At 75.1% G+C, this 54,177-nt stretch carries 49 protein-coding genes; 27 read left to right on the plus strand and 22 right to left on the minus strand.

The genetic code is table 11. From position 1 onward, the window contains the following. Window positions 1-42: 42 nt before the first annotated feature. From ACFQ80_RS12270 to aceA, 3 genes are all read right to left on the minus strand, one after another. Window positions 43-969 (minus strand): DinB family protein, encoded by a 927-nt coding sequence (locus ACFQ80_RS12270; RefSeq protein WP_430563841.1) that lies wholly within the window; start codon window positions 967-969, stop codon window positions 43-45. A gap of 110 nt (window positions 970-1,079) precedes the next feature. Beyond that, window positions 1,080-2,819, minus strand: coding sequence for a malate synthase A (aceB, locus tag ACFQ80_RS12275; protein ID WP_430563842.1), 1,740 nt, complete (start codon window positions 2,817-2,819; stop codon window positions 1,080-1,082). Window positions 2,820-2,878: 59 nt separating this feature from the next. Next, window positions 2,879-4,192, minus strand: a complete 1,314-nt coding sequence (gene aceA, locus ACFQ80_RS12280; protein ID WP_430563843.1) for an isocitrate lyase — start codon at window positions 4,190-4,192, stop codon at window positions 2,879-2,881. 150 nt (window positions 4,193-4,342) lie between these two features. On the opposite strand from aceA, the gene ACFQ80_RS12285 reads away from it, so the two are divergent. Further along, window positions 4,343-5,842, plus strand: coding sequence for a helix-turn-helix domain-containing protein (locus ACFQ80_RS12285; protein WP_430563844.1), 1,500 nt, complete (start codon window positions 4,343-4,345; stop codon window positions 5,840-5,842). A 79-nt stretch (window positions 5,843-5,921) separates the two neighbouring features. On the opposite strand, the gene ACFQ80_RS12290 is transcribed toward ACFQ80_RS12285, so the two are convergent. Next, a complete protein-coding gene (locus ACFQ80_RS12290) occupies window positions 5,922-6,614 on the minus strand; it encodes a helix-turn-helix domain-containing protein (RefSeq protein WP_430563845.1) in 693 nt (230 codons plus the stop codon). A 119-nt stretch (window positions 6,615-6,733) separates the two neighbouring features. Between ACFQ80_RS12290 and ACFQ80_RS12295 the strand changes: the two genes are divergently transcribed. Next, window positions 6,734-8,161 carry an MFS transporter gene (locus ACFQ80_RS12295; protein WP_430563846.1) on the plus strand — a complete coding sequence of 476 codons (1,428 nt, stop codon included), beginning with the start codon at window positions 6,734-6,736 and terminating at the stop codon, window positions 8,159-8,161. A gap of 12 nt (window positions 8,162-8,173) precedes the next feature. Here the strand turns inward: ACFQ80_RS12295 and ACFQ80_RS12300 are convergent, their stop codons facing one another. From ACFQ80_RS12300 to ACFQ80_RS12315, 4 genes are read right to left on the minus strand one after another with little or no spacing between them, the layout of a single operon-like run. Further along, window positions 8,174-8,827, minus strand: coding sequence for a 3-oxoacid CoA-transferase subunit B (locus ACFQ80_RS12300; RefSeq protein WP_430563847.1), 654 nt, complete (start codon window positions 8,825-8,827; stop codon window positions 8,174-8,176). Between the two features lie 3 nt (window positions 8,828-8,830). Next, window positions 8,831-9,634, minus strand: a complete 804-nt coding sequence (locus ACFQ80_RS12305; protein WP_430563848.1) for a CoA transferase subunit A — start codon at window positions 9,632-9,634, stop codon at window positions 8,831-8,833. Continuing rightward, a complete protein-coding gene (locus ACFQ80_RS12310) occupies window positions 9,631-10,410 on the minus strand; it encodes a 3-hydroxybutyrate dehydrogenase (protein WP_430563849.1) in 780 nt (259 codons plus the stop codon). Before ACFQ80_RS12310 ends, ACFQ80_RS12305 begins: the two co-directional genes overlap by 4 nt. Continuing rightward, the gene (locus tag ACFQ80_RS12315; protein WP_430549613.1) at window positions 10,407-11,792 is read right to left on the minus strand and encodes an MFS transporter; all 1,386 of its coding nucleotides are present in this window, start codon (window positions 11,790-11,792) and stop codon (window positions 10,407-10,409) included. Before ACFQ80_RS12315 ends, ACFQ80_RS12310 begins: the two co-directional genes overlap by 4 nt. 150 nt (window positions 11,793-11,942) lie before the next feature. Here ACFQ80_RS12315 and ACFQ80_RS12320 point away from each other — a divergent pair, with 150 nt between their 5' ends. Beyond that, window positions 11,943-12,860, plus strand: coding sequence for a LysR family transcriptional regulator (locus ACFQ80_RS12320; RefSeq protein WP_430563850.1), 918 nt, complete (start codon window positions 11,943-11,945; stop codon window positions 12,858-12,860). 85 nt (window positions 12,861-12,945) lie between these two features. Further along, a complete protein-coding gene (locus tag ACFQ80_RS12325) occupies window positions 12,946-13,725 on the plus strand; it encodes a DedA family protein (RefSeq protein ID WP_430563851.1) in 780 nt (259 codons plus the stop codon). Here ACFQ80_RS12325 and nhaA read toward each other — a convergent pair. Beyond that, window positions 13,691-15,046: a Na+/H+ antiporter NhaA gene (gene nhaA / locus ACFQ80_RS12330; protein WP_430563852.1), complete on the minus strand. Its 1,356-nt coding sequence runs from the start codon at window positions 15,044-15,046 to the stop codon at window positions 13,691-13,693. The two genes, ACFQ80_RS12325 and nhaA, sit on opposite strands and share 35 nt — an antisense overlap. Window positions 15,047-15,115: 69 nt before the next feature. Continuing rightward, window positions 15,116-15,688 carry a DUF1697 domain-containing protein gene (locus ACFQ80_RS12335; protein WP_430563853.1) on the minus strand — a complete coding sequence of 191 codons (573 nt, stop codon included), beginning with the start codon at window positions 15,686-15,688 and terminating at the stop codon, window positions 15,116-15,118. A 258-nt stretch (window positions 15,689-15,946) separates the two neighbouring features. Between ACFQ80_RS12335 and ACFQ80_RS12340 the strand changes: the two genes are divergently transcribed. Next, a complete protein-coding gene (locus tag ACFQ80_RS12340) occupies window positions 15,947-17,323 on the plus strand; it encodes a PhoH family protein (protein ID WP_430549618.1) in 1,377 nt (458 codons plus the stop codon). Between the two features lie 21 nt (window positions 17,324-17,344). Here ACFQ80_RS12340 and ACFQ80_RS12345 read toward each other — a convergent pair whose 3' ends face one another. Further along, window positions 17,345-18,682, minus strand: coding sequence for an FUSC family protein (locus ACFQ80_RS12345; RefSeq protein WP_430563854.1), 1,338 nt, complete (start codon window positions 18,680-18,682; stop codon window positions 17,345-17,347). 69 nt (window positions 18,683-18,751) lie between these two features. Here ACFQ80_RS12345 and ACFQ80_RS12350 point away from each other — a divergent pair, with 69 nt between their 5' ends. After that, window positions 18,752-19,240, plus strand: coding sequence for a MarR family winged helix-turn-helix transcriptional regulator (locus ACFQ80_RS12350; RefSeq protein ID WP_430563855.1), 489 nt, complete (start codon window positions 18,752-18,754; stop codon window positions 19,238-19,240). A 216-nt stretch (window positions 19,241-19,456) separates the two neighbouring features. Here the strand turns inward: ACFQ80_RS12350 and ACFQ80_RS12355 are convergent, their stop codons facing one another. Further along, on the minus strand, window positions 19,457-20,893 hold the full coding sequence (locus ACFQ80_RS12355; RefSeq protein WP_430549621.1) for a class II fumarate hydratase: 1,437 nt from the start codon (window positions 20,891-20,893) through the stop codon (window positions 19,457-19,459). A 117-nt stretch (window positions 20,894-21,010) separates the two neighbouring features. On the opposite strand from ACFQ80_RS12355, the gene ACFQ80_RS12360 reads away from it, so the two are divergent. Further along, window positions 21,011-21,580 (plus strand): DUF1697 domain-containing protein, encoded by a 570-nt coding sequence (locus tag ACFQ80_RS12360; protein WP_430563856.1) that lies wholly within the window; start codon window positions 21,011-21,013, stop codon window positions 21,578-21,580. Between the two features lie 38 nt (window positions 21,581-21,618). On the opposite strand, the gene ACFQ80_RS12365 is transcribed toward ACFQ80_RS12360, so the two are convergent. From ACFQ80_RS12365 to ACFQ80_RS12375, 3 genes are read right to left on the minus strand one after another with little or no spacing between them, the layout of a single operon-like run. Beyond that, complete coding sequence (locus ACFQ80_RS12365; protein WP_430549623.1) at window positions 21,619-22,260, minus strand: carbonic anhydrase; 642 nt, start codon at window positions 22,258-22,260, stop codon at window positions 21,619-21,621. Beyond that, window positions 22,257-23,249, minus strand: coding sequence for a PfkB family carbohydrate kinase (locus tag ACFQ80_RS12370; protein ID WP_430563857.1), 993 nt, complete (start codon window positions 23,247-23,249; stop codon window positions 22,257-22,259). Before ACFQ80_RS12370 ends, ACFQ80_RS12365 begins: the two co-directional genes overlap by 4 nt. Continuing rightward, a complete protein-coding gene (locus tag ACFQ80_RS12375; RefSeq protein ID WP_430549625.1) occupies window positions 23,246-23,518 on the minus strand; it encodes an exodeoxyribonuclease VII small subunit in 273 nt (90 codons plus the stop codon). Before ACFQ80_RS12375 ends, ACFQ80_RS12370 begins: the two co-directional genes overlap by 4 nt. Window positions 23,519-23,620: 102 nt before the next feature. Here ACFQ80_RS12375 and ACFQ80_RS12380 point away from each other — a divergent pair, with 102 nt between their 5' ends. Continuing rightward, window positions 23,621-25,240: an ABC-F family ATP-binding cassette domain-containing protein gene (locus tag ACFQ80_RS12380; protein ID WP_430563858.1), complete on the plus strand. Its 1,620-nt coding sequence runs from the start codon at window positions 23,621-23,623 to the stop codon at window positions 25,238-25,240. Window positions 25,241-25,265: 25 nt separating this feature from the next. Here ACFQ80_RS12380 and ACFQ80_RS12385 read toward each other — a convergent pair whose 3' ends face one another. Then, entirely contained in the window at window positions 25,266-26,417 is a 1,152-nt protein-coding gene (locus tag ACFQ80_RS12385) for an epoxide hydrolase family protein (RefSeq protein ID WP_430563859.1), read from the minus strand. A gap of 61 nt (window positions 26,418-26,478) precedes the next feature. Here ACFQ80_RS12385 and ACFQ80_RS12390 point away from each other — a divergent pair, with 61 nt between their 5' ends. Continuing rightward, window positions 26,479-27,441, plus strand: a complete 963-nt coding sequence (locus ACFQ80_RS12390; RefSeq protein ID WP_430549628.1) for a helix-turn-helix transcriptional regulator — start codon at window positions 26,479-26,481, stop codon at window positions 27,439-27,441. Here the strand turns inward: ACFQ80_RS12390 and xseA are convergent. Continuing rightward, the gene (xseA, locus tag ACFQ80_RS12395) at window positions 27,407-28,711 is read right to left on the minus strand and encodes an exodeoxyribonuclease VII large subunit (protein ID WP_430563860.1); all 1,305 of its coding nucleotides are present in this window, start codon (window positions 28,709-28,711) and stop codon (window positions 27,407-27,409) included. The two genes, ACFQ80_RS12390 and xseA, sit on opposite strands and share 35 nt — an antisense overlap. 83 nt (window positions 28,712-28,794) lie before the next feature. On the opposite strand from xseA, the gene ACFQ80_RS12400 reads away from it, so the two are divergent. After that, a complete protein-coding gene (locus ACFQ80_RS12400) occupies window positions 28,795-29,838 on the plus strand; it encodes a 4-hydroxy-3-methylbut-2-enyl diphosphate reductase (protein WP_430549630.1) in 1,044 nt (347 codons plus the stop codon). 18 nt (window positions 29,839-29,856) lie between these two features. On the opposite strand, the gene rmuC is transcribed toward ACFQ80_RS12400, so the two are convergent. Continuing rightward, the gene (rmuC, locus tag ACFQ80_RS12405; protein WP_430563861.1) at window positions 29,857-31,434 is read right to left on the minus strand and encodes a DNA recombination protein RmuC; all 1,578 of its coding nucleotides are present in this window, start codon (window positions 31,432-31,434) and stop codon (window positions 29,857-29,859) included. A gap of 72 nt (window positions 31,435-31,506) precedes the next feature. Here rmuC and ACFQ80_RS12410 point away from each other — a divergent pair, with 72 nt between their 5' ends. From ACFQ80_RS12410 to ychF, 5 genes are all read left to right on the plus strand, one after another. After that, complete coding sequence (locus tag ACFQ80_RS12410) at window positions 31,507-32,331, plus strand: ABC transporter ATP-binding protein (RefSeq protein ID WP_430549632.1); 825 nt, start codon at window positions 31,507-31,509, stop codon at window positions 32,329-32,331. Next, window positions 32,301-33,902, plus strand: coding sequence for a hypothetical protein (locus ACFQ80_RS12415; protein WP_430563862.1), 1,602 nt, complete (start codon window positions 32,301-32,303; stop codon window positions 33,900-33,902). Before ACFQ80_RS12410 ends, ACFQ80_RS12415 begins: the two co-directional genes overlap by 31 nt. A gap of 79 nt (window positions 33,903-33,981) precedes the next feature. Beyond that, entirely contained in the window at window positions 33,982-35,022 is a 1,041-nt protein-coding gene (locus ACFQ80_RS12420; RefSeq protein ID WP_430563863.1) for a GNAT family N-acetyltransferase, read from the plus strand. A 29-nt stretch (window positions 35,023-35,051) separates the two neighbouring features. Then, window positions 35,052-35,852 carry a DinB family protein gene (locus ACFQ80_RS12425; protein ID WP_430563864.1) on the plus strand — a complete coding sequence of 267 codons (801 nt, stop codon included), beginning with the start codon at window positions 35,052-35,054 and terminating at the stop codon, window positions 35,850-35,852. Window positions 35,853-35,877: 25 nt separating this feature from the next. Beyond that, the gene (ychF, locus tag ACFQ80_RS12430) at window positions 35,878-36,963 is read left to right on the plus strand and encodes a redox-regulated ATPase YchF (RefSeq protein WP_430549636.1); all 1,086 of its coding nucleotides are present in this window, start codon (window positions 35,878-35,880) and stop codon (window positions 36,961-36,963) included. A gap of 51 nt (window positions 36,964-37,014) precedes the next feature. Here ychF and ACFQ80_RS12435 read toward each other — a convergent pair whose 3' ends face one another. Both ACFQ80_RS12435 and ACFQ80_RS12440 read right to left on the minus strand, forming a co-directional pair. Beyond that, entirely contained in the window at window positions 37,015-37,356 is a 342-nt protein-coding gene (locus ACFQ80_RS12435; protein WP_430563865.1) for a YciI family protein, read from the minus strand. Window positions 37,357-37,399: 43 nt separating this feature from the next. Further along, entirely contained in the window at window positions 37,400-38,032 is a 633-nt protein-coding gene (locus tag ACFQ80_RS12440) for an ArsR/SmtB family transcription factor (RefSeq protein WP_430549638.1), read from the minus strand. 72 nt (window positions 38,033-38,104) lie between these two features. Between ACFQ80_RS12440 and ACFQ80_RS12445 the strand changes: the two genes are divergently transcribed. Beyond that, on the plus strand, window positions 38,105-38,674 hold the full coding sequence (locus tag ACFQ80_RS12445; protein WP_430563866.1) for a dienelactone hydrolase family protein: 570 nt from the start codon (window positions 38,105-38,107) through the stop codon (window positions 38,672-38,674). 16 nt (window positions 38,675-38,690) lie between these two features. On the opposite strand, the gene ACFQ80_RS12450 is transcribed toward ACFQ80_RS12445, so the two are convergent. Next, complete coding sequence (locus tag ACFQ80_RS12450) at window positions 38,691-40,316, minus strand: alcohol dehydrogenase catalytic domain-containing protein (protein WP_430563867.1); 1,626 nt, start codon at window positions 40,314-40,316, stop codon at window positions 38,691-38,693. Window positions 40,317-40,442: 126 nt separating this feature from the next. Here ACFQ80_RS12450 and ACFQ80_RS12455 point away from each other — a divergent pair, with 126 nt between their 5' ends. The 3 genes from ACFQ80_RS12455 (at window position 40,443) to ACFQ80_RS12465 (ending at window position 42,200) form a co-directional block, all read left to right on the plus strand. Further along, on the plus strand, window positions 40,443-40,862 hold the full coding sequence (locus tag ACFQ80_RS12455; RefSeq protein WP_430563868.1) for an oxidoreductase: 420 nt from the start codon (window positions 40,443-40,445) through the stop codon (window positions 40,860-40,862). 34 nt (window positions 40,863-40,896) lie between these two features. Continuing rightward, complete coding sequence (locus ACFQ80_RS12460) at window positions 40,897-41,352, plus strand: SRPBCC family protein (RefSeq protein WP_430563869.1); 456 nt, start codon at window positions 40,897-40,899, stop codon at window positions 41,350-41,352. 80 nt (window positions 41,353-41,432) lie between these two features. After that, entirely contained in the window at window positions 41,433-42,200 is a 768-nt protein-coding gene (locus ACFQ80_RS12465) for a phosphatase PAP2 family protein (RefSeq protein ID WP_430563870.1), read from the plus strand. Between the two features lie 28 nt (window positions 42,201-42,228). Here ACFQ80_RS12465 and ACFQ80_RS12470 read toward each other — a convergent pair whose 3' ends face one another. Continuing rightward, a complete protein-coding gene (locus ACFQ80_RS12470) occupies window positions 42,229-42,927 on the minus strand; it encodes a LysE family translocator (RefSeq protein WP_430563871.1) in 699 nt (232 codons plus the stop codon). A 109-nt stretch (window positions 42,928-43,036) separates the two neighbouring features. Here ACFQ80_RS12470 and ACFQ80_RS12475 point away from each other — a divergent pair, with 109 nt between their 5' ends. The 8 genes from ACFQ80_RS12475 (at window position 43,037) to ACFQ80_RS12510 (ending at window position 54,062) form a co-directional block, all read left to right on the plus strand. Continuing rightward, entirely contained in the window at window positions 43,037-43,468 is a 432-nt protein-coding gene (locus ACFQ80_RS12475; RefSeq protein WP_430549645.1) for a GNAT family N-acetyltransferase, read from the plus strand. A 144-nt stretch (window positions 43,469-43,612) separates the two neighbouring features. Beyond that, window positions 43,613-44,422 carry a GNAT family N-acetyltransferase gene (locus tag ACFQ80_RS12480; RefSeq protein WP_430549646.1) on the plus strand — a complete coding sequence of 270 codons (810 nt, stop codon included), beginning with the start codon at window positions 43,613-43,615 and terminating at the stop codon, window positions 44,420-44,422. Between the two features lie 10 nt (window positions 44,423-44,432). Further along, window positions 44,433-44,648, plus strand: a complete 216-nt coding sequence (locus ACFQ80_RS12485) for a hypothetical protein (RefSeq protein WP_430549647.1) — start codon at window positions 44,433-44,435, stop codon at window positions 44,646-44,648. 37 nt (window positions 44,649-44,685) lie between these two features. Continuing rightward, window positions 44,686-47,658 (plus strand): FtsX-like permease family protein, encoded by a 2,973-nt coding sequence (locus ACFQ80_RS12490; protein ID WP_430563872.1) that lies wholly within the window; start codon window positions 44,686-44,688, stop codon window positions 47,656-47,658. Then, a complete protein-coding gene (locus tag ACFQ80_RS12495) occupies window positions 47,658-50,396 on the plus strand; it encodes an FtsX-like permease family protein (RefSeq protein WP_430563873.1) in 2,739 nt (912 codons plus the stop codon). The genes ACFQ80_RS12490 and ACFQ80_RS12495 overlap by 1 nt, the downstream gene beginning before the upstream one ends. Before the next feature lie 87 nt (window positions 50,397-50,483). Beyond that, a complete protein-coding gene (locus ACFQ80_RS12500) occupies window positions 50,484-51,452 on the plus strand; it encodes an ABC transporter ATP-binding protein (RefSeq protein WP_430563874.1) in 969 nt (322 codons plus the stop codon). Next, the gene (locus tag ACFQ80_RS12505; protein WP_430549651.1) at window positions 51,449-52,168 is read left to right on the plus strand and encodes an ABC transporter ATP-binding protein; all 720 of its coding nucleotides are present in this window, start codon (window positions 51,449-51,451) and stop codon (window positions 52,166-52,168) included. The genes ACFQ80_RS12500 and ACFQ80_RS12505 overlap by 4 nt, the downstream gene beginning before the upstream one ends. Window positions 52,169-52,379: 211 nt before the next feature. After that, the gene (locus ACFQ80_RS12510) at window positions 52,380-54,062 is read left to right on the plus strand and encodes an ABC transporter substrate-binding protein (protein WP_430563875.1); all 1,683 of its coding nucleotides are present in this window, start codon (window positions 52,380-52,382) and stop codon (window positions 54,060-54,062) included. Window positions 54,063-54,177: the final 115 nt, after the last annotated feature.

Consider the following 54,177-nt stretch of genomic DNA (forward strand, 5'->3'; position numbering starts at 1 on the left):
CGTTCTGAGCGCTCAGAAGGTGCGCCACCGCATGCTCGGCGGTCAGGGGGTGAGCACCTCGGCCAGCTCCGTGCGGCCGAGGAAGTCCGCCCAGCCGGCCGGCGTCGTCCCGAAGCGGCCGTCGACGGCCGCGGGGTCGGCGCCGTGGTCGAGCAGCCGCCGGGCGTCGCCCGGGGTGCCGGTGGTGGCCGCGAAGTGCAGTGCCGTGGCGCCGTCGTCGGCCGCGACCGTGACCGGGAAGCCGCGCTCCACGAGCGACCGGACCACGTCCCAGCGGCCCAGCCCGGCCAGCTCGACGACCAGAGTCGGGTGCCGGTCGGGCAGGTCGCCCAGCCCGCCGTCGAGCCGGAGCATCCGCTCGAGGTCGGCCGCGCTGCCGCCGAGCGCCGTCGCGACGAGGGGGTCGCGGCGCTGACTCTGCGCGCGGTAGAGGTCGCGCAGCAGGCAGATCTCGGCGCCGTGCGCCATCGCCTCGCGGTTGAGGTGCACGACGAGGGCGGCGAGCGAGTCCTCCGCGTACGGCCCGCCGCGGGGCCCGAGCGGCGCGGCGAGCGCGTCGTCGTCGAGCCGCGAGAGGTGATCGCGCCACAGCCCGTACCCCTCGCGCAGGAGGTCGAGGCCGCCGCCGGCGGTCAGCGGGAGGGGCTCCGGCCAGTGCCGTGCGTCGAACATGTCGGCGTCCGCGGGGGCGGGCGTGGGGCCGAAGAGCGCGCGGCCCCGCTTGCCCCAGACGTCGCGCCCCAGGTGCGCGCAGCGCCACGCGATCGTCGTCACCGGCGGCACGGGCGGGTCCACCGGCGTCAGCTCGATCCGGACGGTGCCCGCGTCGTCACGCCGCAGGCTCCATGCGCCGTCGACCGGCTCCCAGAGATACTCGTCATCCGTCAGGCCATGCAGCCGCGGCCACAGGTGCACGTCCCAGTAGAACTCGACCTGGCCCAGCAGGAGCTCGCGCAGCGTCGTCGTCATCCCTCGATCCTGCCCGAGGCGACGCCGAACAGGCGGTTGCCACCGTTGTCGGCCCCCCTGGGTCGCGATCACGGTGGCAACCGCCTGTTCGGCGACAGACGGGAGGGCGCTCAGCCGGCCAGGTAGCGGGCGTACGCGCCGGTGGTGAGGAACGGCGGGAACTCCTCGCCCAGGGCCACCTCGCGGAACAGTGCCGCGGCGTCCTCGAAGCGGTCGCCGGCGAACCGGGGCAGGCCGCGCAGGACGTCGCGCAGCACGGCCTCGCAGCGCACGCGGGTGATGGGCAGGCCGTCGTCCGTGGTCGTGCCCGACGCGACCCACTGCCACACCTGCGACCGGGAGATCTCGGCCGTGGCCGCGTCCTCCATGAGGTGGTCGATCGCCGCCGCGCCGGTGCCGCGCAGCCACGACTCGATGTACCGCAGCCCCACGGACACGTTGGTGCGCAGCCCGCCCGCCGTCACGGTGGCGCCCCCGCGCCGGGCGGAGGCGACGTCGAGCAGCTCCGCCTGCCCCACCTCGACGTCGTCGCGCAGGCGGTCGGTCTGGTTCTCGCGGTCGCCGAGCACCTCGTCGAAGGCCCCGCGCGCCACCTCGACCAGGTCCGGGTGGGCCACCCAGGTGCCGTCGAAGCCGTCGTGGGCCTCGCGCGTCTTGTCGGCCCACACCTGCTCGACGGCGCGCTCGGTCACCTCGGGGGAGCGGCGGTCGGGGATGAAGGCGCTCATGCCGCCGATGGCGTGCGCCCCGCGCTTGTGGCACGTGGCGACCAGCAGCTCCGTGTACGCCCGCATGAACGGCGCGGTCATCGTCACCTGCCCCCGGTCGGGCAGCACGTACGACGATCCCCGCTTCCGGAAGCACTTGATCACGCTGAACAGGTAGTCCCAGCGCCCCGCGTTGAGCCCGGCGCAGTGGTCGCGCAGCTCGTAGAGGATCTCCTCCATCTCGAACGCGGCCGGCAGCGTCTCGATGAGGACGGTCGCGCGGATGGTGCCGCGCGGGAGGCCGAGCGCCTCCTGCGCCGCCTCGAAGACCTCGTTCCACAGCCGCGCCTCGCGGTAGCCCTCGAGCTTCGGCAGGTAGAAGTACGGCCCCCGGCCCCGGGCGACCAGCTCGTGCGCGTTGTGGAACAGGTACAGGCCGAAGTCCACCAGCGAGCCCGACGCCGGCTGGGTCGAGCCGTCCGGCCCGGTGTACGCCAGGTGCGACTCGAACAGGTGCCAACCGCGCGGGCGGAACACGATCGTCGGCAGCTCGGTGAGGTCGGAGGAGCGCAGCGCGTACTCCTTGCCCGCCGGGTTGGTGAACGTCAGCGTGCCGCGGATCGCGTCGCGCAGGGCGAGCTGCCCCTCCACCACGTTGCGCCACGTCGGGGACTGCGCGTCCTCGGCGTCGGCCAGCCAGCACCGGGCGCCCGAGTTCAGCGCGTTGATCGTCATCTTCGGGTCCGTCGGGCCCGTGATCTCGACCCGTCGGTCGCTCAGCCCCGGTGCCCCGGCCGCGCCCGCGACCCGCCAGGACGGGTCGTCGCGCACGGGCCGGGTGGCGGGGTTGAAGTCCGGGTCCTCGCCGTCCGCGACGCGTCGCATCCGCCGCTGCCGCTCCAGCAGCAGCCCGGTGCGGTCGTCGGCGAACCGGTCGTGCAGCATCGCCAGGAACGCCAGCGCCTCCGGGGTGAGGATCTCCTCGTCGCGCGCCTCCAGCGGGGCGGTGACGGTGAGGTGCCCCTCCGCGAGCGACGTCCCGCCCCAGACGAACGGGTCGGTCGCGGTGTCGGCGAGGGGGGTGCCGACGGCGGGCGCGACGGCGGGCACCGGGGCGGTGGTCGGGGACGTGAGCGTGGTCATGGCATGCCTCCGGTCTGTCGGGGCTGAGCGGGTGGGGGAGGTTCAGAGCCCTGCGGCTCTCAGAACTGCGCGGCCTCGGTGGAGCCGGCGAGCGCGAGGGTGGCGGCGTCGGGGTTGAGCGCCGTCGACACGCGGTCGAAGTAGCCGGTCCCGACCTCGCGCTGGTGCCTGGTCGCGGTGTAGCCGCGCTCCTCGGCGGCGAACTCGGCCTCCTGGAGCCGCACGTAGGCGGCCATCTGCTCGCGGGCGTAGCCGTGGGCGAGGTCGAACATCGAGTAGTTGAGGGCGTGGAAGCCGGCCAGCGTGATGAACTGGAACCGGAAGCCCATCGCGCCGAGCTCGCGCTGGAACTTCGCGATCGTGTCGTCGTCCAGGTGCTTCTTCCAGTTGAACGACGGCGAGCAGTTGTAGGCCAGCATCTGGTCGGGGAAGTCGGCCTTGACGGTCTCGGCGAACTTGCGCGCGAGCTCGAGGTCGGGGGTGCCCGTCTCCATCCAGATGAGGTCGGCGTACGGGGCGTAGGCCTTGGCCCGGGCGATGCACGGCTCGACGCCGTTGCGCACCTCGTAGAAGCCCTCGCCCGTGCGGCCGCCGGTGAGGAAGGGGCGGTCGCGCTCGTCGACGTCGGAGGTGATCAGGGTGGCGGCCTCGGCGTCGGTGCGGGCGATCACCACGGACGGCACGTCGGACACGTCCGCCGCGAGGCGCGCGGCGTTGAGGGTGCGCACGTGCTGCTGGGTCGGGATGAGCACCTTGCCGCCCAGGTGGCCGCACTTCTTCTCGCTGGCGAGCTGGTCCTCCCAGTGCACGCCCGCGGCGCCCGACGCGATCATCGACCGCATCAGCTCGTACGCGTTGAGCGGCCCGCCGAACCCGGCCTCGGCGTCCGCCACGATCGGGGCGAGCCAGTCGCGCGTCGGGGCGCCGTTCTCGGAGACGTCGATCTGGTCGGCGCGCAGCAGGGCGTTGTTGATGCGGCGCACGACGGCCGGCACGGAGTTCGCCGGGTAGAGCGACTGGTCGGGGTAGGTCTGGCCCGCCAGGTTCGCGTCGCCGGCCACCTGCCAACCGGAGAGGTAGATCGCCTGCAGGCCCGCCTTGACCTGCTGCACGGCCTGGTTGCCGGTCAGCGCGCCGAGCGCGTTGATGAAGTCCTCCTCGTGCAGCTGGCGCCACAGCCGCTCGGCGCCGCGCCGGGCCAGCGTGAACTCCTCGCCGACCGACCCGCGCAGCGCGACGACGTCCTCCGCGGTGTAGTCGCGGCTGACGCCGTCCCAGCGCGGGTCGGTGGCCCACTGCTCGGCGAGCTGCGTGGCCGTCTGGGCCTGGTCGCCGGCGCGGGTGGTGCTGCGGGAGTCGAGGATGGCGGTCATGTCGAGCCTCTTTCGTGTGTCTCGGTCGTCGGTGGCGGTGCCGATGACCACGACCCTCGCGTGCCGTGCCACCCCGCGGCCAGGAATTCTGAGGAGAAATTCCGGGGTTCTTCTCCTGGACGGAAGGTGTGGCACGTGTCACCCTCGAGCATGGCCATCTCGACCGACCCCCGGCCCGGTACCCGGGACGACGCGACGCTGCCGATCGACCAGGAGGCCGACGCCCTGACGATCGGCCGCCGCATCCGGCACCTGCGCACCCGCCGCGGCATGACCCTGGAACAGCTCGGAGAAGCCATCGGACGTGCGCCGTCGCAGGTCTCGATGCTCGAGAACGGCAAGCGCGAGCCCACGATCGCGCGCCTGCAGGCGGTGGCCCGCGCCCTCGGCGCGAGCGTGGAGGACCTGCTCTCCGCCCAGGCGCCGTCGCACCGGGACGCGCTCGAGATCGAGCTGGAGCGCGTGCAAAGGGGGTCGCTCTTCTCCGCGCTCGGCGTGCACCCTGTGAAGGTCGGCAAGTCCCTCCCGACCGACGCGCTCGAGGCGATCGTGGGCCTGCAACGCGAGCTGGAGCGGCTGCACTCCGAGCGCGCGCTGACCCCGGAGGAGGCGCGCCGGGCGAACACGGAGCTGCGCGCCGACATGCGCGCGCAGGACAACTACTTCCCCGACCTGGAGATCGTCGCGCGCGGCCTGCTCGACGACGTCGGGCACGGTCGCGGCCCGCTGCCGCAGCGGGCGGTGGGGGAGCTCGCCGCCCACCTCGGCTTCTCGATCCACTACGAGCCGGACCTGCCGCAGTCCACGCGCGCCGTCATCGACCAGCTCCACCGGCGCGTCTACCTGCCGAGCAACGGGATCCGCGGACGGTCGGAGGCGCGCTCCGCGGTGCTGCAGGCGCTCGCGTCGCACGTGCTGGAGCACGCCGAGCCGCGCGACTACCGCGAGTTCCTGCGCCAGCGCGTCGAGGCCAACTACCTGTGCGCGGCGCTGCTGGTGCCCGAGCGTGACGCGGTCAAGCAGCTGCGCGAGGCGAAGGAGCGGCGGTCGATCTCGCTGGAGGACCTGCGCGACGCGTTCGCCGTCTCCTACGAGACGGTGGCGCACCGCTTCACGAACCTGGCGACCCGGCACCTGGGCATCCCGGTGCACTTCATGAAGGTCCACGAGTCGGGGTCGATCCACAAGGCGTACGAGAACGACGGCGTGCGGTTCCCTGCCGATCCGCTGGGCACCGTGGAGGGGCAGCACGTGTGCCGGCACTGGACGGCGCGGGTGGTGTTCGGTATCGCCGACCGGCTCAGCCCGTACTACCAGTACACGGACACCCCGACCGGCACGTACTGGTGCACCTCCCGGGTGCAGGACACGCCCGACGGGCGGTTCTCCGTGAGCGTCGGCGTGCCGTACGCGCAGGTCAAGTGGTTCCTGGGGCGGGAGACGACGGCACGCAGCACGTCGCGCTGCCCGGACGAGAGCTGCTGCCGGCGCCCGGCAGAGCCGCTCGCCCGCCGCTGGGGCGGGCACGCGTTCCCGAGTGCCCGTCCGCACGCGTCGATGCTGGCGGCGATGCCGTCCGGCGCGTTCCCCGGCGTGGACACGACCGAGGTCTACGAGTTCCTGGAGCGGCACGCGCCCGGGGACGAATGACGCCGACCATGCGGTTGCGCACGTTCTGAGCAGGCATTCCGTGCGCAACCGCCTGCTCGGCGCACGGCCGTGGTGGCGCTCAGTCGTGCCAGGCGCCGACCCACTCGTCCCAGCTCGGGCCGTCGCCGATCCCGGCGCCATCGAGGCCGGCGTCCTCGCCCGCCCGGGAGCGCAGCCCGGCCAGGACGAGCCGGAGGTAGCGCAGGTGCAGGGCGTCCGCCTCGGCGCGGGGGAAGGGGAGCGTGGGGCGCAGGTGCAGCAGGAGCTGCATGACGTCCGCGGTGGTGAACCCGGTCGGCAGCAGGCCTGCGGTGCGGTCGTACGCGACCAGGCGCTCGAGGCCGACGCGCAGGTCGCGGGTCGCCGCGGCGAGGTCGGCGGGGAGGGGCCCGCCGGCTCCCGGCGGCCGGAGGATGGGGCCGGACGCGCCGGTGATCTGCCGCGCGAGGAACGTGCCGACGGCGCCGTCGGCCTCGGGCACCGCGTCGGTCCCGCACTGGTCCGCCACCTCGGTCGCGAGCCGCGCCGCCTCGCGCACCGCCTGCACGTGGAGCGCCTCGACCAGGGCCTCCTTGGTGGGGTAGCGGCGGTAGACCGAGCCGACGCCGACGCCCGCGTGCCGGGCGACGTCGGCCATGGAGGCGCCGTGCCCCTGGGCCGCGAAGACCTCGCGCGCCGCAGCGAGCACGGCGGTGTCGTTGGCGCGCGCCTCCCGCAGCCGGCCGGGGAGCGGTCGGTCGTCGGCGCGGTCGTCGGCGGGGGCGGAGGGCATGGCCTCACGGTAGCCGCCTTCCCGGTGCTAGAGTGAATCGGAACGAGTATTCCGTTCCGTTTCGATCGGCCACGCGCGACGAGGCGCAGCCACCCCCACCACAGAGAGCGAGCACGACCGTGCCTCCGTCCAGCCCGGCGCCCGACGCCGCCCCCGGCCAGCCCGCCGACGCCACCGTCGTGCGGCACCCCGGCCGCGTGACCTTCGCGCTGAGCGCCGCCGTGCTCGCCTTCTCCCTGATGCAGACGCTCGTCGTCCCGGCGCTGCCGACGCTCGGCCGCGAGCTCGGTGCGACCGCGCAGGGCACCGGCTGGATCCTCACGGCGTTCCTGCTCGCCGGGGCGGTCCTCGCGCCCGTGGTCGGCAACCTCGGCGACCGGTTCGGGCACCGTCGCGTGCTGCTCGGCACCATCGTCGTGTTCGCCGCGGCGACCCTCGTGGCGGCCGCCGCCCCGACGCTCGGCGTCCTGCTCGCCGCCCGCGTGGTGCAGGGCGTGAGCACCGCGACCTTCCCGCTGGCCCTGGCGCTCGCGCGGTCCGTGCTGACCGGGCCGCGGCTCGCGGCAGCGTTCGGGTGGATCCCCGGGATGATCGGCCTCGGCGCGGGCGCCGCGCTCGTCGTGGGCGGCGTGGTCGTCGACGCCCTCGGCTGGCGCTGGCTGTTCGTCCTCGGCGCCGTGCTGATCCTCGGCTCGGGCGCGCTGGTGGCCGCGTGGGTGCCGCGCGGCGGCGCGCCCGCCGTGCGGCGCCGGACCGACTGGCCCGGCATCGCGCTGCTCGCGGGCGGCCTCGTCGGCGTGCTGCTCGCCGTCTCGCAGGGCGGCGCGTGGGGCTGGACCTCCGCGCGGACCCTCGTCGTCGGCCTGGTCGGCGTGGCGCTGCTCGCCGTGCTGGTGCTCGTCGAGCGTCGCACGGCGGCCCCCGTCGTGGACGTGCGCACCTTCCGCCACGGCCCGATCGTGCTCGTCAGCCTGCTCACCGTGGCCGTGGGCTTCGTGCCCTACGTCTGCTACGTCGCGCTCCCGCTCCTCATGCAGGCGCCCGCGGGTACCGGGTACGGCCACGGGATGAGCGTCACCGTGTCCGGCCTGGCCATGCTCCCCAGCGCCGTGCTCGTCTTCCTCGGCGGCCGCGCCACGCCGGCCCTGGTGCGGCGGATCGGCCCGGGCGGCACCGGGGCGCTCGCCGCGGGGGTCATGGCCGTCGGCGCGGTCGGCCTGGCGCTCTGGCCCGCGACGCCGTGGGCCGTCGTCGTGGCGTTCTCCGTGCTCGGCCTCGGCAACGGCATCGGGTACGCGATCTGCGCGCAGCTCGTCGTGACCTGGTCGCCGCCCACGGAGACGGGCGCGGCGACCGGCCTCAACAGCGTCGTGCGCACCGTGGGCTCCGCGGCGGCCGCCCCGGTGGTCACGGCCCTCCTGGCGGCCGGCGCGACCGACCCGGCCGGCGCCTACTCGGCCGCGTTCTGGGTCGCGACCGTGGTCAGCGTGGTCGGCGTCCTGGTCGCCCTCGTGCTCGTGGCCCGCTCGCGACGGGCCGCCGCCTGAGAGCTGGGCGGCTCACGCGGCCCGCACGGCGTCGAGGGACACCGTGAGGGGGGCGCCGGTGGCCGCCACGACGTCCTCGACGGTGACCCCGGGCGCGAGCTCGCGGAGCACGAAGCCGGTCGGGCCGACGTCGAGCACCGCCATGTCGGTGATGACACGGTGCACCACGCCGCGGCCGGTGAGGGGGAGGGTGCACTCCGGCAGCAGCTTGGGAGAGCCGTCGCGGGCGGTGTGCTCCATGAGCACGATCACGCGCCGCGCGCCGTGCACCAGGTCCATCGCGCCGCCGGGTCCCTTGACCATCTTGCCGGGGATCATCCAGTTGGCCAGGTCGCCGGCGGCCGACACCTGCATGCCGCCGAGGATCGCCGCGTCGATCTTGCCGCCGCGGATCATGCCGAAGCTGGTCGCGGAGTCGAACACGGAGGCGCCGGGCAGCAGGGTGACGGTCTCCTTGCCGGCGTTGATCAGGTCGGGATCGACGTCGGCCTCGGCGGGGTAGGGGCCGACGCCGAGCAGGCCGTTCTCGGACTGGAGCACGAGGTGGCGGCCGGCGGGCACGTGGTTCGGCACGAGCGTCGGCAGGCCGATGCCCAGGTTCACGTACCAGCCGTCGGCCAGCTCCGCCGCGGCGCGCGCGGCCATCTCGTCGCGGGTGAGCGGCACGGCTCAGCCCTCCTCTCGGCCCGGCGTCGCGGTGGACGTCGGGGTGGTGGTGCGCTTCTCGATCCGCTTCTCGCCGCCGGGCACGTGCACCACGCGGTGCACGTACACGCCGGGCAGGTGCACGTCGTCGGGGTCGATCTCGCCGGGCTCCACCAGCTCCTCGACCTGCGCCACGCACACGCGCCCCGCCATCGCGGCGAGGGGGGAGAAGTTGCGGGCCGAACGGTGGAACACGAGGTTGCCGTGCCGGTCGCCCCGCGCCGCGTGCACGAGGGCGTAGTCGGTGGTGATCGCCTCCTCGAGCACGAACTCGGCGTCGGCGCCGTCGCCGGAGGCGAAGGTGCGGACCTCCTTGCGCGGCGAGGCCACCGCGACGCCGCCCGCGCCGTCGTACCGGCGCGGCAGGCCGCCGTCGGCCACCTGCGTGCCCACGCCGGTGCGGGTCCAGAACCCGGCGATCCCGGCGCCGCCCGCGCGCAGCTGCTCTGCGAGCGTGCCCTGCGGCGTGAGCACCAGCTCGAGCTCGCCGGCGAGGAACTGCCGCTCGAACTCCTTGTTCTCGCCCACGTACGAGCTGGTCATCCTCCGGATGCGCCCGGCACCCAGCAGCAGGCCGAGGCCCCAGTCGTCGACGCCGCAGTTGTTGCTCACCACGGACAAGCCGGTGGTGCCCCGGGCGAGCAGCGCCTCGATCAGGGCGACCGGGTTGCCGCAGAGACCGAAGCCGCCGACGGCGAGCGAGGCGCCGTCCGGCACATCGGCGACGGCCTGGGCCGCCGACGCGACCACCTTGTCGAGCCCGGTCATCGCGCGCTCCATCCGCCGTCGATCGTCCACGAGGCGCCGGTGACCATCGACGCGTCCGGCCCGGTGAGCCACCCCACCAGCGACGCGACCTCCTCCGGCTCCACGAGGCGCTTCACCGCCGGCTCGGCCAGGATCACCCGGGCCAGCACCTCCTCCTCGGGGATCCCGTGCGCGGCGGCCTGGCCGGAGATCTGCGCCTCCACGAGCGGGGTGCGCACGTAGCCGGGGTTCACGCAGACGCTGGTGACGCCGTGCGGCCCGCCCTCGAGCGCGACCGTCTTGGACAGCCCCTCGAGGCCGTGCTTGGCGGAGACGTACGCGGCCTTGAACGGCGAGGCGACGAGCCCGTGCACCGACGAGACGTTGACGACCCGCCCCCACCCGCGGGCGTACATGCGGGGCAGGGCCGCACGTACCAGCAGGAACGGTGCCTCGAGCATGAGGCGGTGGACGAGCCGGAAGTCGTCGGGCGGGAAGTCCTGCACCGGGCTCACGCGCTGGATCCCGGCGTTGTTCACCAGGACGTCGACGTCGAGACGCAGGTCGTCGAGGGCGCGGGTGTCCGCGAGGTCGACGACCCACGCCTCGCCGCCGAGCTCGTCGGCGAGGCGCTTCGCGCCGTCGGGCTCCACGTCCGCGACGACCACCTCGGCGCCGCGCGCGGCGAGCTCCCGCGCGCAGGCCGCGCCGATGCCGGAGGCGCCGCCGGTGACCAGGGCCCGACGCCCGGCGAGCGTGCGCTCGCCGGGCGACGGGCGGGTGGAGCCGCCCGTCATGCCGCCGCCCCGGCGGTCTCGCGGTCGCGGGCGTCGAGGTCGCGCAGGGAGATGCCGCGGGTCTCGCGCATGCTCAGCACGGCCACGGTGGTGATCGCGCCGGCCACGAGCAGGTAGACGGCGGTGGGCCACCACGAGCCGGTGGTCTTGAGCCAGGTGGTGGCGAGGATCGGGGCCAGCGAGCCGGCGACGATCGACGTCACCTGGTAGGAGATCGACACCCCCGAGTACCGCATCCGGGTCGGGAACATCTCGGCCATGATGGCGGGCTGCCCGGCGTACATGAGCGCGTGGAACAGCAGGCCGACCATGATGACGACGAGCGCCACGACGGTGCTCCTCGTGCCGAACGCGGGGAACGCCCACAGGCCCCAGGTGCCGCCCAGGATCGCGCCGGCGAGGTACACGGGCTTGCGGCCGAGGCGGTCGGCCAGGCGCCCGACCCACAGGATCACGACGAAGTGGAAGGCGTGGGCGATCGCGACGACGCCAAGGATCGACGCCGTGTCCATCCCGAGCCCGGTGCCGAGGTAGACGATCGAGAAGCTCACCACCAGGTAGTACATGATGTTCTCCGCGAACCGCAGGCCCATGCCGGTGAGCACGCCGCGCGGGTACCGCCGGACGACGTCGCGGACGCCGTAGCCCGACGTCGTGCCCTCCTCGAGCTCGGCCTTCGCCTCCTCGAAGATGGGGGCGTCGGTGATGGTGGTGCGGATCCAGTAGCCGACCAGCACGACGACGGCCGACAGCCAGAAGGCGACGCGCCAGCCCCAGGAGAGGAACGCGGCGTCGGACAGCGTGGTGGACATGATCCACAGCACGGCGGTCGCGAGCAGGTTGCCCACCGGCACGGCGGCCTGCGGCCACGCGGCCCACTGGGCGCGGCTGCGGTCCGGCGCGTGCTCCGCGACGAGCAGCACGGCGCCGCCCCACTCGCCGCCGAGCGCGATGCCCTGCACGAAGCGCAGCAGCACGAGCAGGGCGGGCGCCGCGAGGCCGATCGCGTCGTAGCTCGGCAGGCAGCCCATGAGCACGGTCGCGGCGCCGATCATCATGATCGTGACCTGGAGGGTGTGCTTGCGGCCCAGCCTGTCGCCGAGGTGCCCGAAGATCACGCCGCCCAGCGGACGGGCCAGGAAGCCGATCGCGTACGTGACGAAGGCGGCGATGATGCCGTCGTACTGGTTGCCCATGGCGGGCATCAGCACCTTGTCGAACACGAGCGCCGCGGCGGTCGCGTAGAGGAAGAAGTCGTACCACTCGACGACCGTGCCGGCCATCGAGGCGGACACGATCCTGGTGAGCAACGAGCGGTCGCTGCCGCCGTCGCCCGTGCCGTGCGTCGCGCCGTCCGGCGCCGTGCTCTGGCCCGCGGCCATGGTTCCTCCGTGTCGTCGTTGACACCGTGGCGTCGTCGCCACCTGACGCCGAGGATGCTGCCGGTCCCGGCCGTGTGCGCGCAACGCCCAACCGAGCACGCGTGGTGTGCACGGATGCACAGCGGGTGCGGCGGGCAGTAGGGTGCCGGCGTGCCGACGACGCCGCCCTCGCCCGACCAGCTCCTCGTGCTGCTCGAGGTCGCCCGCACCGGCCGGTACACCACCGCGGCCGAGGTGCTCGGCGTCAACCACACGACCGTCGCCCGCAACGTGGCCGCGCTCGAGCGCGCGCTCGGCGGCCGGGTGCTGGTGCGCGGCGCCGACGGCTGGGAGCTGACGCGGCTGGGGGAGCGGGCCGCGCGCACCGCCGAGGCGGTCGCCGCGGCCGTCTCCGGTCTCGCCACGCCGGACGGCGAGCCGGACCCGGTCACCGGCGTCGTGCGGATGACGGCGACCGACGGGTTCAGCGCCTACGTCGCGTCGCCCGCGGTGGCCGCGCTGCGCAACCGCCACCCGGACCTGTCCGTCGAGCTCGTCACCGTCACCCGGCACGCCATGCAGCACCGCTCCGGCGTGGACGTGGAGGTCGTGGTGGGCGAGCCGCAGGTGGGTCGCGCCAAGGCCGTGCGGCTCGGCGACTACGAGCTCGGCATGTACGCGTCGCGGGACTACCTCGCGCGTCACGGCGCCCCGGCGACGGTGGCGGACCTCGCGGACCACGGGCTGGTCTACTTCGTGAACTCGATGCTGCAGGTGGACGCGCTCGACGCCCCGAGGCGGCTGGTACCCGGGATGCGCGACGCGCTCACGTCGACCAACGTCTTCGTGCACGTCGAGGCCACCCGGGCGGGCGCGGGCGTCGGGTTCCTGCCGTGCTTCATGGCCGACCGGCACGCCGACCTGGTGCGCCTGCTCCCGGGCGAGGTGCGCGACCGGCTGCCGTACTGGGCGGTGGTGCACCCGGAGTCGTGGCGGCGACCCGCCGTCGCGGCGCTGCTCGAGGCCCTGCGCGACCAGGTGGCACGCAGCCGCGAGGCGCTCCTCGGCGTCGGCGGCCGGCCGGGCTGACCGGGGCGCCTCAGGGTTCCCCCAGGGTCGAACCGGGGGCACACCCCATGGTCGCGGGCGGGGCCGGCGCCGCAGGGTGGGAGGCATGATCGACGCGATCGCCACCGGGTTGGCCCAGGTCTGGGGGCAGCTGGAGAGCACGCTGTTCGCGCTCGTGTCGTCCGCCTGGGCGTTCCCCGCGCTCTTCGGGGCGACCGCGGCGGACGGCTTCTTCCCGCCCGTGCCCGGCGAGACCGTGATCATCATGATGGCGGTGGGCGCCGAGACCGGACAGGGCGTGAACCTCGCGCTCGTGGTCCTCGTCGCGGCCCTCGGCGCCTGGTGCGGCGACCAGGTGGCCTACGCGCTCGGGCGGGCCCTGGGCACGTCGCGCGTCCCGTTCCTGCGCGGCCCGCGCGGGCAGCGCGCCGTCGCCTGGGCGGCCCGCTCCTTCGAGCGGCGCGGCGCGTCCGTCGTCCTCGGGGCGCGCTTCGTGCCCGTCGGGCGGACGGCGGTCAACGTCACCGCGGGCGCGGTCGGGTTCTCGCGGCGCCGTTTCATGGGCCTGTCGGCCGTCGCGTCCCTGGCGTGGGCGACGTGGTCCGTGCTGCTCGGGGTGGTGGCCGCCCAGCCGCTGGGCGACCACCCGCTGCTCGCCGTCGCCGTCGGGATCGTCGTGGGCACGCTGCTCGGGTTCGTCGTCGACCGCGTCCTCACGGCCTGGGCCGCCCGCGGCCGTCGTGCCGCGCCCGCGCCGCGGACGGCATCGGGGGCAGCCGCCGTGGCACAGCGGGAGCCGGCGCTCGCGGGCGGCACCGCGCCGCGGGTCCCTGCCCGCGCCGCGGCCGCCCTCAGTGCTCCCTGCGGTCCTTCTCGTCCCCGATGAAGTCGGCGACGGCGTCGTCGACGCCGTCGAGGTTCATGTCGGAGGTGCGGGCCCGCCGGGCGTCCCAGCGCAGGGTGAGGGCGCCGAGCACCGCGGCGATCACCGACCCCAGCAGGATGGCGGCCTTGGCGCCCTCCGTGTGCTCCGACGCGTGCCCGAACGACAGCTCGGACACGAGCAGCGCCACCGTGAACCCGATGCCGGCGAGGAAGCCGACGGGCAGCAGGTCGCGCACGCCGATGCCCTGCGCGAGCCGGAGCGGGGTGAGGCGCGTGACCAGCGCCGTCGTGCCCAGCACCCCGATCAGCTTGCCCACCACGAGCCCGACGGTGATCGCCGGGACCACCGGCTGCCCGAGGATCTCGGTGACGCCGCCGCCGTCGACCAGGTCCACGCCGGCCGCGAAGAACGCGAAGACCGGCAGCGCGACGCCCTGCGACCACGGCTTGACCGCCCGCTCGTAGCGGTGCGTGCGCGGGACCGCCTCGCGGTGGGTGGGCCGGGCCGCCACCGTGAAGCCCATGAGCACGCCGGCCACGGTCGCGTGCACCCCGGAGGCGTGCATGAACGCCCAGGCCACCGCGAAGAGCGGCACGAGCATCCACCAGTACGGCCGCCGGGACCGGACGACCAGCCCGAACACCACGATCACGGCGAGCGAGGCGGCGAGGTAGCCGAAGTTCAGGGACTCCGTGTAGAAGACGGCGATGACGATGATCGCGAGCAGGTCGTCGACCACCGCGAGGGTGAGCAGGAACGTGCGCACCGCGGCGGGCAGGCCCTTGCCGAACACGGCCAGCACGCCGAGCGCGAAGGCGATGTCGGTGGCCGTGGGGATGGCCCACCCCTGGAGAGCTCCGGGCTCGCCCAGCGCGACGACGATCACCGAGTAGAGGACGGCGGGCACCGCCATGCCCCCGACGGCGGCGAGCATCGGCACACCCGCCTCCTTCGGGCTGCGGAGGCTGCCGGCGACGAACTCGTGCTTGAGCTCCACGCCGACGACGAAGAAGAAGATCGCGAGCAGGCCGTCCGCCGCCCACTCCGCGACCGTGAGGTCGAGGTGCACGGACAGCGGCCCCAGCCGGTCGAAGCCGAGCACCGCCTCGGACAGGGCGAAGTACCACTCGCGCCACGGGGCGTTCGCGCAGATCAGGGCGAGGAGGGCGGCGCCGATGAGGAGCGCCCCGCCCGTGGTCTCGCGGGAGGCGAAGCGGCGGAGCCGGGTGCCGAGGGGCTGGGTGGCGGTCTCGGAGGTCAGGGTTCTTTCTCCTGTCCGGTCGTGGGGTCGCTGGTCTCCCGGCGTTGCAGCCGGTGCCACCGACCAGACTTCCCGGCTCACCCGCGGGCCAGCCTAACGTCCGTGGCGGGTGCCCGGCCCCGGCGTCCGTCAGGTCGCCTCGCGGGCCATCCCGACCAGCTTGGTCAGGGTGTTCCAGTTCCGGGCGGTGGTCCAGGTACCGGCGGCCTTGTCGATCGCCGCCGGGGTGAGCTTCGACCGGCCGATGCCCGCCACGTAGTCCACGTAGAGCACGCCGTCGACGACGGCGAACCGCTCGGGCCGGCCCTCGGCCAGCCGCGCGAGGGCGTCGGCGTCCACGGGTGCGGGGGAGACGTGCACCTGCACCTGGGCCGGGTGGTCGGCGACGGCGTCCGGGAACGGGTCGGCGGCGAGGAACGCCGCCACGCGCTCCGCCGTCAGGGCGACGGCGCGCAGGTCGCCACCGAGCTGCGCGGCGAGCGCGGCGGTGACGCGCTCGGCGACGTCGGCGTCGTCCGCCGGCCCCACCGCGACCAGGTTCCCGCTGTTGGCGTAGGTGCGGGGGTCGGTGAGGCCCGCGGTGGCGGCGGCCTCGCGCAGGTCGGCGGAGCTCACGCGGCGCGAGCCGCCGACGTTCACGCCGCGCAGCAGCACGACCCAGGCGGTCGGGTCGTCGGTGGGCCTGGAGGGGTTCGGGGTCACGGCTCCATGGTGCTCGCCCTGCCCGCGTGCGTCGCGGCGGGGTCCGGGGCGTGAACGCCGGGTGACAACTTCCCGACCCGCCGACGTGGGGGTGGTGGCGCGAATCACAGCGTCGTAGTTTGGCGGCAGGGACGGTGTCCAGCCGTCCTCGGGGAGGCCAGCCGATGGGGTTCACGCTCCGTGCGGGAGGGCCGGCTCCGGTCCGGCGCCGCGCGGCGCCCCCGGGGCGGCCGCCCGTCCACCTGGAGGGAGCTCGCCGTGGCCCGAACTGCACCCGTCCCTGAGCGCGACACCGTCGACGCCGTCGACCCGGACGGCACCGCCCCGCGCACGTTCGTCGTCGACACGTCCGTGCTGTTGTCCGACCCTCGGGCGATCCACCGCTTCGCCGAGCACGACGTCGTCCTGCCGGTCGTCGTCATCACGGAGCTGGAGGCCAAGCGGCACCACGCCGAGCTCGGCTACTTCGCCCGCAGCGCGCTGCGGATGCTCGACGACCTGCGCCTCAAGCACGGCCGCCTCGACGCCGCCATCCCCGTCGGCGACGCCGGCGGCACGCTCCGCGTGGAGCTCAACCACACCGACCCGCAGGTGCTGCCCGCCGGGTTCCGGCTGGGCGACAACGACACCCGGATCCTGTCCGTGGCGGCCAACCTCGCGGCCGAGGGGCGCGACGTCACCGTCGTCTCCAAGGACCTGCCGATGCGGGTCAAGGCGTCGGCGGTCGGCCTGCGCGCGGAGGAGTACCGCCACGAGCTCGCCGTCGACTCCGGCTGGACCGGGATGCGCGAGATCGACGTCGCCGACGAGCAGGTGGGCACCCTGTACGAGGGGGGCGAGGTGGAGCTGGCCGCCCTCGACCCGGAGGTGGTCGAGGCCGCGTCGCCGCTGCTGTGCCACACCGGGCTGGTGATCCACTCGCCGGGCGGCTCCGCCCTCGGGCGCGTGACGCCCGACAAGACGGTGCGGCTCGTCCGCGGCGACCAGGACGTCTTCGGCGTGCACGGTCGTTCCGCCGAGCAGCGCATCGCCATCGACCTGCTGCTCGACCCCGAGGTGGGGATCCTGTCGCTGGGCGGGCGCGCCGGCACCGGCAAGTCGGCGCTGGCGCTGTGCGCCGGGCTGGAGGCGGTGCTCGAGCGCCGGCAGCACCGCAAGGTCATCGTGTTCCGCCCGCTGTACGCCGTGGGCGGTCAGGAGCTCGGCTACCTGCCCGGGTCCGAGTCCGAGAAGATGAACCCCTGGGCCCAGGCCGTGTACGACACGCTCGGCGCGCTCGTCTCGCCCGATGTCGTCGACGAGGTGATCGACCGCGAGATGCTCGAGGTGCTGCCGCTGACGCACATCCGCGGTCGGTCGCTGCACGACGCGTTCGTCATCGTCGACGAGGCCCAGTCCCTGGAGCGGAACGTGCTCCTCACGGTGCTGTCGCGCATCGGGCAGGATTCGCGCGTGGTCCTCACGCACGACGTCGCGCAGCGCGACAACCTGCGGGTCGGGCGGCACGACGGCGTCGCGGCCGTGATCGAGGCGATGAAGGGCCACCCGCTGTTCGCGCACGTGACGCTGACGCGCTCCGAGCGGTCGCCCGTCGCGGCGCTGGTCACCGAGATGCTGGAGTCGCTGGAGATCTGACGGGGCGCGCCGCGCCGCCGGTCAGGCCTTTGCCGGCATCGCCGGCCGGCGGCGCGGGTGCACCAGGACGACGGCGAGCACGCCGACGACGGCGCCGAGCACGGTGTCGAGGGCGCGCGAGGCCGCGATCCCCGCGGGGTCGACGGACCCGCCGAGCGAGGTCATCAGCAGGGCCATCGGGGTGATGGTGAGCATCGCCAGGCCGTAGTGACGCCCGACGACGACCTCCGTGACGACCTGCAGCACCACGACGACGACGCAGGTCGCGGCGAACGACAGGTGCGCCGCGAGGAGCGGCCAGGCGAGCAGGGCCCCCAGCACGGTGCCGCCCCCGCGCTGCAGCGCGCGGACCACGGCGTGGCGGGTGCTCGCCCCCTGCAGCGTGGCCGTGGCGCCGAGCTGCGCCCACGCGGGATGGCTCAGGCCGGCGGCGAGCGTGCCCGCGCCGGCGACGACGCTCGCCAGCACCACGCGGACGCCCGCGAGCCGCCAGCCGGGGACGCGCCATCCCGCGCGGACGTCGTCGCGCAGACGGCGGCGCGCCGGCAGCGCGTCGGCGGGCGCGGCCGAGGTGCTCGGCGCGGCGGCGGACGGCGCGTCCAGCGCCGCGGCGACCGCGGCCAGCTCGGCGGCGAGCACCCGCGCGGTGTCGCGGGTGCGCCGGGAGGAGAGGTCGTCGGCCAGCACGTCGCCGGCGCGGGCCACGGCGGCCGACGCGGCCCGCGCGGCCTCCGGGGCGTCGGGGCCGGCGTCGAGCGACCTCCGCACCGCGTCCGCCGCCCGACGGACGGCCAGGCGCGCCGGTGCGCTCGGGCGCACGAGCCAGCCGCTCATCCCGACGACCCATGCCACGGCGGCGCCGAGGGCGAACGCGACGCCCCGTTCGCCGACGTCGCTCCAGGCCAGGGGGCCGACCATGCCGCCCGCCGCGGCGAAGACGACGATGCTCGCCCCGGGAGGCCCGGTGCGGACCAGGGTGCACAGGGCCGTCGTCGCGCCGGCGACGAGCGCCACCACCGCGAGGACCACGAGCACGGGGGCGCCCGCGGCGGTGAGGGAGGCCGTGAGCAGGAAGGCCACGACGAACACGGCGGCGACGCCGGCCAGCAGCGACGCGCGGCGCCGGTACGGCTCGTACCGCCCGTACAGGATGACGAGCGCCCCGAGGGACGCGAAGGCCGCCAGGTCGGTGCGCCCCACGGCGGCGCTGAGCGCGAGGACGACGGCGGCCGCGGCGCCCACGCGCAGCGCGGCAGCGAGCGTCGCGTCGGCGGGGTTGACGCGGAGCGCGGAGCGCAGGTGCGCGGGGTCGAGCACGTCGCGGGCGCTCGTCAGGACGGGGGAGGAGGTGGGAGGCATTGCCGACCATGATAGTTCACAGGTAAATCATCATGGAAGGAGTAGCGGTGTGACCTCTATCCTGTCGCCGTGGACTACATCGAGCGCGTGCGCGCGCAGTGGGCCGAGCGGTTGCCCGGTGTCGACACGTCCCCGGCCGACGTCGGCGCGCGGGTGCGCCGGATCGCCGCCCTGCTGGAGGTCGAGGTGTCCGGGGACCTCGCGGCTCGCGACGTCACGCGTGCCGAGCTCGACGTCCTCACGGCGCTGCGGCGCTCCGGCCGCCCGCTGCGGGCGGGCGAGATCACCACGATGACGGGGTCGCCGGGCGCGTCGATCACCAAGCGCCTCGACCGGCTGGAGCGGGCCGGGCTGGTGGAGCGTGCCGTGCACGAGCGCGACAAGCGGGGCGTGCTGGTGGCGCTGACCGTGGAGGGGGAGGAGCTCGTCGACGAGCTGTTCCCGCGGCAGGTCGAGCACGAGCGCGCGGCCCTGGTGGACCTGTCCGAGACGGAGCGTGCCGAGCTCGGCCGCCTGCTCGCCGTCGTGCTGCGCCGGCTGGACCCGCGCGACTACTGAGCCACCACCCGGTCGTCCGGCGTGACGACGTGCTGTGCGGGGAGGCGCCGCACGTCTCAGGTGGAACCCCCCAGCCCCGCGCCCCGAGGGGCGCCTCCCCGCGTACGCCGACAGTAGCAGGTGAGGTTAGCCTTACCAACCCCGAGTCCAGGTTGCGGGAGGACGACGACGGCGGCAGCCCCGCTCTCCGGGACTGCCGCCGTCGTCGTGCTCGGGTCAGGCCTGCGGGGGCCGCGTCATCGACAGGACGTCGAGGGCCGAGTCGAGCTGGGCCTCCGTGACCTCGCCGCGCTCCACGAAGCCGAGGTCGATCACGGCCTCGCGCACCGTGAGGCCCTGCTTGACCGAGTGCTTCGCGACCTTGGCCGCGGCCTCGTAACCGATCACGCGGTTGAGCGGCGTGACGATCGACGGCGAGGACTCGGCGAACGCGCGGGCCCGGTCCACGTTGGCGGTGATGCCGGAGACCGTCTTGTCGGCGAGCGCGCGCGACGCGTTGGCGAGCAGGCGGATCGACTCCAGCACGCCCTGCGCGATCACCGGGATCTGCACGTTGAGCTCGAACGAGCCGCTCGCGCCCGCCCAGGCGACGGTGGCGTCGTTGCCGATCACGCGGGCCGCCACCATGAGCACGGCCTCCGGGATCACCGGGTTGACCTTGCCCGGCATGATCGACGAGCCCGGCTGGAGGTCGGGGATCGCGATCTCGCCCAGGCCGGTGTTCGGGCCCGAGCCCATCCAGCGCAGGTCGTTGCAGATCTTGGTGACCGACACGGCGATGGTGCGCAGCGCGCCCGAGAGCTCGACGAGACCGTCGCGCGCCGACTGCGCCTCGAAGTGGTCGCGCGCCTCCGTCAGCGGCAGGCCCGTGTCCTCGCGGAGCAGCTCGATGACGCGCTGCGGGAAGCCGGCAGGCGTGTTGATGCCGGTGCCGACCGCGGTGCCGCCCAGCGGGACCTCGGCCGCGCGGGGCAGCGCCGCCTCGACGCGCTCGACGCCGTAGCGGATCGCGGCGGCGTACCCGCCGAACTCCTGGCCGAGCGTGACCGGGGTGGCGTCCATGAGGTGCGTGCGGCCGGACTTCACGACGGTCGCGAACTCGTCGGACTTGGCGGCCAGCGCGTCGGCCAGGTGCTTCAGCGCCGGGACCAGGTCGTGGATCGCGCCGGCGGTGGCGGCGACGTGCACCGACGTCGGGAAGACGTCGTTGGAGGACTGCGAGGCGTTGACGTGGTCGTTCGGGTGCACGTCCTTGCCGAGCGAGCGCGTGGCCAGCGTGGCCAGCACCTCGTTGGTGTTCATGTTCGACGACGTGCCCGAGCCGGTCTGGAAGACGTCGACGGGGAAGTGCGCGTCGTGCGCGCCCGAGGCGACCTCGTCGGCCGCGGCGACGATGGCGTCCGCGACGTCCTGGTCGAGCACGCCCAGCTCGGCGTTCGCCCGCGCGGCGGCCTTCTTGACGCGCGCCAGGGCCTCGATGTGCCCGCGCTCGAGGGGGGTGCCGGAGATCGGGAAGTTCTCCACGGCCCGCTGCGTCTGCGCGCGGTAGAGCGCGTGCGCGGGGACGCGCACCTCGCCCATCGTGTCGTGCTCGATGCGGTACTCGGTCTCGCCCGCGCCGGACGCGCCGGGGACGACGGTGTCGGAAGTCATGCCTCTATCGTGCCGCACCCGCGCGGGCGTTCCGTCGTGAGCCGGATCACTCCGACGCGGTGCGTTCTCGGGGCGGTCGTCGGTGCGGTCGTCGGTGCGGCGCGGGAGGATCGCGGGGTGACGTTCACCCACGTGGTGCTCTACCGCGCGATGAACCTGGGACACCGCGGCAGCCCGGTGCGCGCCGAGCTGGAGGCCGCGCTGCTGGACGCGGGCGCGCGGTCGGTGCGGTCGTTCCAGACCAACGGCACCGTGCTGCTCGACCCGGGGGAGCCCGACGGGGGCGGCGACCCCACCGCGGCCGAGCGGGTGGTGCGGGCCGCCGCCCCGCGGCTTGCCGAGCGGTCCGGCTACGCGCACCCCGCGCTGGTGCGCCCGCTCGACGACGTGGCGGCGGCGATCGACGGAGACCCGTTCGCGCTCACCCGCGACGAGCGGACGTACCGGGACACCCTGACCTTCGTGGACGGCGGTGAGCCGCTGACCGTCGACCTGCCCTGGACGGACCCGCGCGACCTGCTCGACCTCGTCGCCGCCCGACCGGGCGTGGTGCTCGCCGTCGTGCGGGGCGGCCCGGGGACGGGCGGCGACCCGAACTCCGTCGTCGAGCGGCTCACCGGCGGGGTCGCCACGACACGCACCCTCGGCACCGTGCGGCGGTTGCTGGCGGCCGCCGCACGGGCCTGAGCGGGCGGGGCCACCCGCTCGTCACGGTCAGGCGGAGGTCAGGCGGCGGCCGGCTGCTCGCCGACCTCGCCGTCGACCGCCACGAGGCGCGCGCTGCCGTCGTCCAGGTCGTAGACGACGCCGACCACGGCCAGGCGACCCTCGTCGACGGCCGTGCCGATCGCGGCCGAGTAGCCGCGCAGCAGCGCGACGGTGTGCTTGACGTGCTCCGTGCGCAGCACGTCCGGGTCGATCGGCCCGGTGACGCCCTGCCGGCTGGTGAGCTCCGCCACCGACGGGATGACCTTGTCGACCACGGCGCGCACGAACCCCGGGGGCTGCTCGCCGGTCGCGAGGGTGTGCGCCGTCGCCGCGACGGCGCCGCACGAGTCGTGCCCCAGCACCACCACGAGCGGCGTGTGCAGCACCTCCGTGCCGTACTCGATGGAGCCGAGCACGGTCGTGTCCACCACGTGGCCGGCGGTGCGCACCACGAAGACGTCGCCCAGGCCCTGGTCGAAGATGATCTCGGCCGCCACCCGGGAGTCGGAGCACCCGAAGATCACCGTGTGCGGGTGCTGCACCGTGCGCAGCTCGTGGCGGCGGACGGCGTCCTGGTCGGGGTGCTCCGGCTCGTCGCGGACGAAGCGGCCGTTGCCGGCCCGCAGGCGGGTCCAGGCCTCGGTGGGGGTCAGGGTCATGAGTGCTCCTCTGCTCCGTGCTCGTCTGTTCCGTGCTCGTCTGTTCCGTGCTCGCCGACCCGCACGCGGTCCGGCCCGATGAGATCGTGCGGCCACGGCGGGTTCGCGCCGGCCCGGGAGACGGTCACGGCGGCCACGGCCACGGCGCGCACGAGCATCCGTGCCGTCGCCGCGCGGTCGATGGCGCGCAGCGCGTCCCTCCGGGCCGCGCCCAGCAGGTCCGCGCCCCACAGCCAGTCCAGGAGGGCGCCCATGAACGAGTCGCCCGCACCGACGGTGTCGACCACGTCGACCCGCGGGGCCGCGACGGCGACCTCGCCGGCCGCCGTCACCGCCGTCGCACCCTCGCCGCCGAACGTCACCACGACGACCGCCGGCCCGGTGGCCTGCCAGGCGCGCGCGACGTCCAGCGGCTCGCGGCCCGGGTACAGCCACGCCAGGTCCTCGTCGCTGACCTTCACCACGTCCGAGAGCGCGACGATCTCCTCGACCCGCGGCCGTACGACGTCGGCGTCGCCCATGATCGCGGGCCTCGCGTTGGGGTCATAGGTCACTGTCGACGTCGCCCGGGCGACCTCCACCAGCTCCCGCACGTCGGCGTCCCCGGGCGGGAGCATCGCGGCGATGGAGCCGGTGTGCACGGCCAGCGTGTCGTCGCCGGCACCCGCGCCGGCAGGGACCTGCCAGTCGAGGTCGAACTCGTAGGTCGCGGCGCCCGCCTCGTCCAGCGTCGCCTGCGCGACGCTCGTGCGCGACGCGCCGTCGCTGCCGGGGGCCAGGGCGACGCGGGACCCTGCGAGCCACGACCGGACGTCGTCGCCGCGCGTGTCCCGACCGAGCCAGGTCGCCAGCCGCACGTCGCGGCCGAGGCGGCCGAGGGTGAGGGCGACGTTCGCGAGGCTGCCGCCCGCGTGCTCCTCGCTGGTCCCGTCGGGCCGGTGCACGACGTCGACCAGCGCCTCGCCCACCGCGAGGACGTGCGCGCTCACGCGTCCTCCTCCTCGTCCTCGGTGGTGGCGTCGGCAGCGGACGAGGCCGCCTGCGCCGCCGCGAGCCGCTCGCGCGCGCCGTCGAGCCACTGCTGGCAGCGCGCCGCCAGCGCCTCGCCACGCTCCCAGAGTGCGAGCGACTCCTCGAGGGGCTCGCTGCCGGCCTCCAGCCGGGCGACCACCTGGACGAGCTCGTCGCGGGCGGCTTCGTACGTCAGGGCGGAGACGTCGGCGGGCAGGTCGGGGGCACCGGGGTTCGCATCGGTCACGGGGGACAGTCAACATCACCTCGCCGACAGGCCGCCGACGTCGTCCGCGCTGCGGGCGGAAATGCCTTGCGGGCGGCCCGGCGGTCGGGCAGCGTGCGCGGCATGGGTCATCTGGAGGTGGCGCACGTCGAGCACGTGCTGCCGGACGGGCGCACGCTGCTCGACGACGTCTCGTTCCGCGTCCCCGAGGGCAGCGCCACGGCTCTCGTCGGCCCCAACGGCTCCGGGAAGACCACCCTGCTGCGCCTGCTGTCGGGCGACCTGGTACCGCAGGCGGGCTCCGTCACCGTGACGGGCGGGCTCGGCGTCATGCGGCAGTTCGTCGGCTCCGTGCGGGACGAGACGACCGTGCGCGACCTGCTCGTCGACGTCGCGCCGCCGCGGGTGCGCGACGCCGCGCGCGCCGTCGACGCCGCAGAGCTGGCGATCATGGAGGTCGACGACGAGCCCGCGCAGCTCGCCTACGCGCAGGCGCTCGCCGACTGGGCCGAGGCGCAGGGCTACGAGGCCGAGACGCTGTGGGACGTGTGCACCGTCGCCGCGCTCGGCGTCCCGTACGAGCAGGCGCGGTGGCGCGAGGTGCGCACCCTGTCCGGCGGCGAGCAGAAGCGGCTCGTCCTGGAGGCGCTGCTGCGCGGGCCGGACGAGGTGCTGCTGCTCGACGAGCCCGACAACTACCTCGACGTGCCCGGCAAGCGGTGGCTCGAGGACCAGCTGCGGGCCACCCGCAAGACCGTCCTGTTCGTCTCGCACGACCGCGAGCTGCTGGCGCGCGTCGCCGACCGCATCGTCTCCCTCGAGCCCGCGCCGTCCGGCGCCGACGCCTGGGTGCACGGCGGCGGCTTCGCCACGTTCCACGAGGCGCGGCGCGAGCGGTTCGCGCGGTTCGAGGAGCTGCGCCGGCGCTGGGACGAGAAGCACGCCCAGCTGGTGCGGCTGGTGCGCGAGCTGCGCCAGGCGGCCGCGAACAGCGACGCGATGGCGTCGCGCTACCGCGCCGCGCAGACCCGCCTGAGCAAGTTCGAGGAGGCCGGCCCGCCTCCCGAGCCCCCGCGCGAGCAGGACATCCGGATGCGCCTGCGCGGCGGCCGGACGGGGGTGCGCGCGCTGACCTGCGAGCGGCTCGGGCTCACGGGGCTCATGCAGCCGTTCGACCTGGAGGTCTTCTATGGCGAGCGGGTCGCGGTCCTCGGGTCGAACGGTTCCGGCAAGTCGCACTTCCTGCGGCTGCTCGGGGGCGACGACGTCGCGCACACGGGCGAGTGGCGCCTCGGCGCGCGCGTCGTGCCCGGCGTCTTCGCGCAGACCCACGCCCACCCGGAGCTGTTCGGGCGCACGCTCACCCAGATCCTGTGGGAGGACCACGCCCGCGACCGCGGGGCGGCGATGTCCGTGCTGCGCCGCTACGAGCTGACCGTCGCCGCGGACCGCGCGTTCGACCGCCTGTCGGGCGGGCAGCAGGCGCGGTTCCAGATCCTGCTGCTCGAGCTCGCCGGCTGCACCGCGCTGCTGCTCGACGAGCCGACGGACAACCTCGACCTGGCCAGCGCCGAGGCGCTGCAGGACGGCCTGGAGGCGTTCGACGGCACCGTCCTCGCCGTCACGCACGACCGCTGGTTCGCGCGCTCGTTCGACCGGTTCCTGGTGTTCGGCGCGGACGGCACCGTGCGCGAGACGCCCGAGCCCGTCTGGGACGAGGGGCGGGTCGCCCGCGCACGGTGACGCGCGTCGGAGGTTCGGGCGCCGGTCACGACCGGCCGCTGAAGAAGGCGCGCAGGTCCGCGGCGAGCAGCTCGGGCTCCTCCATCGCGGGGAAGTGCCCGCCCTCGGCGTGCTCCACCCACTGGTCGATCGCGCCCCAGCCGTTGAACACCTTCGCCATGAGCGGGTGCGTGTCGAACACGGACCACGCGGACGGGACGTCGGAGGCGGAGAGCCAGTCGAGCCCGGAGTGCGACGCCTCGTAGTAGAACTGGGCGCTCGACGCCCCGCTGCGGGTGAACCAGTACAGCGACACGTTGGCCAGGAGCTGGTCGCGGTCGACGGACTCCGCAGGCGTGGGGTGCGCGGGGTTGGTCCAGGTCTGGAACTTCTCCGCGACCCAGGCGAGCTGACCGACCGGCGAGTCGGTGAGGGCTGCGCCGATCGTGTCGGGGCGGTGGTTCTGCATCTCGAAGTAGCCGTGCTCGGCGGCGTCGCGCGCGCGGACCGCGTCGATCTGCGCCACCTCGTCGTCGGTCAGCCCGTCGGGAGCGGGATACGCGGTGCCCACCATGCCGAGCGACCGGCCGTCGCTCCCGACGTGGGTGCCGATCACGCGCTGGGGGTACAGGCCCGCCAGGCGGCCGGTGGTGCCGGCCCCGATGTCGGTGCCGTGCACGGCGAACCGGTCGTACCCGAGGCGGGTCATGATCTCGGCGTAGGCCTCGGTGGTGCGCGCCACCTCCCAGCCGGTGCCGGACAGCGGCGTCGAGAAGCCGAACCCGGGCAGGGACGGGACGACGACGTGGAACGTGTCCGTGAGCAGCGGGATCAGGCGCTGGTACTCGACGAACGACCCCGGCCACCCGTGGCACAGGAGCAGCGGGATCGCGTCCGGGTCCGCGGAGCGGGCGTGCACGACGTGGAAGGTCTGGCCGTCGACGACGGTCGTGACCTGCTCGTGCGCGTTCAGGGCGGCCTCCTGCGCGCGCCAGTCGAAGTCGTCGCGCCAGTAGGCGGCCAGCTCGCGCAGGTACGGCAGGGGGATGCCGCGGCCGAAGTCCGTGCGGTCGTCGCGGCCGGGCACGGGCAGGGGCCAGCGGGTGCGGGCCAGCCGGTCGCGCAGGTCGTCGAGGTCCGCCTGCGGGACCTCGACGCGGAAGGGGACGAGGGCGGTGTCTGCGGTGTTCTCGGTCATGGCTCCACGCTCGCAGCAATCGCGGAAGACTTGCTTCCGCGATGGGTGAGATGCTCCGAACATGCTCGAGACCTCGGCCCGGCTCCTCCAGCTCCTGTCCCTGCTGCAGCTGCGGCGCGACTGGACCAGCGGAGACCTCGCCGAGCGGCTCGGGGTGAGCACCCGCACCGTGCGCACCGACGTCGGCAAGCTGCGCTCGCTCGGCTACCCCGTCGAGGCCCGGCCCGGGGTCGCCGGCGGGTACCGGCTCGCCGCCGGGTCGGCGATGCCGCCGCTGGTGCTGGACGACGACGAGGCGGTGGCGGTCGCGATCGGGCTCACCGCGGCCGCGCACGGGCCGCTCGGCGAGGGGGAGACCGCCCTCACCGCGCTCGCGAAGGTCGAGCAGGTGATGCCCGCGCACCTGCGGCGGCGCGTCGAGGCCGTCCGGGAGGCGACGAGCGTCGTGCCGGACGGGGACCCAGCGCCCGACCTGGAGGTGCTCGGTGGTGTCGCCGCCGCGATCCGGGCCGGCGAACGGCTCCGGTTCCGCTACACCACCCACGACGGTTCCGAGTCGTCCCGGCACACGGAACCGCACCGCCTGGTGCGCTGGGGGTCGCGCTGGTACCTGCTGGCCTGGGACCTCGACCGCCTGGACTGGCGCGTCTTCCGTGCCGACCGGATCGCGCTGCGCCCGCCCACCGGGTCGCGGTTCCGGCCGCGCGTCATCCCCGAGGACGTGGTGCTGCGGCACGTCGTGGCGCGGGTGGGCCGGGCGACGTGGCGCTACCGGGCCAGGATCCTCGTGCACGCATCGGCCGCGGAGGTCGTCGCGAAGGTCGGCTCCCCGCTCGAGGTGGAGGAGACCGGGCCGTCCAGCTGCCGGGTCGAGGTCGGCAGCGACGACCCCGACCGGCTCGCCCTGTGGATCACACAGCTCGGGATGGACGTCGAGGTGCTCGAGGGGGACGAGCTGGCCGCGGCGTTCGGCCGGCTCGCGGACCGGTTCAGGCGGGCTGCGCGGGTGCGGCCGTCGCGGTGACGGCGGCCTCCAGCGATCCCTCGGCGACGCGCACGTGCACCGCGTCGCCGGTCGCGACGTCGCGGGCCGCGCGCACCACGTGCCCGTCCCCGCGCTGCACGACGGCGTACCCGCGCTCGAGCGTGGCCTGCGGCGAGAGCGCGCGGACCTGGGCCTCGAGCCGCCCGACCTCGCCCGCGGCGCGCAGCAGCGCGGCGTCCAGCCGGTGGCGGGCGTGCCGCACGAGCTGGGCGATCTCGCGCTCGCGGAGGTCGACCGTCGTCTGGGGCCGGGCCAGCACCGGCCGCGACCGCAGCGCGTCGAGGCCGTGCTGCTCCCGCTCCACCCGGGCCGAGACCGTGGCGCGCATCCGCCGGCGCGCCTGGTCGAGGCGCAGCCGCTCCTCGGCGACGTCGGGCACGACCTGCTTCGCGGCGTCCGTCGGGGTCGACGCGCGGTGGTCGGCGACGAGGTCCAGCAGCGGGGTGTCGGTCTCGTGCCCGATGGCGCTGACCAGCGGCGTCGTGCAGGCTGCGGCCGCCCGCACCAGGGCCTCGTTGCTGAACGGCAGCAGGTCCTCCACCGAGCCGCCGCCGCGCGCCACGACGATCACCTCGACCTCCGGCCGGGCGTCGAGATCGGCGATCGCGCCGCTCACCTCGCGCACGGCGTCGACGCCCTGCACCGCGACCTCGCGGATCTCGAACCGCACCTGCGGCCAGCGGGCGCGCGCGTTCACGACGACGTCGTGCTCGGCCTTCGACTCGCGCCCGCAGACGAGGCCCACGACGGCGGGCAGGAACGGCAGAGGGCGCTTGCGGTCGAGGTCGAACAGGCCCTCGGCCGCGAGCACGCGGCGGAGCTGGTCGATGCGTGCGAGCAGCTCGCCGACGCCCACCTGGCGCACCGCCGTCGCGCGCATCGACAGGCGACCGGTCTTGACCCAGAACTCGGGCTTGGCCTGCACCACGACGTGGTCGCCCACCTCGGGCTTGTGGTGGAGACCCTCGTAGATCCGCGACAGCAGGTGCACGGGCAGCGAGGCCTCGGCGTCGGTGTCGCGCAGCGTGACGAACTGCATCCCCGCCCGGGGGCGGTAGGTGTGCTCCACGACCTGGCCCTCGACCCAGACCGACGACATCCTCGCGACGTAGTCCCGGATCTTCGCGGACAGCAGCCGCACCGGCCACGGGCGCTCCGCGGTCGTGTCGCGGGCGAGCTCGGGCAGGGGCTGCGGCTGGGCTGTGGTCCGGGATTCCGGCTGGGACGTGTCCGACACGCCGTCCAGCATGCCCCACGCCCCCGACGAGCTCCTCGGACGGCCGTCAGGCGCCCGTCACAGGACGTCCACACCCGCCCACCTAGACTGGCCGCGTGACTGTGACCAGCCCGGCCCCCGCCACCCCGACGACCACCAAGCGCGTGCTCCTCGCCGCGCCCCGCGGCTACTGCGCGGGGGTGGACCGTGCGGTGGTCGCGGTGGAGAAGGCGCTCGAGACGTACGGCGCGCCCGTGTACGTGCGCAAGGAGATCGTGCACAACAAGCACGTGGTCGAGACGCTGCGCGACCGCGGCGCGATCTTCGTCAACGAGACGGACGAGGTGCCCGAGGGCGCGCGGCTCGTCTTCTCCGCGCACGGCGTCTCGCCCGCGGTCCGCGCGTCCGCCGCGGCCCGCAGCCTCGACACCATCGACGCCACCTGCCCGCTGGTGACGAAGGTGCACAAGGAGGCCGTCCGGTTCGCCAAGGACGACTACGACATCCTCCTCATCGGCCACACCGGCCACGAGGAGGTCGAGGGCACCGCCGGCGAGGCGCCCGACCACGTGCAGGTCGTCAACTCCCCGGACGAGGTCGACCAGGTGCAGGTCCGCGACCCGCACAAGGTCGTCTGGATCTCGCAGACCACCCTGTCCGTGGACGAGACGATGGAGACCGTGCGCCGCCTGCGCGACCGGTTCCCCGAGATGCAGGACCCGCCCAGCGACGACATCTGCTACGCCACGCAGAACCGCCAGGTCGCGGTGAAGAAGCTGGCCCCGGAGTGCGACGTCGTCGTCGTCGTGGGCTCCGCGAACTCGTCGAACTCGGTGCGGCTGGTCGAGGTGGCGCTGCAGGCCGGCGCCCGCACCGCGTACCGGGTGGACCGCGCGACCGAGATCGAGGACGCCTGGCTCGACGGCGCGACGACGGTGGGCGTCACGTCCGGCGCGTCGGTGCCGGAGATCCTCGTGCAGGACGTCATCGCGCACCTGGACAGCCACGGCTTCGGCGCGGTCGAGGAGGTCCGCACCGCCACCGAGGACCTGATGTTCTCCCTGCCGCGCGAGCTGGCGCGCGGCCTCAAGGCCGCGGGCCACGAGGAGAAGCGCCCCCGTCGCGGCGCGCGGACCGCGCTGCCCGTCGAGCCGGCCTGACGCCGCCGGTCGCGCGGCTCAGCCGGCGGCCGACTCGCCCTTCTCCTCGGCCCCGGCCGCGCGCTCGAGGTCGCGCTGCGCGGCGTCGACGAGCGACTCGACCGAGTCGTCGCGGTCCCCGTCCGCGGTCAGGGTGCCGAGGTCGACGACCAGGCCCTCCTCGACCGCCAGCAGCTCGGGCTTGGTGACCGCGCGGGTCGTGTCCTCGACCGCCTTGAGCGGCTCGATGGCCTGGCCCGCGTCCACGACCTTGAGCTCGACCATCCGCCGCGCCTGCGGCAGCACGCGGGTCTCCAGCGACCCGACGAACGAGTTGTAGTGCTTGGTCGCGGCGGTCATCGACTGACCGAGCTTGGTGATGCTCTTGGTCATCGTGACGATGCGCGCGTAGAGCTCCTTGCCGGTCTGCAGCACCTTCTGCGCGTCCTCGGCGATGGCGTCCTGCTGCCACGCGTACGCCACGGTGCGCAGCATGGCGACGAGCGTCATCGGGGTGGCGACGAGCACCCGCTTGCGGATCGCCGTCTCGAGCAGGTCGGGCTGGCGCTCGACCGCCGCCGCCAGGATGGGCTCGGCCGGGACGAACAGCACCACGAACTCGGGCGCCGCGTCGAACTGCGCCCAGTAGGCCTTGCCCGCCAGCACGTCCACGTGCTTGGCGAGGTCCTTGGCGTGGGCGTCGAGCTCCTTGTCGCCGTCGGCGGGGCTCTCCGCCTGCTGGGCGCGCAGGTACGCGCTGAGCGGCACCTTGGCGTCGACCACGATGTTCTTGCCACCCGCCAGGCTGACGACCAGGTCGGGGATCAGGGTGTCGCCCTCGGCCGTCGTGCGGTGCACCTGCGCCTCGAAGTCGACGTGGTCCACCATCCCGGCGGCCTCGACCACGCGCTTCAGCTGGAGCTCGCCCCACACGCCGCGCGTCTGGTTGGACCGCAGCGCCGAGACGAGGTCGCTGGTGCCGACGCGCAGCTGCGAGTTGACCGTCTCGAGCTGGCGCAGCTGCTCCGTGAGGGCCGTGTGTCCCTGGAGGCGCGCCTGCTCGGCGGTGTCGACGCGGGCATTGACCTTGTCGAGGGTCTTGCTCATCGGGTCGAGCAGCGCGCGGATCGCCTGCTCACGCTGCGCGAGCGTCTCGTCGTTCTTCTGCGTGCTGCGCCGCAGCCGCTCGTCCGCGAGGTCGAGGAACTGCTTCTGGTTCGCCGTGAGGACGTCGTTGGCCAGCGCGCGGAACCGCTGTGCCGCGGCCTCCTGGTCGCCCTTGGCCTCGGCGAGCTGCTCCTCGAGGTGCTCGCGCACCTGGGTGAGCAGCCGGTCGGCCTGCTCGCGCGCCTCCGTCACGCGCCGGTCCGCCTCCTCGCGGGACTGCGCGCGCTGCTCCGCCAGCCGGCGCTCGCTCTCCTGCGTCGCCTGCCCGAGGCGGCTGCGCAGCTCGGCGGCGTCGCGCCGCAGGACCTCGAGCTCGCCGTGCTCCTGGACCCGCTGGAGCTCGTCGGACCGGCCCGCCCTCGGGGCGCGGGTCGCGTGCCCCAGCCACCCCACCAGCACTCCTACGCCCAGGGCGCCGAGGATGAGGATCACTGCGAGGCTCGTCGTCATGCGCCACACGGTGTCATGGGGCACCGACACGTCCCAGCCCCCACGCGGCGCTCCGCGCACTACGGTTGACCCGTGAGCGACCAGACCGGGCCGCCGCCCGCCGCCCCCGCCCCCGTCCCTCCGCCCGACCTCGCCGCCGCCCTGAGCCTGCGCGGCCTGTGGAAGCGGTTCGGCCAGAAGATCGCCGTCGCCGGCGTGGACCTCGACGTCCCGACCGGCTCGTTCTTCGGCCTCGTCGGCCCCAACGGCGCGGGCAAGACGACGTCCCTGTCGATGGCGACCGGCCTGCTGCGGCCCGACTTCGGCACCGTGCACGTCCACGGCACGGACCTGTGGGCCCGGCCCGAGGAGGCGAAGGCCGCGCTCGGCGTGCTGCCGGACGGCGTGCGGCTGTTCGACCGGCTCACCGGCGCGCAGCTCCTCACCTACGCGGGCCTGCTGCGCGGGCTGGACCGGGCCACGGTCGCGGAGCGCACCGAGGACCTGCTGCAGGCGATGGACCTCGTCGGCGACCGCGACACGTTCGTCGTCGACTACTCCGCCGGCATGACGAAGAAGATCGGCCTGGCGTCGGCGATGATCCACGCGCCGCGCGTGCTCGTGCTGGACGAGCCGTTCGAAGCGGTCGACCCCGTCAGCGCCGCGAACATCCGCGACATCCTGCACGGGTACGTGGCCGACGGCGGCACGGTCGTCGTGTCGAGCCACGTCATGGACCTGGTGCAGCGGATGTGCTCGCACGTGGCGGTCATCGCCGGCGGGCACGTGCTCGCGGCCGGCACCGTCGCCGACGTGCGCGGGGAGCAGAGCCTCGAGGACCGCTTCGTCGACCTCGTCGGCGGCCGTCGGGAGTCGGAGGGACTGGCGTGGTTGCGCAGCTCGTCCGCCTCAAGCTGACCCTCCTGGCCAACACGTTCCGCCGGAGCGTGTGGCAGACGATCGGGCTGGTGATCGGGTCCCTGTACGGGCTCGGCGTGCTGGTCCTGGTGGTGGCCGCCGCCGTGGCCGGAGGCACCGCGGACCCGGTCGTCACGGGCCACGTCCTCACCCTGGCGGGCGCGCTCGTGGTCCTCGCGTGGTGGGTCGTGCCCGTCTTCGCGTTCGGGGTCGACGCGACCCTCGACCCGCGGCGCTTCGTCACCTTCGCCATCCCGCGGCGCACGCTGCTGGCCGGGCTCGCGCTGGCGGGGCTCGTGTCGATCCCCGCGGCGGTCACGACGCTCGGCGCGCTGGGCGTCTCCTTCGCCTGGTGGCGGCAGCCGGCCGCGCTCGTCGCGGCGCTGGTCGGCGGCGTCCTCGCCACCGCGCTGTGCGTCGTGGGCTCCCGGGCGGCGACGACCGCCCTCGCGCCGCTGCTCGACTCGCGGCGGTACCGCGAGGTGCTGGCGATCGTCGCCGTGGTGCCGCTCCTGCTGATCGGGCCCGCGGTCGGCTGGCTGGCGGACGGCGTCGAGGTGACCGTGGACGGGGCCGGCGCGGACGCGCTGGGGGCGGCGATCGCGCCGCTGGCCGGCGTCGTGGGCTGGACGCCGCTGGGGGCGCCGTGGGCCCTGGCCTCGGCGGTCCACGACGGCGCGTGGGCCCTCCTCGTGGCCCGGGTCGCGATCTGCCTGGCCACGCTCGCCCTCGCCTGGGTCGTGTGGGACCGGGCGCTCGCCCGCGAGCTCGTGACGCCGCACGGCGGCGGCTCGTCGGCCACGGCGGCCAAGGGTCTCGGCTGGTTCGGCCGGCTGCCCGCCACGCCGCTGGGGGCGGTCGCCGCGCGGACCGCGACCTACTGGGTGCGCGACCCCCGGTACGCCGCGTCGATCGCGATGGTGCCGCTGCTGCCGCTGGTGCTGCTCGCCGTCGGGACGACGAACGGCGCGGGCGGGGTGATCCTGCTCCTCATGGCGCCCCTGGCGGCGTGGCTGCTCGGCTTCGGCATCTCGAACGACGTCGGCTACGACAACACCGCGTTCGCGCTGCACGTCGCGACCGGCGTCCGGGGGAGGACCGACCGGTGGGGCCGCGTGCTGCCCGTGCTGGTGGCGGGGCTGCCCCTGTGCGTCGCGTTCGCCGTGGTCGGGTGCGCCGTCGCCGGCCGCTGGGACGCGCTGCCCGCCATGCTCGGCCTCACGGCCGGCACGCTGGGCGCGTCGCTCGGGATCTCGAGCGCCGTGTCCGCGCGGCTCGTCTACCCCGTGCCGAAGCCGGGGGAGAGCCCGTTCAAGTCGCCGCAGGGCGCCACGATGGCGACGATGCTCGCCCAGATGGCGACGATGGGGATCATCCTCGCGGTGAGCGTGCCCACGCTCGCGCTCGCCCTGCCCGCGATCCTGCTGCCCCAGGCGGCCCTCGGCTGGGCGGCGCTCGGCGTCGGGCTCGTCACCGGCGTGCTCGTGCTGCTGCTGGGCGTGCGCTGGGGCGCCCGGACCTACGACCGCCGCCTCCCCGAGCTGCTGCAGCAGGTGATGGCCTTCGGGTGACGTCCCGGCGGGCTCGCGCGGGGCTTCGTGACGAGGCGGTCATGGGGAGCTCAAGGGACCCTTTGCGACAATGGGACGCGTGACCTCCGAGAACCTCGAGCACCTGCCCCTGCCTGACGGCTGGACGACGTCGGCCCCCGACCTGGCCGACCTGCCTCGCCTCGGCGAGCTGCGCGGGGCCGTCGCCGCCCCGTTCACGGGCTCGTCGGTCGTGAACCAGGACGCGCTCGCCGCGGAGGTGGCGGGCCCGGTGTCGTGGACGCGCCGCCAGGTCGTGGCGCGCGACCCCGAGGGTGTGGTCCAGGGCTGGGCGTGGGCGCACGACCGTGCCGCGGGCCGCGTCGTCGTGGGGGTCGACGTCGACCGCGCGACCCCGGCGGCCGACGACCTGGCGGCCGCGGGCTACGCCTGGGCGGCGCGACAGGGGAGGGAGCTCGCGGCGCAGCGCGGGGTGCACCGCACCCAGCTCGACGCCGGCGCGTTCGCGGGCGACACGACCCAGCAGGGCTGGCTCGCCGCCGCCGGGTACGCCAAGGCCCGCTCGTGGCTGCAGATGTCCCGGCCCGTCGTGGCGGAGGAGGCGCACCGGGGCGTGCTGCCGGACCCGCGACCGGGCGTGACGGTGCGGCGCGTCGCGACGCACGACGACGGCATGCCCGTCGCCGAGGACCTGCAGACCGTGCACCGGGTGCTCGAGAGCGCGTTCGAGGACCACTTCAACTCCTACCGGGAGAGCTTCGGCGAGTTCCTGGTGCGGCTGCGCTCGGACCCCGGGCACCGGTGGGACCACTGGTGGCTGGCGTTCGTCTCCGACCCCCAGCGGCCCGACGCGCCGCCCGAGCCGATGGGCGCCCTCGTGGGCGCCGTCCTGCCGTCGGGCCCGTCGGGCAAGGAGGGCAGCTACATCGAGTACCTGGGCGCCGACCGGCGAGCCCGCGGGCGTGGCGTGGCGACGGCGCTGCTGTTCGCCGTCGTCCGTGACGCGGCGGCGCGGGGCCGCGACCGCGTGGGGCTCGAGGTCGACGCCGACAGCCCGACCGGCGCCGCGTCGCTGTACGAGAGCTGGGGCTGGCGCACGTCCTACGTCACCGAGTCCTGGCACCAGGACGTCGACGTCTGAGTGTCGGTGCCCGGACCTACGGTCGTCGCATGGTCAGCGCTGAGGCACGGTTCGGGCCGGACGACGAGCTCCGGGGAGCCCGGTTCGTCGAGGCCGACATGACGGGCTCGACGTTCCGCCTCGTGCAGCTCGACGGCGTGCGGTTCGACCAGAGCTTCATGCCCGGAGCCGTCATGCGCGGCGTCGACCTCACGGACGCCGACCTCGACGGCGAGATCACCGGGCTGCGGGTCAACGGCGTCGACGTCGCGCCCCTGATCGAGGCGGAGCTGAACCGGCGGTACCCGGGGCGCGAGCAGGCCCGGTCGGCGGACCTCGCCGAGCAGCGCGCGTCGCTGGACGCGGCGCTGCGCGCCTGGGACGCGCACCTCGCGCGGGCGGCGGCGCTGGCGCCCGGCGCGGTCGACGAGCCGGTCGACGGCGAGTGGTCGACGGCGCAGACGCTGCGGCACCTCGTGTTCGCCATGGACGGCTGGATCCGGTACGGGCTGCGGGGAATCGACGACCCGTTCTGGTACGCCGGGCTGCCGTTCACCGAGTACGAGCCGGAGGTGGCGGCCCTCGGGGTGGACCTGGCGGCGGCGCCGTCGCTGGAGGAGACCCTGGCGGCGCACGCGGACCGCATCGCCGAGGTGTACGCGACCTACGACGACCTCGCCGGCACGGACGTCACGGTCGACGCCCCGCGGCTCCCGCCGTGGGCGCCGGAGGGGTTCACGCGCGCGGTGCACCAGAGCCTCGGCGTCGTCGCCCGGGAGCACTGGGCACACCTGCAGTTCGTCGAGCGGGACCTCACGACCCTCGAGGAGCGTGCCCGGGCGGCCCGCTGACCCCCGCCACGTAGACTCTCCCGACGTGGCACTCACCATCGGCATCGTCGGCCTGCCCAACGTCGGCAAGTCCACGCTCTTCAACGCCCTGACCCGCAACCAGGTGCTCGCGGCGAACTACCCGTTCGCGACGATCGAGCCCAACGTCGGCGTGGTCCCGCTCCCGGACCCGCGGCTGGACAAGCTCGCGGAGATCTTCGGCAGCGAGCGGATCCTGCCCGCGACGGTGTCGTTCGTCGACATCGCGGGCATCGTCAAGGGCGCCTCGGAGGGCGAGGGGCTGGGCAACAAGTTCCTCGCGAACATCCGCGAGGCGGACGCGATCTGCCAGGTCACGCGCGTGTTCGACGACGGCGACGTCGTCCGCGTCGAGGGCTCGGTGGACGCCGAGGGCGACATCGAGACCATCTCCACCGAGCTGATCCTCGCCGACCTCCAGACGCTGGAGAAGGCGCTGCCGCGGATGGAGAAGGAGGTCAAGATCAAGCGGGGCGATGCCGCGCTGTTCGCCGCCGCCACCACCGCGCAGAAGATCCTCGAGTCCGGCACGACGCTCTTCCAGGGCGCGAAGGCCGAGGGGCTCGACCTCGCCGACGTCGCGTCGCTGCAGCTGCTCACGGCCAAGCCGTTCATCTACGTGTTCAACACCGACGAGGCCGGCCTCGCCGACAAGGGCATGCAGCAGCGCCTGCGCGACCTCGTCGCCCCCGCGGACGCCGTCTTCCTCGACGCGAAGTTCGAGTCCGAGCTCGTCGAGCTCGAGGAGGACGACGCCAAGGAGATGCTCGCCGACTCCGGCCAGGAGGAGGCGGGGCTCGACCAGCTCGCGCGCGTCGGTTTCCACACGCTCGGCCTGCAGACCTACCTCACCGCCGGCCCCAAGGAGTCGCGCGCCTGGACGATCCGCAAGGGCTGGACCGCCCCGCAGGCCGCCGGCGTCATCCACACCGACTTCGAGCGCGGCTTCATCAAGGCCGAGGTCATCTCCTTCGACGACCTCGTCGAGGCGGGCTCCGTGCAGGCCGCCCGCTCCGCCGGCAAGGCGCGCGTCGAGGGCAAGGACTACGTCATGCAGGACGGCGACGTCGTGGAGTTCCGCTTCAACGTGTAGCTCGCGTCCGAGCCGCGGGGGTCGCCGCGAGCCGCGGCCGGGGGTGCCGGGTCAGACGACCCGGCGGACCTCCTGCGGCCATCCGCACGCCTCGGCGACCCTGCCGGCCCATTCCCAGGCGGTGTCGTCGTCCGCGACGTCGATGATCGTCAGGCCGCCGATGCGCTGCTCCGTCGGGGCGTACGGCCCTGCGGTGATCACGGGCGTGCCGCTGGTGGCGTCGGCGGTGGCGGCGGCGTCGTCGTCCTCGTCCACGCCGGCCGCGAACACGAGGACGCCGGCGTCCCTCATGTCGTTCACGACGGCGTTGGCGAGCGGCCCGCGCTCGGCGAACCACTCGGGGTCGTGGTCGCCCACCCACTGCTGGTTGAAGTAGATGAGGTAGTGGCTCATCGTCGCTCGTCCCGTCGCCGTCGTCGGACACCTGGGCAGGACGCTACTCCGACCGCCCTCGTCCGGCGACAGGCCCCGCGGCCCGCTCGTCGGTCGTCTCCGGTGACGGCGGGAGGCGCGGGTAGCCCGCGACCGGGTAGACGCCGACGGCGAACCCGTGCACCACGTCGCCGCGGCGGGGGAGGGCGTCGAACTCCTCCACGAGCGCCGCCATGCGCTGCCAGAACTCCTGCTTCTGCGCCTCGTCGATCCGCGCGTGCCGCAGGAAGCCCCACAGCTGTCCTTCGAGGTACGCGGGCTCGGACTCGTGCGCGGCGACCTCGAGGTCGTTGAAGTCCAGCGGTCGGTCGCCGTCGTCGCGGGCCCCCTCGGCGGTGCTCCCGAGAGCGACGTGGAACAGCCGGGCGGTCCGGCCGTAGAAGGCCTCCTCGACGGCGCGGACCCGGCGCGTCCGGACCACCCGCAGCAGGCCGGCGTCGACGAGCACCTTCACGTGGTGGGCGACCGTGCTCTTGGGGCGGCCGACGGCGCCGGCGAGCTCGGTGACGCTCGCCGCGCGTTCGTGGAGCAGCCCGAGGATCGTGGTGCGGAGCGGGTTGCCGAGGGCCCGGACCTGGTCGGGGCCGGTCAGGGCGATCCGGTCCTCGAGCTCGTAGTCGGGGGTCTTGCCGTCCATGGTCGACGATACTAACGTTCTGGAACGTTCGAAGTTTCTGGATCGTGCCTGCCGGATCCTCGAGGAGGGGCCATGGCCGAGATCGTCCTGTTCCACCATTCCCAGGGGCTGACGCCGGGAGTCCGGGCGTTCGCCGACGAGCTCGCGGCTGCGGGTCACGTCGTGCACGTGCCCGACCTCTTCGACGGCCGGACCTTCGACGACGTCGAGACGGGCGTCGCCCACGCCCAGGAGCTCGGGTTCGACACGGTGATGGCCCGAGGCGTCGCCGCCGCGGAGGCGCTCCCCGCGGAGCTCGTGTACGCGGGCTTCTCGATGGGAGTCATGCCGGCGCAGCGGCTCGCCCAGACGCGGCCGGGCGCCGTCGGCGCGCTCTTCGTCGACGCGTGCCTCCCGGTCGAGGAGTTCGGGGCCTGGCCGGAAGGCCTACCGGTCCAGGTGCACGGCGGCGTGGACGACGAGTGGTTCGCGGAGGACCTGGAGTCCGCCCGCGCGCTGGCGAGCTCCGTGCCGACGGCCGAGCTCTTCCTCTACTCGGGCACGGCGCACCTGTTCGCCGACTCCTCGACGAGGGGGCACGACCCCGCGGCGGCCGCGCTGCTGCGCGAGCGCGCCCTGGCGTTCCTCGGCTCGCTGGTCTGAGGCGTCGACCGCCGGCTCAGCCGTCGCCGACGGCGACCTGCCGGTCCGCGGCCCGCTCGAGGACGAAGTAGTAGAGCGCGCCGTCGTCGGCGGCGTCGCGTCCCGTCATCACGCCGAGGACGGCGTCGTCCGACAGGCGGGTGAAGTGGTCGATCACGGGCTGCCCGTCGTAGACCATCGACGCCGTGACGACGCCGTCGTGCTCCACCGTGCGCAGCGTGGCGCCGCCGCGGGCGAGGTGCGCGTCGGCGACGAGGGAGCCGTCCGGCGTCTCGCAGACGAGGGGGGACACGTCGTCGTCGGCGCGGAAGAGCTTCCCGTACCAGCCGGTGCGGGTCAGCAGGCGCTGGGTGCGGTGCTCCGTGCTCACCCCGAAGCCGTGCCACAGCCCGCGCAGCTCGTGGGTCCGCACGGGCGGCAGCGAGCGCCACAGCGCGGGGAGGTCGGCCGCCGGGACCCGCCCGTCCCGGAGCAGGTCCACCAGGGTGACCGGGACGGCCGGTGCGACCGGTGCGGGGAAGGTCGCCGCGTCGTCGTCCATCAGCAGCACCGGCTTGATCGTGCGACCCGCGCGGAGGTCGTCGATCGCCGACCCGACCCGGTCGAACGGGTAGCCACGCACGAGCCGCTCGACCGGCAGGCGCCCGGCGCGCCACAGCGCGACGAGCAGCGGGACGTCCCGGGCCACGACCGCGTCTCCCTCGATGACGCCGGTGAGCGTGCGCCCCCACAGCACCTGCGTCTGCGACACCGTGACCCGGTTCGGCCCGGCGTGCAGCGCCACGGTGGCGCACACCCCGCGCGGGGCGAGGGCGGCGAGCGCGAGGTCGGTCGTCTCCTGCCGCCCGACCGTGTCGAGCACGTGCGTGGCCGCGAGCCTGCGGGCCGGCACGACCTCCGGGGCGAAGGCGTCGCTCGCGCCGAGCTCGAGCGCCAGGGCGCGCCGGTCGGGGTCGGGGTCGCTGACCACGACGCGCCCCGCGCCGCGGTGCCGCGCCGCCATGACGCCGGCGAGCCCGGTCGTGCCGGCGCCGACGACGAGGAGCGTGTCGTCCGGGCCGGGGGCCAGCACGCGCAGGACCGTCCCGGCTCCGGTGAGGATCCCGCAGCCGAGCGGGGCCGCGACCGCCCAGGGCACGTCGTCGTCGATGCGCACCGCGTTGCTGGCGCGCGCCAGCGCGTGCGTCGCCCAGGAGGACTGGGCCATCCACCCGGTCGTCGCCGCGGCGCCGTCGGCCCGGGCGCGCGACCGCGAGCGGTAGTTGAGGTCGGCGAAGTCGTCGCAGTAGGCGGGGTGGCCGTCGACACAGGTCGGGCACCGTCCGCACGCGTCGAAGCTGAGCACGACGTGGTCGCCCGGCCGGAGCGACCCGACGCCCGGCCCGACGGACTCGACGACCCCCGCGCCCTCGTGCCCGAAGACCGCGGGGAACCGGTCGCCGGCGCCGCCCGCCATGCCGAAGAGGTCCGTGGGGCAGACGCCGGACGCGTGGACGCGGACCAGGACCTCGCCGTCGCCCGGAGCGTCCAGCGCGACGTCCGCGAGCGTCGCGGGCCCGCCGGCCTCGCGGACGAGGGCCGCCCTCGCTGCTGTCGTCGCCACCGTGCCGGGCAGGTCGGCCAGTGCGGGCAGGTCGGGCATCAGGGGCTCCCTCACGTCGTCGTCCGTCGTCGTGCCCGAGTGTGGCAGCGTGCCCGCCGGAAGTCACGGATCTTGTGAATGGCGATTCACACGTCGCGGCGGTCCTGCGGCGTGGATACTGGGGCGATGACCCTGTACGACGACGTCGGGGGCTTCGACGTCCTGCTGGCGGTGTGCCGCCGCTGGAACGCGCTGTGCCTGGCCGACCCCGTGGCGGCGCACCCCTTCTCGCACGGCACGCTGCACCCGCAGCACGACGAGCGCCTCGCCGCGTACCTGGCCGAGACGCTCGGCGGTCCGCGCCTGTACACCGGCGGCTACGGGGACGAGTCGACGGTGCAGCGCATGCACGCGGGCAACGGGGAGCACGCGGAGCTCGACGAGGTGTGCCCCGGGCTGTTCCGCCGGGCGCTGGACGACGTCGGCGTCGCGGCGCCCGCAGCCGCGAGGCTGGGCGACTTCTTCGAGCGGCAGACCGTCGCGATGCGCGCCTACGGAGGCAGCCGAGACGACGTGCCGGCGGGACTGCCCCTCCCGCGGGCGTGACCGCTCCCGGCTGCGGCGGGCCTACGATCGCCGGGTGCCGACGATCGTGCTGACCACCGAGATCCCGGCGTCCCCGGAGGCGTGCTTCGCGGCGAGCCTGTCGGTGGACGCGCACACGGCGTCGATGCGCCGCTCGGGGGAGCGGGCGGTGGCGGGCGTGACGTCGGGAGTGATGGGACCCGGCGACACGGTGACGTGGCGCGCGCGCCACTTCGGCGTCCCGTTCCGCATGACGTCGCGCATCAGCGCCCACGACGCGCCGCACTGGTTCGTCGACGAGCAGGTGGCCGGGCCGTTCCGCCGCTGGTGGCACGAGCACCGGTTCGAGGCGGCGCCCGGTGGCACCCGGATGACGGACACGGTGGAGTTCGCCGCTCCGGCGGGGCCGTTGGGGAGGCTGGTGGAGCGGCTGGTGCTCACCCGGTACATGACGCGCCTGCTGCGCACCCGCAACGCGTGGCTCGTGTCGGCGCTCGCGCCACGCGCCTGACCAGGGCGGACGGAGAGCGTGCGGCACACCACACGCGCTCGACCAGGTGATGTCCAGCCGGGCTGCTTACCCTGTGCGCGATGTTGCCCCAGGCTCCCACCGCGCCCGCGCGCGCCCTCGACGCCTCGCGCGCCGGTACCCGGGCGGTGCGCGACCGGCGGTCGGAGGAGCCGCTCGGCGGCCTGACGTCGGCTCCCGCCCTCCTCGCGGGGCTGGTCGTGGTGACGCTCCTGGCGGCCGGCCCGTTCCGGGGGGTCGACGAGGACGCGCACGGGTACTGGGCCAGGGCGCTGACGCCGGGGCTGCAGCCTTTCATCCAGCACGTGCTCGACCCGATCGCCGGGCAGGCGGTGTGCCTGCCGGTGCTGCTGGCCGTCGCGGTCACCCTCTCGTGGCGGCACCGCACGTGGCGTCCGCTGTGGTGCGCGGCCATGGCCGAGCTGGCGTTCTACGGGGGAGTGGGGCTGCTCAAGGTGGTGCTCGCGCGGCCGGCGCCCACGACGGACGACGCCGACCTGTTCGAGGGCGGGCTGCGTCAGCTCGGCTGGAGCGGCATCAGCTTCCCGTCGGGCCACACCGCCGAGGCGGTGCTGATCTACGGCACCGCCGTCTACCTCGTCGGGCGCTGGACGACCGTGTCGTCGCGCACGATGACGACGCTGCGGCTCGGCGTCGGGCTGGTCGCGCTCAACGCGGTCGCCGTGTCCTACTACCTCGGCTGGCACTGGATCAGCGACCTGGTGGGCGGGCTGCTCGTCGGCGGTCTGCTGCTGCGCCTGCTGGTCGAGGCGGACCGGCGTGGCTGGTGGCTGCGCCCCCGGCGCGCCGTCGTCCCCCGGCACCTCTGAGCGCCGCTCCTGCGTCCGCCCGCGACGGTCAGACCACGACCGCGGCGCCGGCCAGCGCCAGGTAGATCCCGCCGGCGGCGCGGCCCAGCCGGCGCTGGGCGCGCTCCGACGCGCGCAGCCGCCACGACATCCGGTCGGCGAGCAGGGCGTACGTGGAGTCCACCAGGGCGGCGAGGCCGACGAAGAGCCCTCCGAGGAGCGCCAGCTGCGGCGCGACGGCGCCGCGCGCCGGGTCGGCGAACTGCGGGAGGAAGGCCAGGAAGAACAGGGCGGTCTTGGGGTTGAGGACGTCCACGAGGACGCCGTCCGCGAAGAGCCGCCAGCGGCGCGGCGACGCCGGTGCGGCGTCCTCGCCGGTGTCGTCTCCCGGGGACGTGGCGCGCGCCCGGGCCGCGCGCAGCTCGCGGACCCCGAGCCACACCAGGTAGGCGGCGCCGGTCCACCGCACCGCGTCGAACAGCGCGGGCGACCGCGCCAGCAGGGCCGCCAGCCCCGCCGCGGTGGCCGCCACGTGCAGCGCTGCGCCGGTCTCCAGGCCCGCCATCGACCACAGCCCGGCGCGTCGTCCGTGGGCGGTGGTGCGCGCCACGACGTACACGACGGACGGGCCGGGGACGGCGAGCATCGCGAGGGACGCGGCGAGGAAGCCGAGCAGTGCGGATCCGCTCGGCAGCAGGGTGCCCGCCGCTTCTGCGGCCTGCATCGTCGGCGTCGGTCCCGGGGTCATGGCGGGTAGGGAAGGGCGCGATGGTTGCCGCGTGACACTTTCGACGTGGGTGCAATGTGGAGCCCGGCCCGGCTCGCCCCCGGCCCTGCGCGGCACGACGATGGTGGGCATGACGCGTTGGACGGTCGTCCAGGTCACCGACCCCGCGGAGCTCGTCGCGGCGTCGCACCTGTTCGACGGCCCGGTCTCGCTCGCGGGCGCGACGGACACGCTGCGGCGCCCCGGCCACGTCGTGCTGCTAGCGCGCGCGGCCGACGGGCGCGACGTCGGGTTCGTGTCGGGGGTGGAGATGCGGCACCCTGACAAGGACGCGGAGCTGTTCCTGTACGAGCTGGGCGTCGACGCGGCGTGGCGCCGGCAGGGGGTGGCGACCGCGCTGCTCGCGGCGTTGCGGGACGCGGCCCTCGCCCGCGGCTGCCGGGCCATGTGGACCGGCACCGAGGCGGACAACGACGCGGCGCTCGCCGCCTACCGCGGGGCGGGCGCGGAGATCGACGACGGGTCCGTCTTCGTGGTCTGGGACGACCTGGCCGCGGAGTGAGGCCCGGGCGACGGCCGGGCAGCGCTCCGACGGCGAACCGTCGCGCCGTCGACCCCGGGTCCGGCGCGGCAACGGCGTGACCGGTCGGTACGGCACGATGAAAACCGTTGCCCCGCCGTGCTGCGCTCTGGAAGGGTGTCCGCCGTGAACGCACCAGCCGCCGACCTCGACGTCGCGCGCCTCCTCGCCGCCTACGACGACCAGCTGCGGACCGACGCCGAGACGCCGAGCGCCGTCGCCGTGACCCGCCTCGGTCCGCTGCGCCTCGTCACGTTCGCGGGTGGCCGCGGCTTCGTCACCTACCGCGACCTGGGCGGCGCCGACGCCGCGACCGTCCGCGGGTTCGTGGCCGCCGCCCTCGCCCACTTCCGCGACGACGCCACGGTCACGAACGCCGAGTGGAAGACCCGCGGCCACGACGTCGCACCGGGCCTGCACGAGGCGCTGGTCGACCACGGCTTCGTGCCCCAGGAACCGGAGTCGATCATGATCGGCGACGCGCGGCTCCTCGTCGCGGACGTCCCGCTGCCGGCCGGCGTCTCCCTGCGCCGCGTCACCGCCGAGGCGGACGTGCGCGCGATGTCCGCGATGGCGGACGAGGTCTTCGGCGACGACCCGGCCACGTCGGGGCACGCCGAGCAGATCCTGCGGCGGCAGGAGCGCGACCCCGAGATGGAGCTGTGGGTGGCCGAGGCGGACGGGCGGGTGATCAGCGCCGGCCGCCTCGAGCCGGTGCCCGGGACCGCGTTCGCCGGCCTGTGGGGCGGCTCGACCCGACCCGAGTGGCGGGGCCGCGGCATCTACCGCGCGCTGACCGCGGCGCGCGCCCGGTCCGCCGTCGAGCGCGGCAAGACGTACCTGCACAGCGACTCGACAGAGTTCTCCCGGCCCATCCTGGAGCGCTCCGGCCTGGTCAAGGTGTCCACCACCACGCCCTACGAGTGGCGTCGCTGAGGGGGACCCCGTGGGCCTCGAGGACGACCCGTTCGACCACCGGGTCACCAAGGACGGCAAAGTCCTGGTGAGCCGCGGCGGCCGCCCGGTCGTCACGGTCGCGGGGGCGCGCGCCGCCCGCCTGGCCGCGCTGCTCGGCCGCGACCCCGAGACCGACCAGGAGCTGCTGGCCCGCGCGACGGGCAACTACCGGCGCGGCAACGAGAAGCGCGGGCACCGCCCGTGACCGCGTCCCGCGTACCGGACGCCGTGGGGGCGGGTCGGTGAGCCGCGCCCGGCTGCTGGTGCGCCGCACGGGCGCGCGACGCGGGCTGCTGGTCCTCGTCGCGCTGCTGGTCGCCACCGTCGCGGCGGCGCTCGGCACCGCCGTCGGAGCGGTCCGCGCCGCCGAGGTGGACGTCGTCCACGACGGGCTGACCCGGGGCGGCGTCCCGGCGGAGGTGCAGGTGACCACCCGCCTCGCCCCGGAGGCCGCCGCGGCGGCGCAGGACGCGGCGCTGCGCGGCGACGTCGACGCGCTCTTCGCGCCCGCGCCGTACGACCTGGTCCGCGAGGAGGTGCCCGACGACGACTCCGACGACCCGTTCGTGCGCTGGACGCTCACGCCGGACGTGGCCGCCACCGCCACCGCCGACCTCGCGGTCCTCGCCGCCGGGTCCGAGGCGCTCCTCGACACGGTCCTCGGCGACGACGCCGTCGCCGTGCGCGGCGCGACGGTGACCGGGGACCTGGGGGAGCGGGCGGCCGCCGCGTCGGTCGCTGCCGCCGCGGCGTCGGCCGTGGCCCTCGTCCCGATGCTCGTGCTCGCGCTCGCCGGCACGGTCGCCGTCGCGCAGGTGGCGCGCCTGCTCGCGGGCACGCGGGCGGCGGAGGTGCACCTCCTGGTCTCGCGCGGGGCGTCGGCGGCCCAGCTGACGGCCGCGGCAGCGGCCGAGGCGGCGCTCGTCGTCGTGGGTGGGGCGGCCGCGGGTGCCGGAGCGGCGGCGGCCGTGCTGGCGGCCCAGGGCACGCCCGGCGGGTCCCTCGCGGGGACGCTGGCGCCCGCGGCCCTGGCGACGGCGGCGGGGGCGCTGCTCCTCCTGGTGACGGTCGGCGGCCTGCAGGCCCGTGCCGCCGCGGCGCTGCGGGTGACCGACCGGTCGGGTCGCACGCGACGGGCCGCCACGTGGGGGAGCGTCGTGCTGGTCGTCGTGGCCGCCGGGCTCACCACGTGGCTGCTGCGGCGGTACGGCTCGCCCCTGGTCCCCACGCCCGACGGCGGCCAGACCGACCCCGCCGCCGCCGCGGCGCCCGCGCTCGTGCTCGCGGCTGCGGCCGTCGTGGCGGTGGCGCTGCTCGGTCCGCTGTCGGGGGCCTGGGCGGCGTTCACCGCGCGCCGCCCGGGCACCCGGGTGCTCGCGGCGCGGCAGGTGGCGCGGCGGCTCGCGGTCACGGCGGTGCCCGTCGTCCTGGTGGTGGTGGCCGCGGGGAGCGTGGTGCTCGCGTCCGCGTACGCCGGGACCGGTCAGCACCTGCGGGAGGCGGCCGCCGGCGTCGCCGCGGGCAGCGACGTGCGCGTCGTCGCGACGGAGGGGACGCCCGGGCCCGCCGCGACGTACGCGGCGCTGCCGGGCGCGACGGACGCCGCCCCCGTGCGGGTGTCCGAGACGGTCGTGGACGGCGTCCCCCTGTCCACCACGGCCGTCCCGCCCGACCGGGTCGCGTCGGTGGCACGCGGGCCGCACGGGCAGAGCGGCATCGACGAGATCGCGGCGGCGCTGGAGGGTCCGGGCCCCTACGCGGACAACCCGGAGCTCCCGGCCGGCACCACCGGGCTGGTGCTGCACGTCACCGGGCAGTACTACGTCGTGGACGACGCGGCCACGGCAGAGGCGGCCACGGGCGCGGCGGGCGGCGAGCCGGCCACCTGGGCGTCCCTCGAGGAGGCGACCGCGTCGGCGCCGTCCGAGCGGGGGCGGCTCCTCGTGCTCGAGGACTCGACGATCACCCTCCGGCTCTGGCTCGCCGACGCGGACGGACAGGTCGTCGGCGTCGACGTCGAGGAGCTGGACGTGGACCTCGACGGCGACCCCGGCGGCGGGCGGGCCGACACCCGCCCGATCGGCCCCGCCGAGAGCACGGTCGAGCTCCGGGCCGACGTGCCGCCGGCCCCTGCCGCCGCCGACGGCGCGCCGGGGACGTGGACCGTCGTCGCGCTCGACACCCGGCTGCCGGGCTCGCCGAGCGCGCTCACCACGCTGCGGCTCTCCGTGGACGGGCTGGACGCCAGCACCGACGAGGGCGCGACGACGGAGGTCGACGTCGCCGGCGCCGACTGGGCGCCCGCCCGCGACGACCCGGCGGCGAACGTCGCCTTCGGCGCCCGACCGGGCACGGGCCTGAGCTTCGCGGCCCAGGCCGACCACGAGGCGACGCCCTCGCCGTTCCGCGCCATGGTGGCGGGCTCGGGGAGCGAGCCGGCCCCCGCCGTCCTGTCCCAGGACCTGGCCGGCCTGCTCGACCTCACCGCGGGGGACACGACGGAGGTCCCGCTGGGCGAGGGCGGGCGGCTGTCCGTGCGGGTGGTCGACGTCGTGGACGTCGTGCCGGGCTCCCTGCACCAGGGTGCGGCGATGGTGGGTCTCGCCGACCTCCAGGCCGCGTCCCTGCGCCTCGCCACGGTGGTCCCCGAGGCCGCCGAGGCGTGGATCCGTGCGGCACCCGGCGCCGACGTCGACCGGCTGGCGGCGGCCGCCCGGGACGCCGCCGGGACGGCACCGGTCCAGGTCACGACGTCGACCGGGTCGGAGGGGTCCGACGCCGCGGGGCCGGTGCGCCAGGCGTTCGCGGTCGCCGCGCTCGCGGCCGTGGCGCTCGCCCTCGTCGGCGTGGGCGCGGTGAGCGTCGCCGGCGTGCGGGAGCGGCGCGGCGAGGTCGCGGTGCTCCGCGCGGTCGGCCTGCCGCCCCGGGCGCAGGGGGCGAGCCGCGCCACGGAGCTCGCCGTCGTCGCGGCCGCCGCGCTGGCCGCGGGGCTCCTCGCCGGGTGGGCGCTCGCGGTCGCTACCGTGCCCGGCCTGGCCGCGGCCACGCTCACCGGGTTCGCCGTCGTGCCGACGCCGGACACCGCGTTCGCGCCCACGGCCGCGCTCGTGCCCGGCGCCCTCCTGGTCGCGGGCCTGGCCGCCGTCGCGCTGACCGTGCGGGCCGCGGTCACCGCCCAGGCGCGCGACGGCGGCTACCGGGAGGAGGTGCGCTGATGCTGTGGCTGCTGCTGCGCCGCCACCTGCGCTCGGCGTGGGGGACGGCGCTCGTCCTCGCCCTGGTGACCGTCCTCGCGGCCGGCGCCGCCACCGCCGCCACCCGTGCGATCGCCGAGATGCGCTCGGAGCAGGTCACCTACGCCACCGAGCAGCTCTCGCCCCAGCGCCGGGACGTCAGCTCCCGGGCGTCGGTGGTGCCCGGCGGGGGCGTGTCCGCCGCCGACATGGTGATGACCGAGCCCGAGACCGCGCCGGCCGTCCCGCCGGAGCCCACGTGGGACGATTTCCTCGCGGGCATGGTCCGGCTGCGGGACGGCCTGCCGCAGCCGCTGCGCGACGTGCTCGGCGAGCCGTCGTTCACGGTCTCCTCGCGGGAGACGCGGACCGAGCAGGTGCCCGGCTCGGGGATCGAGGTCCCGCAGGTCGTCATGCGGGCGTCGGCGCGGATGTCGGAGGACCTGCGGCTGGTCGAGGGCGAGTGGCCCGTCGCGACGCCGGTGCGCACCACGTTCAACGGCCCCGAGGGCGACGAGCCCGTGCAGGTGGTCCTGTCACACCCGGCCGCCCGGACCCTCGGATGGGAGCTCGGCGGCACCTACGCCGTCGACGTGTGGAAGTTCCCGTCGCTGCGCGTCGTCGGGCTCACCGAGCCCGTGGACCCCGACGCGAGTACCTGGTACCACCAGCCGTTCGGGCGTGACGCCCAGCTGAGCGTCACGCCGAACGGGGCCACCATCGCGACGGCCGCCGTGTACGTCGACCCGGCGATGATCGGCTCCCTCGCCTTCCGGGAGGTGCAGACCGAGCTCTGGTACCCCGTCGCCGTCGAGGGCATCAGGTCGGACGACGTCGCCGCGCTGGCGGCCCAGGTGCGCGGGCTCACCCACGAGACGCTCGAGGTGCTCCCGGACGACCCGGTGACGCTCCAGGCGCGCACCGCCCTCTCCGACGTGCTCGACGAGCTGATGAGCGAGCGCGTGACGACCGACGCCCTTCTCGCCGTGCTGGTCGTGGGCCCGCTCGGGGCGCTCGGCGCGGTCGTGGTGCTGGCGGCGCGGCTCGTCGTCGAGCGACGCCGGTCGGCGCTCGCGGTGCTGCTCGCACGCGGCGCGACCGGCACCCGGCTGCGGCTGCTCACGGCGACCGAGGGCCTCGCCGTCAGCCTGCCGGCCGCGGTCGTCGGCGTGCTGCTCGGCCTCCTGGTCCGGCCGGGGGCCGTGACCGGGACCCAGCTGCTGTGGGCCGCCGCGGCGGCGCTGGCGCCGGCCGTGGCGGCCGCCGCCGTGACGGTGCCGCGCACGCTGCGCGCCGAGCGGCGCGACCTCGCCGCGGGCACGGGCGGACCCTGGCGCCGGACCGCGGAGCTCGCGGTGATCGGCGTGGCGGCGCTCGCGGCGGTGCTCCTTGCTCGCCGCGGTGTCGTCGGGGGTGCGGGCGACGGCGGCGTCGACCCGCTGGTGGCGGCGACCCCGCTGCTCGTGGCGGCCGCGGCCGCCCTGGTCGCCGTGCGCGTGATCCCGCTGCTGGCGCGCGGCCTCGAGCGGCTCCTGTCCCGGCGGCGCGACCTCGTGCCGTTCCTGGGGGCGGCACGCGCCACCCGTGCCCCGGCCGGCGGTGTCGTGCCCGCGCTCGCGCTGGTGCTCGCGGTCTCCGTGGGGGCGTCGTCGGCCGTGCTGCTGTCGACCGTGGACGCCGGCGTGGCGCGCCAGGCGCACGTCGAGCTCGGGGCGGACCTGCGGGTCTCGGGACCCGCGCTGGGCGAGGAGGACGTGGCGACGCTGCGGGGGGTCGACGGCGTCGCGGCGGTGGCGACGGCGGCGCGCGTGCCCGAGACCGCCCACCTGAGGTCGCCCGACGGGAAGACCCGCTCGGTGCAGGTGGTCGCCGTGGACGCGGCGGACCTCGCCGCGGTGCAGGCCGGGGTGCCGGACGCCTCGCCGGCCGTCGCGGAGCTGGTCCAGCCCACCGCCGACGGCGCCCTGCCGGTCCTCGCGCTGCGGGTGCCGGACGTCGCGGCCGGCACCACGGGACTCGTCCTCGACCTGCAGGACGAGAGCGCCGACGTCGTGGTGGCGGGTGCGTCGGACCAGGTGCCCGGCGTGATCGACGCGCCGTCGACCCTCGTGCTCGACGCGGGCGTCCTCGCCGGCCCGCTCGACTACGCGACCGAGCCGCGCACGGCCCTGGTGGCGCTCGACGACGGTGCGGAACCGGCACGGGTCGCCGCGGCGCTGCGCGACGCGGTCCCGGGGGCCGCCGTCGACGACCGCACGACGGTCGCCGCGGAGCTGCTGGAGTCGCCGGCCGCCCGGGGGATCGCGACCGGCGCGCGGGTCTCCGTCGCCCTGGCAGGGGTGCTGGTCGCGCTCACCGTGGCCCTCACGCTGGTGCTGGCCGCCCCCGACCGGGAGCGCCTGCTCGCGGTGCTGCGCTCGATGGGGGTGCGGCGCTCGGAGTCGCGCGGGCTCGTCGCGTGGGAGGTGGCGCCGTGGGCCCTGGGCGCGCTCGTCGTGGGGGCGCTGGTCGGCGTCGTGGTGCCCGCCCTGCTGCGCGCCCGCGTGGACCTCACGGCGCTCACCGGGGGCGGGCCGCAGCCCGCGCTCACGGTCGACCCGGTGCTCGCGGTGGGGGGAGTGGTCGGCTTCGTGGCCACGGTGGTGGTCGGAGCCGTGCTCGCGACGGTCGCGGGGCGCCGCGGCGCGACGCCGGAGCGGTTGCGGGAGGCGGCGGAATGAGGGAGGACGGCGGGATGTGCGTCGACGGTGACGACGGTGACGACGGTGACGACAGGGCTGTGACGGGATGGTGGTGACGAGATGGTGGTGACGCAGGAGGAGGCCAGGTGGCCGCGGGCCGAGGCCGCCCGTCCCGAGCCCGACGAGATCCGCTGCCGCGGGCTGGTGCGCATCTTCGCCACGGACGGCATCGAGGTGCAGGCGCTGCAGGGGCTGGACCTCGCCGTCGACCGCGGGGGCCTGGTGGCCCTGGTCGGGGCGTCGGGCTCGGGCAAGTCGACGCTGCTCAACATCCTGTCGGGCATGGACCTGCCGACGGCGGGCTCCGCGGTGGTCGCGGGCACGGACCTGCTGGCGATGACACGGCGCGACCGCGTGCGCTACCAGCGCTCCACCGTCGGGTTCGTCTGGCAGCAGACCGGACGGAACCTGCTGCCGTACCTCACGGCGGCCGAGAACGTCCGGGTGCCGCTCGAGATCGCCCGCACCGGCTCCCGGGCCGCGCGGGCGGCGCGCGTGGCCGAGCTGCTCGAGCTGCTCGACGTCGGGCACGTGGCCGACCGGCTGCCGGGCCAGATGTCGGGCGGGCAGCAGCAGCGGGTCGCGATCGCCGTCGCGGTGGCGGGCGCGCCGCGCGTGCTGCTGGCGGACGAGCCGACCGGGGAGCTGGACGAGGCGACGAGCGTCGAGGTGCTCGAGGCGCTGCGCGGGGTGAACGCCGCCACCGGCGTCACCACGCTGATCGTCACGCACGACCCGACCGTCTCCGAGCACGTCGCGCGGACGGTGCAGATCCGCGACGGGCGCACGTCCACTGAGGTGCTGCGCCGCACGGAGGTGGACGAGGACGGCGCGCAGCGGCACGTCGCGGAGGAGTTCGCCGTGCTGGACCGCGTCGGGCGCCTGCAGCTGCCGCAGGACTTCGTCAGCGCCCTGGACCTGCGGGACAGGGTGCGCCTCGCCCTGGAGACCGACCATGTGGAGGTCCGGCCGGCCGGACGGCACGACCGGCAGCAACGGCACCAACGGCACGGACGGTCGGAGGAGGGGCGATGAGCGTCACGACGACCGTGCTGCGCGCGGAGGGTGTCTCGCGCGTCTACGGCAGCGGCGCGGGCGAGGTGCGGGCGCTGGAGGACGTGTCCGTCGAGGTGGGGGCCGGCGAGCTCGTGGTGGTGGTGGGGCCGTCCGGCTCGGGCAAGTCCACGCTGCTGCACCTGCTGGGCGGGCTCGACCGGCCGACGACGGGCACGGTGCACCTCGGCGCCGACCCCGCGGCGCAGGGCCCGGGTGCCGTGGAGCGTGAGCTGGGCGGCCTGGGCGAGGACGAGCTGCACGCGGTGCGCCGCACCGAGATCGGCTTCGTGTTCCAGTCGTTCGGGCTGATCCCGGTGCTGTCGGCCGCGGAGAACGTGGAGGTCCCCCTGCGTCTGGCGCGGGTCGACGCCGCCGAACGGGCGACGCGGGTCGCCGAGGCGCTCGAGGCGGTCGGCCTCGCGGACCACGCCGAGCAGCGTCCGTACGAGCTCTCGGGCGGGCAGCAGCAGCGGGTCGGCGTGGCGCGGGCGCTGGTCGCCCGACCGCGGGTGCTGCTCGCCGACGAGCCGACGGGCCAGCTGGACTCGACGACGGCCGCGCGCGTCATGGCGCTGCTGCGCGACCTGGTGCACTCGCGCGGGGTGGCCGCCGTCGTGGCGACCCACGACCCGGAGCTGGTGGCCATGGCGGACCGGGTGCTCGTGGTCCGCGAGGGCCGGTTGGCGACGGTATGACGGTTTCCGGGGCCGGCCGCCGGTCGTGTCCCGGAGGTTGCGCCCAGATACCGGATTGGTCACGGTTCCGGGTGCAAAGGGGGCGAAGGGTATGTGCGGGCGCCGAACGGTGACTAGAGTCACCCGCGCACAGTGCAGTGCGCGGGCACACGCGCCTGCACCTCACCGAGGGGTGATCCCCGCCGGTGAGCGACTCAACTCAGGAGGACACGTGACACCTCGACGACGACTTGCAGGCATCGGGGCCTTCACCCTCGCCTCGGCCCTGCTGCTGTCCGCGTGCGGTGGCGGCTCGGGCGATGACACCGGGGAGGGCACGGGCGGCGGCTCGGGCGCCGGGATCATCACCGTGCAGAACGGCGAGCCGCAGAACCCGCTCATCCCCACGATGACGAACGAGACCAACGGCTCGCTGGCCATCTCGAACGTCTTCGCGGGCCTCGTCTACTACGACGCCGACGGCCAGACGCAGAACGACATGGCGGAGTCCATCGACTCCAAGGACAACCAGACGTGGACCATCACGATCAAGGACGGCTGGACGTTCACCGACGGCTCGAAGGTGACGGCGCAGAGCTACGTCGACGCCTGGAACTACGGTGCGTACGGGCCCAACGCCCAGAACCTCAGCTACTTCTTCGAGCCCATCGAGGGCTTCGCGGACGTGAACTTCGCCGAGGACCAGCTGAACGAGGACGGCAGCCCCAAGGAGGGTGAGAAGCCCGCCTCGGAGACGATGAGCGGCCTCAAGGTCGTCAGCGACACCGAGTTCACGGTCAAGCTCGCCCAGCCCGAGTCGGACTTCCCGATCCGCCTGGGGTACTCCGCGTTCATGCCGCTCCCGGAGGCGTTCTTCGACAACCCGGACGCCTTCGCCGACAAGCCGATCGGCAACGGCCCGTACCAGGTCGAGAACTGGGTGCACAACGAGGTCATCGAGCTGCGCCCGAACCCCGACTACCAGGGCGAGCGCAAGGCGCAGAACGACGGCGCCGACCTGGTCGCCTACACCGAGGAGGACACGGCGTACAACGACCTCCTCGGCGGTCAGCTCGACATCGTGAAGAACGTGCCGTCGTCGTCGTTCGCGACGTTCGAGGACGAGCTGGGCGACCGCGCGGTCAACCAGGCCGCGGCCGTCATCCAGGTCATCAACGTCCCGGAGTACGTCAAGGAGTTCGAGGGCGACGCGGGCCTGCTGCGCCGCCAGGCCATCTCCATGGCGATCGACCGTGACCAGATCACCGAGACGATCTACAACGGCACCCGCACCCCGGCGAAGGACTTCACGTCGCCGGTCATCGACGGCTGGTCCGACAAGGTCGAGGGCAACGAGGTGCTCGAGTACAACCCCGACGAGGCCAAGAAGCTCTGGGACCAGGCCGAGAGCGAGGACCCGGTCGGCGCCGACTTCACGCTGCAGATCGCCTCGAACGCCGACTCCGACCACCAGACCTGGGTGGACGCCGTCTGCAACAACGTCCGCAGCACGCTCGGCATCGGGTGCGAGTTCGACCCGTACGCCACCTTCGACGAGTTCCTCGACGCGCGTGACAACGAGCAGATCAAGGGCCTCTTCCGTGGCGGCTGGCAGGCCGACTACCCGGCGCTGAGCAACTTCCTCGGGCCGATCTACGGCACGGGCGCGGGCTCGAACGACATGGGCTACTCGAACAAGGAGTTCGACGCGAAGCTCAAGGAGGGCAACGGCGCGACCGACCCGGAGGCCGCGATCAAGGCCTACCAGGAGGCGCAGACCATCCTGTTCGGTGACATGCCTGGTATCCCGCTGTGGTACCAGAACGCCACCGGCGGCTTCGGCGAGGACGTCGAGAACGTCGTCTTCGGCTGGGACAGCGACCCGATCCTGTACCAGGTCACGAAGCAGGGCTGACGCCCGATTCGGTGCCGGGCGGCCGCGGGCGCGATGGTGGCGGCCGGCCCCCCCCGTTTAGGTGGGGGCGGGGGTGGGGCCACCCCCCCCCCGCCCCCCCGACAAGGACGGGGGC

The sequence above is a fragment of the Isoptericola sp. NPDC056578 genome (genome assembly GCF_042793275.1).
In the GTDB taxonomy this organism is placed as follows: Bacteria; Actinomycetota; Actinomycetes; order Actinomycetales; family Cellulomonadaceae; genus Isoptericola.

What these genes read in the sequence shown, in the direction of transcription:
- ACFQ80_RS12495 (WP_430563873.1), top strand. Translation starts at nt 47,658, where the DNA reads ATGCTGTGGCTGCTGCTGCGCCGCCACCTGCGCTCGGCGTGGGGGACG.
- ACFQ80_RS12475 (WP_430549645.1), top strand. Translation starts at nt 43,037, where the DNA reads ATGACGCGTTGGACGGTCGTCCAGGTCACCGACCCCGCGGAGCTCGTC.
- ACFQ80_RS12355 (WP_430549621.1), bottom strand. Translation starts at nt 20,893, where the DNA reads ATGACTTCCGACACCGTCGTCCCCGGCGCGTCCGGCGCGGGCGAGACC.
- ACFQ80_RS12270 (WP_430563841.1), bottom strand. Translation starts at nt 969, where the DNA reads ATGACGACGACGCTGCGCGAGCTCCTGCTGGGCCAGGTCGAGTTCTAC.
- aceA (WP_430563843.1), bottom strand. Translation starts at nt 4,192, where the DNA reads ATGACCGCCATCCTCGACTCCCGCAGCACCACCCGCGCCGGCGACCAG.
- ACFQ80_RS12455 (WP_430563868.1), top strand. Translation starts at nt 40,443, where the DNA reads ATGACCCTGTACGACGACGTCGGGGGCTTCGACGTCCTGCTGGCGGTG.
- ACFQ80_RS12470 (WP_430563871.1), bottom strand. Translation starts at nt 42,927, where the DNA reads ATGACCCCGGGACCGACGCCGACGATGCAGGCCGCAGAAGCGGCGGGC.
- ACFQ80_RS12450 (WP_430563867.1), bottom strand. Translation starts at nt 40,316, where the DNA reads ATGCCCGACCTGCCCGCACTGGCCGACCTGCCCGGCACGGTGGCGACG.
- ACFQ80_RS12345 (WP_430563854.1), bottom strand. Translation starts at nt 18,682, where the DNA reads ATGCCTCCCACCTCCTCCCCCGTCCTGACGAGCGCCCGCGACGTGCTC.
- ACFQ80_RS12380 (WP_430563858.1), top strand. Translation starts at nt 23,621, where the DNA reads ATGGGTCATCTGGAGGTGGCGCACGTCGAGCACGTGCTGCCGGACGGG.
- ACFQ80_RS12425 (WP_430563864.1), top strand. Translation starts at nt 35,052, where the DNA reads ATGGTCAGCGCTGAGGCACGGTTCGGGCCGGACGACGAGCTCCGGGGA.
- ACFQ80_RS12385 (WP_430563859.1), bottom strand. Translation starts at nt 26,417, where the DNA reads ATGACCGAGAACACCGCAGACACCGCCCTCGTCCCCTTCCGCGTCGAG.
- ACFQ80_RS12365 (WP_430549623.1), bottom strand. Translation starts at nt 22,260, where the DNA reads ATGACCCTGACCCCCACCGAGGCCTGGACCCGCCTGCGGGCCGGCAAC.
- ACFQ80_RS12290 (WP_430563845.1), bottom strand. Translation starts at nt 6,614, where the DNA reads ATGCCCTCCGCCCCCGCCGACGACCGCGCCGACGACCGACCGCTCCCC.
- ACFQ80_RS12285 (WP_430563844.1), top strand. Translation starts at nt 4,343, where the DNA reads ATGGCCATCTCGACCGACCCCCGGCCCGGTACCCGGGACGACGCGACG.
- ACFQ80_RS12305 (WP_430563848.1), bottom strand. Translation starts at nt 9,634, where the DNA reads ATGACCGGGCTCGACAAGGTGGTCGCGTCGGCGGCCCAGGCCGTCGCC.
- ACFQ80_RS12440 (WP_430549638.1), bottom strand. Translation starts at nt 38,032, where the DNA reads ATGGACGGCAAGACCCCCGACTACGAGCTCGAGGACCGGATCGCCCTG.
- ACFQ80_RS12390 (WP_430549628.1), top strand. Translation starts at nt 26,479, where the DNA reads ATGCTCGAGACCTCGGCCCGGCTCCTCCAGCTCCTGTCCCTGCTGCAG.
- rmuC (WP_430563861.1), bottom strand. Translation starts at nt 31,434, where the DNA reads ATGACGACGAGCCTCGCAGTGATCCTCATCCTCGGCGCCCTGGGCGTA.
- ACFQ80_RS12435 (WP_430563865.1), bottom strand. Translation starts at nt 37,356, where the DNA reads ATGAGCCACTACCTCATCTACTTCAACCAGCAGTGGGTGGGCGACCAC.
- ACFQ80_RS12445 (WP_430563866.1), top strand. Translation starts at nt 38,105, where the DNA reads ATGGCCGAGATCGTCCTGTTCCACCATTCCCAGGGGCTGACGCCGGGA.
- ACFQ80_RS12315 (WP_430549613.1), bottom strand. Translation starts at nt 11,792, where the DNA reads ATGGCCGCGGGCCAGAGCACGGCGCCGGACGGCGCGACGCACGGCACG.
- aceB (WP_430563842.1), bottom strand. Translation starts at nt 2,819, where the DNA reads ATGACCACGCTCACGTCCCCGACCACCGCCCCGGTGCCCGCCGTCGCG.
- xseA (WP_430563860.1), bottom strand. Translation starts at nt 28,711, where the DNA reads ATGCTGGACGGCGTGTCGGACACGTCCCAGCCGGAATCCCGGACCACA.
- ACFQ80_RS12325 (WP_430563851.1), top strand. Translation starts at nt 12,946, where the DNA reads ATGATCGACGCGATCGCCACCGGGTTGGCCCAGGTCTGGGGGCAGCTG.
- ACFQ80_RS12310 (WP_430563849.1), bottom strand. Translation starts at nt 10,410, where the DNA reads ATGACGGGCGGCTCCACCCGCCCGTCGCCCGGCGAGCGCACGCTCGCC.
- ACFQ80_RS12465 (WP_430563870.1), top strand. Translation starts at nt 41,433, where the DNA reads ATGTTGCCCCAGGCTCCCACCGCGCCCGCGCGCGCCCTCGACGCCTCG.
- ACFQ80_RS12505 (WP_430549651.1), top strand. Translation starts at nt 51,449, where the DNA reads ATGAGCGTCACGACGACCGTGCTGCGCGCGGAGGGTGTCTCGCGCGTC.